Genomic DNA, 57,671 nt, shown 5'->3' with positions numbered 1-57,671 from the left:
GACCCAGCCGGTAATGGCTGGGACCTTTTAGTTTATCGCTATTATTTTTTCGCTTTAACTTTTCCGGACCATTTTTTGAATCCGCCCTGAAGGTGTGAAAGGTCCTTGTAGCCTTTACGATGTAGAAACTGGGCAGCTCTAGCGCTTCTCATGCCGCTTTGGCAATATAAATAGACAGGCTTGTCCGGGCGCAGTTCTTTCATCCGCGTTTTCATTTGTGAAAGCGGGATATTGCGTGCACCTAAAATATGGCCATTCTCAAATTCGTTTGGTTCACGGACATCAATTAATTGGGCTTTTCTATAACCTTCTCGAAACTGGTCTTCAGTAAGCGTTTTAACAATCCTGCGCTGATATAACCAAGTAACGACGGAGTAGGTAATAATTGCACCTAAAATGATAAGAATGAAATAAAGTGTATCCAATGTGTCTTTCTCCTTTCACACTTAGCTAAGCCAACTTATATTATATAAGCCTTTCCTTATGAGAGTAAAGGGAATCTGTTAAATTTATTTGGAAAATCAACTTGCTTTGATTTTCTCATGAATTTTGGTAGACTATAAACCGCAAATGACTGGTTAAAGAATCTGTAAATGAGGGTTACATATGACAAAAGAAGTTTGGCGTTTTATTGATTCAGGAGAGGGATCCCCCTCTTTTAATATGGCTTTGGATGAGGCACTGCTTGATTGGAACAGCGATGGGAAACTGCCTCCTGTTATTCGATTCTATGGATGGAACCCAGCTACACTTTCAATTGGCTACTTCCAAAAGGTTGAAAAAGAGATTGATATGGAGGCCGTTAAAAAGCATGGATTGGGTTTTGTACGCAGGCCGACAGGCGGCAGGGGCGTGCTGCATGATCACGAGCTTACATACAGTGTAATTGTTCCGGAAGAGCACCCAAATATGCCTAAAACGGTAACAGAGGCTTATAGAGTCATTTCAGAAGGCATCCTAAAAGGATTTCACGCACTTGGGATGGAAGCTTATTTTGCTGTACCGAAGACGGCTGAAGAAAGGGATTCTTTAAAAAATCCGAGGTCTGCTGTTTGTTTTGATGCCCCAAGCTGGTATGAGCTTGTAGTGGAAGGCCGCAAAGTGGCCGGCAGTGCTCAAACAAGGCAGAAAGGGGTAATCCTGCAGCATGGATCCATTTTGCTTGATTTGGATGAAGACAAGCTGTTTAGCTTATTCAAATATCCAAACGAAAGAGTAAAAGAGAGAATGCAGAAATCTTTTAAAAATAAAGCTGTCGCCATGAACCAGCTGACATCCGAAAAAATTACTCTGGACCAGGCTAAACGGGCTTTCAAAAAAGGGTTTGAAGAAGGCCTGAATATAGAGCTGGAGCCATACGAGCTGACAGCGGAAGAAATAGCTTATGTGCAAAAAATTGCTAAAGAGCGCTATGAAAATGATGAGTGGAACTTTAAAAGATAAGGGGAAAATTAAAAAGCGGGTGATTTTCCCGCTTTTTGTTAGTTGAGCCAATCGGGCCTTTACGGGCAGTTTGGACTTTGGTTATCTTGTATATGAAGATTTAGCCAATATGGGCATAACTGCCCGTTAATCTGCGATATAAAGCGGCCCTGTCGCTTTTTTGTTTTTTTTATGAATATTTTACCAATTTATATATATATAAAGTGCAAGCCTCGAAATTTATGAAAATTTATCGTTATTTGTCGTAAATCTGTCATTACCTCCTGTTTTCTTCAAAATCTAGTATTTTTTAAGTTTGACAAAATCACATATGCCTGAATTAAACACAATATGTAGTGGTGTCGAAAATATTTTAAACACTATATATTGATTTTGAGGTTTGAGGTATGGTAACTTTAGGGTACTCTTCTAACAGAGCTAGAGTTGCTTTATCTATGAAAATGTTTACACAACATACAGAGAATTGCTTGAATTTAAATCGAAGGAGTTGTAACAATGTCTGTTGCGCTAGGACAAAAAATGAAATTGAACATTGATCGTTTAAACAAGGACATCCGTTTATTTCCTCAGGTTCACCCTGTAACCCCGGATATGAAAATGACCCACAAAGGTGTTTCACGTTTAGTCATGCTGGACAGATACACTTTCAAAGATACCGAGAAAGTGACTCTGACAAACGGTGACTTCGTTGTCCTCACTATCAAAGAAGATCCGAAATTTCCTGCACGAGGTCTTGGTTTCATCCTGGATATAGACTGGGAAAACAAGACAGCCAAAGTTTTAGTCGAAGAAGATTACAGAGGAGTACTCGATGATCCGGAGGAAGCACGGACAGGTATTATTACGAAGCCGCTGGATGTAATCGAAAAGCCTTTGGAAATCTTTTATGAGCAAATTGCCATGCGTAACGCAACAGGCCTTGCATCCGTTGAGAAGACAGAAGAAAAGAGAAAGGAATGGTTTGAAAAGTTTTATCAGGAACTAAAGAACTTAAACTTTATTCCAGCTGGCCGCGTTCTATACGGAGCAGGTGCTGACACGGATGTTACGTATTTCAACTGTTACGTAATGCCGTTTGTCCAGGACTCCCGTGAAGGGATCTCCGAGCACCGCAAACAGGTTATGGAAATCATGAGCCGCGGCGGCGGAGTGGGAACAAATGGTTCTACACTAAGACCTCGCAATACACTGGCAAAAGGAGTTAACGGTAAATCTTCCGGTTCAGTTTCCTGGCTGGATGACATTGCAAAACTGACTCACCTTGTTGAACAGGGAGGGTCCCGCAGAGGGGCTCAGATGATTATGCTGTCGGACTGGCATCCGGACATTATTGAATTCATCATCTCTAAAATGCAGAATCCAAGGATTTTACGATTCCTTCTTGAAAATACAAACGATGAAACAATTAAAAAATATGCAAAAGAAAAATTGAAATTTACTTCTTTTACCGAACAGGAAATTGCTATGTACCAGGGAATTGTTAATTACAAGACTATTCCGGGATATGGCGGATTCAGCGAGAAGATCATCAAGGATGCAGAAGAAAAACTGGCTACGGGCGGTACTTACAGTGTTCATAACTCTGAATTCCTGACAGGTGCAAACATATCAGTCTGCCTGACAAAAGAATTCATGGATGCAGTCGAGAATGACGCAGAGTACGAGCTTCGCTTCCCGGATGTGGAATCCTACGATGCCGAGACCATGAAAACATATAATGAAGAGTGGCACAAAGTCGGTGACGTAAGAGAATGGGAAAAGCTGGGCTACAAGGTTCGGGTTTACCGCAAAATTAAAGCGAAAGAGCTATGGAACTTGATTAATATCTGTGCAACATACTCTGCAGAACCAGGAATCTTCTTTATCGATAATGCCAACGACATGACAAATGCACAAGCATATGGACAAAAGGTTGTAGCAACAAACCCGTGTGGGGAACAGCCTCTCGCACCATATTCTGTCTGCAATCTGGCAGCTGTGAACCTGGCTGAAATGGCAGATAAGGAAAACAGAACAGTAAACTTTGAAAAGCTGAAGCGTACTGTCGAAGTGGGCGTCCGTATGCAGGATAATGTAATAGATGCAACCCCATACTTCCTTGAAGAGAACCAAAAGCAGGCACTTGGTGAGCGCCGTGTAGGTCTTGGCGTTATGGGACTTCATGATTTGCTCATCTACTGCGAAACTGAATATGGCTCTGAAGAAGGAAATGATCTAATAGACAAAGTCTTTGAAACAATTGCAACGACAGCGTATAGAGCTTCTGTAGAGCTTGCAAAGGAAAAGGGAAGCTTCCCATTCTTAACAGGCGAGAATGCAGAGGATACAAACCGCTTACGCAAAGCATTTACACAAACAGGCTTCATGAAGAAAATGCCTGAAGATGTCCGTCAGTCTATCCTGGAAAATGGAATCCGCAATTCGCATCTATTAACTGTTGCTCCGACTGGATCTACAGGAACAATGGTTGGAGTTTCTACAGGCCTTGAGCCATATTTCTCCTTCTCTTACTTCAGAAGCGGCCGCTTAGGCAAGTTTATTGAAGTAAAGGCAGATATCGTTCAGGAATATTTGGACCGCAACCCGGATGCAGATTCAGATAATCTGCCTGAATGGTTTGTGGCAGCGATGGATTTGGCCCCAGAAGCACATGCTGATGTACAGTGTGTAATTCAGCGCTGGATTGACAGTTCAATAAGCAAAACGGTAAATGCACCGAAGGGCTATAGTGTTGAGCAGGTAGAAAAAGTGTATGAGCGCCTATACCGCGGCGGTGCCAAGGGTGGAACGGTCTATGTTGACGGATCACGCGATTCTCAGGTCTTGACATTGAAAGCTGAAGAAAATAGCTTTGATGATACAGAAACCGTTAAGAAAGAGAAAACAAAGCAGCATGTTGTCTTAGTTGATACAATTAGCGACCTTCGTTCAACAGATGTCACAATCGGTTCAGAAGTAGGCAATACTTGCCCGGTATGCCGAAAAGGAAAGGTAAAAGAGATCGGCGGATGCAATACGTGTACGAACTGTAATGCCCAGCTGAAATGCGGTCTGTAAAACTAAATGGTACTACTAGAGAAGATGGAAATAATTGTTCCATCTTCTTTTTTTGCTGTCGGGGGATTTGGCTCATACTACTGTCATAAGGTTCAGCCAGCCATCATGAAAGTAAATGGTTCGTTGAACAATCGACTAACTTAAAAAGTGAGGTTACTCCATTGAAGCCTTTTATCCCGCAGCTTGTTTATATGGAACCGCAAGCCTTGGAATATCCTTTAGGCAGAGAGCTTAAAGAGAAGTTTGAAAAAATGAAGATCGAAATTAGGGAGACGACATCCCACAACCAGGTCAGAAATATTCCCGGTGATAATGAATTGCAGAAATATCGAAATGCAAAATCCACATTAGTTGTGGGTATAAGAAGAACCCTGAAATTTGATACTTCCAAACCTTCAGCCGAATACGCCATCCCTCTGGCTACCGGCTGCATGGGCCATTGCCACTACTGCTATTTGCAAACGACGCTAGGCAGCAAGCCTTATATACGTACGTACGTGAATCTGGAGGAAATCTTCGATCAGGCCACAAAATATATGGAGGAAAGAAAACCTGAGATAACGCGCTTTGAAGCAGCGTGTACTTCCGATATAGTTGGGCTGGATCATCTGACACATTCTTTGAAAAAGACGATTGAATTTATGGGCCAGACGGAATATGGCCAGCTTCGATTTGTAACGAAATACCATCATGTTGATCACTTGCTCGATGCCAAACATAATGGAAAAACACGTTTCCGTTTTAGTGTCAATTCACGCTATGTGATTAAAAATTTTGAGCCGGGTACTTCTTCCTTTGATGATCGGCTTGAAGCCGCCCGAAAAGTGGCAAACGCGGGGTATCCGCTAGGTTTTATTGTTGCGCCTATTTATATGCACGAAGACTGGCGTGAAGGATATCTTGAGCTTTTCAAAAGGTTAAGCAAATCGCTTGAGGGCGTCAGCTTTCAAGGATTGACCTTCGAATTGATTCAGCATAGATTTACGAAACCGGCCAAAAAGGTGATTGAAAAGCGCTACCCAAAGTCAAAGCTTGAAATGGATGAAGAAAAGCGCAAATATAAATGGGGAAGGTACGGAATCGGCAAATATGTATACCCGACGGAAGAAGCAAAAGATCTGGAGAACACAATCAGAGAATATGTACATTCCTTCTTTCCGGAGGCGGAGGTCCAATATTTCACTTAAGGAATGGCTCTGTTAAATTTGCCTGTTGATTTCAGCACGAGGCACTCCCTTTCCTCGGGCGGTCCGACGCTCCTCGTCGCTTTGCTCCTGCGGGGTCACCCTTTGATCCCACTCCCGCAGGACGTTGAATAAGTATCCTCGAATAAATACCACACGAAGAAAATGCGAATGCATTTTCGAGGAGTTCGTGCCTTCTGCTCCAATCAACAGGGTGCTAAAAAACAACAATAAGCTTTAACAGAGTCTAAGGAATAAAAGCGGATGCAGAGAACTTCTCCGCAAGGCTTTGAGAACCTCCTAAATTACTAATTTTTAAACTCCAGGAAATTCTGCTTGTCAGCCGTACTATTTTAAAAAGCTCCTGATTAAAGATGTATAAGTAAGAGTTCCTCTATAAGTAAGTACATCGACAGGAGTGGCTTACATGTTTATAGACGGTGTTTTTTCTGGAGGAGGAATCAAGGGGTTTGCTTTAATTGGTGCGTATGACGCAGTCCAAAAACGGGGGTTCCAATTCAAGCGGGTAGCCGGAACGAGTGCAGGATCCATTGTGGCTGCATTAATTGCTGCAAGGTATACAAGTGATGAAATATACCAGCTTGTGGATGAACTGGATGTAAAAAAATTTCTTGATGAAAGAAAGACATTATTACCTTTCTCTGTCACTAAATGGCTTCTGCTTTATTGGCGATTAGGGTTATACAAAGGTGTGGAACTGGAGAATTGGATGGCTGAAAAGCTGGCTGCAAGAGGTATAAGAACATTTGCTGACCTGCCGCCTCAATCACTAAGGGTAATAGCCTCTGACCTGACCAATGGCCGGCTTGTTGTTTTGCCTGATGATCTTGTTCACTATGGGATTAATCCGGGCTCTTTCCCGGTGGCCAAGGCAATCCGGATGAGCTGCAGCCTTCCTTATTTTTTTGAGCCAGTTAAACTGCAGGCATACAGCCGCTCAAGTGTAATCGTTGACGGGGGAGTTTTGAGCAATTTTCCGATGTGGTTATTTGATAGGGAAAATGTAAAAAAACCGAGGCCAGTATTAGGGATTAAGTTAAGCCATAATCTAAGTGAACGGCCTCCCAATAAGATCGCGAATGCTATACAAATGTACGAAGCCCTTTTCGAAACCATGAAAGATGCGCATGATGCACGATACATTTCAAGGAAGCACGCGCAAAATATCATATTTATCCCAACTGATGGGGTCCTGACGGCCGAATTTGAGCTAACTGACCAAAAGAAAAAGGATTTACTTGAGCATGGCAGGCAATGTGCGGAGCAATTTTTTGGAAGCTGGAGTTACTAATATAAACTATAAAAAAAAATCGAGCCCTTGATTAAAGGGATGCTCGATTTTTCTTTTTGCCTTTTTTGCCTTCTATGACAGTAAGGTGTGGTGAAGACTTTTTCTTGGATTTTTTAATTGAAGTAAGGGAGCCGATGGAAGCCTTTTTGCCGTTGGCTGAACCTGCTTCTTTATGGTTAAAGCGTTTTTTAGATTTTTTAGCTGCGCGTATAAAAGCCCGCTGCTCTCGCTTAGAGGGATTAGCTCTGTTAAAGCGCTGAAAAAGAAAGTATATAACAGCACCTATAATGACAATGACAGCTATTCTCTGCAAAAAACCGGCAGGATCTGAGATCAGGCTGACGGCAACTCCAAGGGCAGCGAGAATTATAAGCCCGGAGACAATATAAAATGAAATCCGATTTTTCAAGAAAGCCACCTCCCTAAAAGCATGATGAGCAAATTTCTAAGCTTTTAAACTATATATGCAAAGATTTAAGTAATTTCTTCACTAAAAGTTTCCATCATTTTTTTCTTTTCCTATTTGTTCGCTTTTTAAACGAAAGAATGAAAACTTTAATGTAATTACTTGACATTTATTCATTTTCAAATGCCGGCAGCAATAAAAGTCGGGGTGGGCTTGCACATTTCCGCTGCCCCCTTCCTTCTTACTTAAATTTATGCTCTTTTCTTTAATCCCGGAACCCCCTTTTAGAGAAATAGGTTCAATCAGCCGGGAGCTTTAAATTTTTATATTCGTATATTTATTTTATTCTACTTAAAATCCTGTAAAACCTCTATCCAGCAGGAAAAATCTTAAAAATATCCCCAATTATTTCGGGAAGAAACGATCCGGTTATATATAATTTTCAATATGGTGCAAATGAATAATTGCAGGTGGACATAATAGGAAATGGAGGTGGCATAAATGGCAGAAGAAAGAGAGCAGTTAGAACAAAATCAAAGAGAAAAGCCGATGTCTTTTATGGCTATGGTAGTCATTACTGGTTTGATCGGAGGCATCTTGTGGAGCGGGCTAGCCTATTTGGCTTATGTATTCAATTTTACGGAAATACGTCCAAATGTCATTCTTGAGCCCTGGACAATAGGAGCCTGGAAAGAAGGCTGGCTGGGAACCGTTATTTCGATTCTGCTGATTGGAGGCATTTCTATTGTTGCTGCACTTATTTATTACGCAGCATTGCGTAAGTTTCAAAGTATATTCGTGGGAGTTGGCTATGGATTTGCCCTTTTCTTAATTGTATTTTTTGTATTAAATCCAATATTCCCTGGAATTAGCCCTTTCTGGGAGCTTGAGAGAAATACAATTATAACGTCCCTTTGTTTCTATATTTTATTTGGAGTGTTTGTCGGGTATTCCATCTCTTACGAAGCGCATGAACTTCGCGGAAAAAATGAGGATGAAAAGAAGGCACGTACAGATCCGGAGTTCCCGTAGCCAAAAAAGAATGTAAAAGCAGAAGAAGTGGTTTCAAAGGAACTTATGACGCAACATCTCAGCGAAAAGCTGGAAAAGTGGTATCAAAAGTTCTTCTTCAATGAGCTACCGGTAAAGCGTGCATACTTTGTTGATTGGAGCTAAGGCGAGAGGTCCTCGAAAATGTATTCGCATTTTCTTCGTGCGGTGTTTATTCGTGGATGCTTAATCTCCTGCGGGAATACGGGTCGAAGGGAGACCCTGCAGGCGCGTCATGTGCCGAGGAGGCTCCCGGACCGCCTGCGGGTTTCTTGAGCGAAAATCATCAGGTAAGGCTAAAAGAGCCAATGGAAAAAGCAAAATGCTAAAGCGGAGAAAGCCTCCTCTTATGGCGGCCTTCCCGCTGTAAAGAAAAACAGCTACATAAAGGGAATGCAGAGTGAAAGTGAAAACAACTCAACTGTATGAAGTTCCGCTTTATGTTAGAATGTTCTTAATGGACATTCTTTTTCACTGGAATCGAAAAGCGATCGAGAAAGATTTATTCATGTATTACATTCCAGGAAAGAAGCCCATTGCGACTAAGTAAGAGGGGGTTGATCATGAGGAAAATACTCCTGTTAAATGGGCCCAATTTAAATTTGCTTGGGAAGCGGGAACCAGGCGTTTATGGTAATGAAACTCTTAAGAATCTGGAAGAAAACATCACTTCATTGGGCGGTGCACACCAAATTGAAGTGTCTTGTTTCCAATCAAACCATGAAGGCGAATTAATAGACAGGCTTCATCTTGCCAATGAAGATGGAACAAAAGGTATTATATTTAATCCTGGAGCATTTACTCACTACAGTTATGCAATAAGGGATGCCATAGCAGGAATCCAGGTTCCTGTGATCGAAGTACATATATCTAATGTTCATTCCCGTGAAGAATTCCGCCATACATCTGTCATTGCCCCTGTGGCACACGGACAAATTGTCGGGCTGGGATTTAAGGGTTATGAACTGGCTTTTTATGCCTTAATAGATCTTGCAAAGGGGAGAGGATAAGAATGGAAAAAATCCAAAAGCTGCGCTCAAGCTTCGAGCTATCAGGTATAGATGGAATGTTGATTGCAAGCAGTTATAACCGCCGTTATATGACAGGTTTTACGGGGTCGGCAGGCGTGGTTCTAATCAGTGCAGAAAAAGCGTTGTTCATCACTGACTTCCGCTATACAGAGCAGGCGGCAAAACAATGTGAAGGCTATGAGATTGTTAAGCATACTGGAGCCATTCCCGAAGAAGTGGCAGAACAGGCAAAACAACTTGGGATTAAGAAGCTGGGATTTGAAGAGGACCATTTAACTTTTTCCGCCTTTAAAGCCTATGAAAAAGCGGTTGAAGCCGAACTTGTTCCTGTTTCCGGGACAATTGAAAAGTTACGCTTGATTAAGACCGAATCAGAGATTAAGATAATAAAGGTGGCAGCTGACATAGCGGATGCTGCATTTAAACATATTCTAGATATCATTCGTCCAGGGGTTACCGAGCTGGAAATATCGAATGAATTAGAGTTCTTTATGAGAAAAGCGGGTGCAGTTTCATCTTCGTTTGATATTATCGTAGCATCCGGACACCGTTCTGCCCTTCCGCATGGAGTGGCAAGCGATAAGGTGATCGAAAAAGGAGATTTCGTCACTCTTGATTTTGGCGCTTATTATAAAGGATATGTTTCAGATATCACCCGTACAGTAGCAGTCGGGGAACCTGAAGATAAGCTGAAAGAAATTTATAATATCGTTCTTGAAGCTCAGGAGCGCGGGATGGAAGGCATAAAACCGGGAATGAGCGGCAAAGAAGCAGATGCTTTAACCCGGGACTATATTTCCGAAAAAGGCTATGGAGAATATTTTGGCCACTCTACTGGTCATGGCATAGGGCTGGAAGTGCATGAAGGACCAGGTTTATCGTTTAAATCCGATGTCATTCTTGAACCTGGCATGGTGGTAACAGTGGAGCCGGGCATTTACATACCGGGTCTTGGCGGAGTCCGCATTGAGGATGACACATTAATTACAAAGGATCATAATGAAACGCTTACTCATTCTACCAAAGAATTGATTATTCTTTAATTGAACTTTAGGAGGACATATTCATGATTTCAGTAAACGATTTTCGTACGGGATTAACAATTGAAGTTGATAACGGCATTTGGCGCGTAATGGATTTCCAGCATGTTAAGCCAGGAAAAGGTGCGGCATTTGTCCGCTCCAAATTGCGTAATCTCCGCACAGGCGCTATTCAGGAAAAAACCTTCCGTGCCGGTGAGAAAGTTGCGAAAGCCCAAATTGATAACCGTAAAATGCAATATCTTTATGCAAATGGAGACCAGCACGTATTCATGGACAATGAGTCTTATGAGCAGATTGAACTTCCTGCTTCTTCAATTGAATACGAATTAAAGTTTTTAAAGGAAAATATGGAAGTTGCAATCATGCTTTACCATGGAGAATCCCTAGGTATCGAGCTTCCAAACTCTGTTGAGCTGACAGTAACTGAAACGGAGCCAGGCATTAAAGGGGATACAGCTTCAGGCGGAACAAAGCCGGCTACTCTTGAAACAGGTCTTACTGTACAAGTTCCTTTCTTCATCAATGAAGGAGACAAGCTGATCATCAATACAACTGACGGTTCTTATGTATCACGCGCCTAATGATTAGAAAAAAATCCCGAGCTTCTCGGGATTTTTTTTGTTTTATCCTTTATATTTTCTGCCTTCCGCTCCGGGTGATATATCGGTGTCACTGCGGTTATTATAGTCGGGGTCGGAAGTTGGCGCTGTTTTGTTATCCCGTGTTCCGCCGAGATAGGCCCTGTCCCCTTTTTTCTGGTTTTTTAAAAATTCGCCTAAATTTTCATTCATATGCAAGGACCTCTCTTTTTACGTATTGTGAAAAAAATGCATTCGTTCACAATCTTATTATCCTCGTATTGACAAGAATTATAAGTCGAATTCATCCTAGCTATAATACATAAATTCTGCAGTCACTCGGCTCGTTATATCAATCGTTCCCGGTTGGATGGGTGTACTTGCTTCGCTTTTAACAAAAGCTGCAGGCTGGAAGGGAACAGGTCTTTCAAAGTCAAAAGCACCTTCAGTAACGGATAAAGGTGTCCCGACTAATTGGACTTTTAAAGCAGCCGCTATCGTTTCGGCCTTTTTATAAGCATCCATAACAGCCAGGGTCAATGCCTGCTGATAGTATAGACTTTGGCTTTCTATTTCAAAAGTAATCCCCCTGACAAGATTGGCTCCGCTGTCCACTGCCGTATCGACAACAAGGCCGGTATTTTCAATATTCTCTACAGTAATGCCAAGTACATGCTCCACTTTGTAACCGCGAAAAACCTGTTTCCCATCCACGAAATCATATTGCGGGAAAATCGAAAAATCCGCTGTTCGAATTTGTTGATCTAGTATTCCAATGTTATTTAATGCAATTTTAATGTTAGCGATTGCTTGTGCATTATTATCCTGTGCTTTTTGCAGCTCTTGGTCTTCGGTTGAAACTCCAAGTGTTACGATGGATTGGTTTGGCTGGACTGCTATTTTCCCTTCACCTGAAACTCGTACGATATTGGGTTTAGATCTGGTCTGGCTGGCAGTATGGGATGAATGGCGGACGAATGGATGCTGATAATACATGAAATGCTCTCCCCGCTTTCATAATTTAAGCTCTCTCTAGAATGTACGGCTGAGAAGGGGATAAAATACGCATTAAATTGCCTGCCAGGTATTATTCCCATTCATATCTCATCAATGATGCAATTTTTTTAGGAATATCGGTGTTATCAAGGACGCCTGAAAAAACCTCACTTCCTTTGCCATAAGCGAATAAAGGGATCATATTGCCTGTGTGCCCTCCAGTTGAACTTAAAGATCTGACTTTGTTTGTAATAATTCCCCCATGGTTTCTTTCTGCAATCAGGCTTCCAATCTCCCAAGCTGCCAAGTATTGAGGATAAACTTTGTTATCCGAATTTAGCAAATGGTTATTAAAAGCTGCAATTTCCTTATCAGTTAGATCAATATTGGCGTATTTCTTTATAACCTCTTTGATGCTGGCTGTTCTGTAGGATCTTGAATTTTGATCCTTTACAAATTGGCTGACCATATATTGGGGAGTGGCTTTAATTTTCTTCAGCCTCTGTATATCCAGAGGCTCTGAGGCAGATATCCCCATTGTTTCATGGTCGGCGGCAACAAGTACGAGTGTATCTCCGTCATTTTTGGCCCATTCAACCGCATACCTTACAGCCTCATCAAATTCAATTGTTTCTTTCCATATGCTTGTAATATCGCCCGCATGTGAAGCATGGTCAATCCTTGCACCTTCTGCCATAAGAAAAAAGCCCTTTTCCCCTTTTGACAATACACCGATTGCTTTTTCGGTCATTTCTTTTAAACTTGGTTCTTTGCTCCCTTTTAAAGGGCGATCCAATTTAAAGTTCATATAACCATTATTGAACAAACCGAGAAGCTTATTGCCCTTTGCATTCAACAGCTCATCTCGATTGCTTACATAGGTATAACCATTTAGAGTGGCTTCCTTAATTAAATCTCTGCCATTCTGTTTTTTGGGTTTAAAATAGGCCCTTCCCCCTCCCATCAGCACATCCACTTGATTGTTCAGCTGCTGGCGTGCTATTTCCTCCTGTCCGGACCACCTGTTGGGTACGCTTGCTGTAAACGCAGCAGGGGTAGCATCTGTAATCGTATTCGTAGAAATAACTCCAGCTTTCTTTCCGTCTTTTTTAAACAAATCCAGGATACTGTCTGTTTCCATTCCATCCGGGGTTACTCCAATCATTTCATTATTGGTCTTTTTGCCTATCGCCAAAGCCGTTCCACCTGCAGCGGAATCTGTTACCAGGCTATTGGCAGAGTCGGTATGAACAAGTGCAGTATATGGAAGAGTCTCCAGGAACAGTCGCCCATTTTTCCCGTACTCCATTTCTCTTGCGATCTCAATTTGTCCGACTCCCATGCCATCTCCAATCATCAGGATGACATTTCGAGGTCCTTCCAAACCTGCAGGCCGAGCGAGCCCCTCAGCAGGGAAACCTATAAGAACGGCGATTTGAATAATTAGCATGAGGCATATCCATTTTGCTTTCATTTATTGACACCAGCCTTTTTAAACTTTTCTTGGACTTATTTTTTGGGAAATCTTAATTTTTTACTCTGATTGGATCAATTTAAAAGGCTCATTTCGTAAAGATTGTTGTTTTTAGTTATCTAAATTTAGAGAAGTTGGAAGGTGCTGGACTCTTGGGGGAGCAGCGTGTTGGAGGACACCCCGCAAGCGCAGAGCGCTAAGGAGGCACCTGAGACCGTCCCCGAAAAACGAGCACCTGAAACATAAATCAACAGACAAGTTTTGGGTGTTAATTGTATTTAAATAGCAAAGTATGCGAAAGCAGCCATTTAAAAAACTTGTCCCAAAGAAAATGGGAGAGCCTGCAAATCCAAGTCATAATGTTTTGTTGCAGGCATACATTTTAAATAATGAGAAGCTAGTCCGAAGCGAAATATTTAAAAATGGAGGAGCAAACATGGAAACGATTATAGCCTTTTTGCCGAAAAAAATTTCTGAAAAGCTGAAACAAATCCCTCCACATATTTTAAAGGATATGGAAGAAATTAGGGTCCGAATAAACAGGCCGCTCGAATTAACCGCGAAGGGAATGCCTCATTTCCTCCCTTATATTGTTGATTCGGAAGATGCGGTGCACTTACTGAATAAAATAAGCCACTTTTCCATTTATACACTAGAAGAAGAATTAAAAAGGGGCTATATCACCATTGAAGGGGGCCATCGAGTCGGGCTCGCCGGGAAGGTGATTCTTGAAGAAGGAAAAGTGAAGGCAATCAGGGATATTTCCTCCTTTAATATAAGGGTTGCCAAAGAAAAAATCGGCATTGCCGAAAAGCTGATTCCACGCATCTATAAAGAAGGCTGGCTGCACACCATGATCATCGGTCCGCCGCAAACAGGGAAAACCACATTGCTGAGAGATATAGCGAGAATTATATCATCCGGGGATCCGGATGGGGCTTTTCAGGCGAGCAAGGTGGGAATTATCGATGAACGCTCCGAAATCGCCGGCTGTGTAAGTGGGATCCCGCAAATGTCATTCGGGCACAGAATCGATGTCCTTGATGCGTGCCCGAAGGCAGAAGGCATGATGATGATGATCCGTTCGATGAGTCCGGAGGTTTTAATCGTTGATGAAATTGGAAGGCAGGAAGATGCAGAAGCCATTATGGAAGCCGTAAATGCCGGAATCAAACTGATAATGACCACACATGGAAACTCACTGGAGGAAATTAAGAAACGGCCCACTTTAAGAGCAGTTTTAGAGATGGGGATTTTCCAGAGATTTATTGAACTCAGCAGGAGAGACGGACCAGGCAGCATTACTTGTATTAAGGACGCTGCTGGCAAGGAGATCCTGCAAGAAGTGAGAGTGACGTAAATGATGAAGCTAATTGGAGCTGTTTTTATAATAATCGCTACAACATGGGCTGGATTTGAAGCTTCCAGGCATCTGACAGAACGTCCGAGGCAGCTTCGCCAGCTGAAATCGGCCCTGCAGTCCCTAGAGGCTGAAATTATGTACGGTCACACACCTCTTCATGAAGCAGCCAGAAGGCTGTCTGCCCAGTTGCCTAAACCATTATCATGGTTTTTCGAATCATTCGCTAAAAAATTGACCGACTCTGAGACAACTGTCAAGGATGCCTGGGAACAAAGCTTAAAAGAAATATGGAAAATGACCGCTTTTAAACAAGGTGAATTCGAGATAATGAAGCAATTTGGAGAAACACTTGGGCGGCATGACCGGCTTTCGCAGCAAAAGCAGATTATGCTTACCCTTTCACATTTGGAACGAGAAGAAGCAGATGCGCATGACAAGCAAGTTAAATACGAAAGAATGGTTAAAAGCCTCGGCTTTTTATCGGGATTACTATTAATCATTTTACTAATGTAGGTTTTGCGGGCAGCTATTTTACGAATATGCCGATGAAGCAGGCAGCATTGGCTGCCGGACTCTGGACAGAGCTTAGGAGGAGAAAAGGATGGGATTAGAGGTTGATATCATATTCAAAATTGCGGGTGTCGGGATCGTGGTAGCCTTTTTGCATACCATTTTGGATCAGGTTGGAAAGAAGGAATACGCACAGTGGGTTACGCTTTTCGGCTTTATTTATATATTATTCATGGTTGCATCCATTGTAGATAACCTATTCCAAAAAATAAAATCAGTGTTCTTATTCCAGAGCTAAAGGGGGGCTCAGCCATTGAAATTCTTCAAATAGCCGGATTCTCTCTTGTTGCTACGTTCCTTGCTCTAATTGTAAAAGAACAAAAACCTAATTTTGCCTTTTTGCTGATTGTTTTTGTAGGCTGTGCCATTTTCCTGTTTCTGGTCGACCAAATATACGCCATCATCCACATGATTGAAAAGATTGCCATAAATGCAAAGGTCAACATCGTATATGTGGAAACGATTTTAAAAATAATTGGGATTGCCTATATAGCTGAATTTGCTGCCCAAATCACGAAAGATGCAGGCCAGGGGGCTATTGCAGCAAAAATCGAGATGGGCGGAAAAATCCTTATCCTGGCAATGGCCATCCCCATACTGACTGTATTGATTGAAACCATCATCCAGATGATTCCAAGTTAAATTGAGCTGGCCGGCCAATTAACCTGGCAGGCCTGTTATGAAAGACAAGCCTCCCTTGTGCTGGCAAAGCTGCACGATAGGGTCTTATAAAAGAGGTGAAAAAATGAAGCACAGGATGCAGAAAATTTTATTGTCCAATCTAATCCTATTTTTTTTACTGGCACCAATTGTACAAGCCTCACCTAAGACCGGCGAGATAGAAGAAACGATTTCCCCCCAGGATTTAGTGGAGTCGCAGGTAGAATCCCTTAATCTAGATGAACTAAAAGGCTTTTGGGAAGAAATAACAACAGAGTATGGAGGTTTTTTGCCGGAGAGCCAAAAAGGGAGCCTCTATGAATTCATCAAGGGTGATAAGGAATTCTCCGTTAAAGAATGGGGTTCCGGAGCAATGAAGTTTGTTTTTCATGAATTTATAGTAAATGGAAAATTGCTTGGTACATTAATTTTGCTGACGGTGTTCAGCATGTTTCTGCAGTCGCTGCAAAATTCATTTGAAAAAAGCACAGTCAGCAAAGCAGCGTATGCAATTGTGTTTATGGTTTTGATCATTATTGCCCTGAATAGCTTCCATGTAGCGATTGACTACACACAAGAAACAATTTCAACGATGGTTTCCTTCATAATGGCTCTTATTCCGCTGCTGCTTGCCCTAATTGCTTCGTCCGGAGGAGTGGTATCAGCTGCTTTTTTTCACCCAGTGATTTTGTTTTTAATGAATGTGAGTGGCTTGTTTATCCAATATGTCATTCTTCCGCTCCTATTTTTATCAGCATTATTAAGCATTGTCAGCACACTTTCCGAGCATTACAAGGTAACTCAGCTTGCAAATTTGCTCCGAAATTGGAGTATAGGGCTTCTCGGCATGTTCCTGACAGTGTTTTTGGGAGTCATTTCAGTACAGGGAGCCTCCGCTGCAGTCACCGATGGAATTACAATACGTACGGCAAAGTTTATCACGGGGAATTTTATTCCTGTTATCGGAAGGATGTTTACCGATGCAACAGATACTGTTATAAGCGCCTCGGTTCTATTGAAAAATACGGTAGGCATTGCAGGTGTAGCGATCCTCTTGATCATAGCCGCTTTTCCGGCAATCAAAATACTAATGATTGCGTTTATATATAAATTCGCTGCTGCCATTTTGCAGCCGCTGGGAGGAGGTCCGATAATATCCTGCCTGGATATTATCAGCAAAAGTGTCATATACGTGTTTGCCGCTCTGGCCATAGTATCCTTGATGTTTTTCCTTAGTATTACTGTCATCATTGCAGCCGGGAATTTGACCATGATGGTTAGATAGGGGGGGGATGAAGTGGATTTTATAAAAGAATGGATAACGAACATCATATTATTTGTTCTGCTGGCCACTGTCATTGATATGCTCCTTCCGAGCTCAAAGCTGCAGAAGTATACAAAAATGGTGACAGGGCTTCTGCTAATTGCTATTATTCTTACGCCAATTTTAAAAATCATATCCAGCGATTTTGAAGAAGCGATGGCTTCTGTGCCTGTTTTTGAAGCTTCCGGCGAAAAAAATATGGAAAATTTAATAGAAATGAAGAAAAAAGAAATACAAGCCTCAAGTGATGCATATATTTTAGAACAAATGGCTGTCCACATGAAACAGGACGCAGAAGAGGAGTTGATGGAACAGTACGGTCTGGAAATTGCTAACATTGATATTTTAGTAGATGAAAGCAGTGATCAAGCCTTCCCGGATAACCTGCAAAAGGTCATGATCCAATTAAGAGCAAAAGATGCAGAAGCTGAAGCTGTAGAAGTGGTTACAAAAGTGGAGATCAATACCGGGAAACCTCTTCCATCCAGCAGGGCTGAACATGATGAGGCAAAAAAAGTCGCTTCTCTTCTCGCACAAAAATGGAATGTAGACGCAAAATCAATCGAAGTACTGGTAGAAGGGGGGAATATGGATAGGGATGGAGAATGAAAAAGGTCCTTTCGCATGGTTAAAGAAATTACTCTCCAAAGACGGTCAGCCCGATAAAAAAGCCGGTAAATACCAATACTTGCTTCTTGTTCTCCTCTTTGGCGCAGCGATCATGCTGATCAGCAATACGCTGTTTAAAGAGAATGCCTCCACTGAAGACATGTCCGTTTTTAAAAACGAAGAAGAGGCGAAGCAGGAGGATGCACCTGTGTTCAGCCAGAAGCAATCTGGGGGCAATGACGAAATTGCCAATTATGAAAAAGCATATGAAGCACAAATAAAAGAGGCCCTTGATGCGATTGTCGGCGTAGGTGATGCTACGGTCGTCGTCAATGTGGATGCAACAGAGAAGAAAGTGCTTGAAAAAAACAAAACGACCCAAAAACAAACAACCGATGAAACAGATCGGGAAGGCGGCAAAAGAAAAGTAGAGGACCAATCACAGGAGGAACAGCTTGTGATTGTCCGAAATGGCGAGAAAGAGGTTCCGATTGTAATAGAAACCAAGAAACCTGAAATTAGGGGTGTGCTGGTTGTTGCAAAGGGAGCTGAAAATATACAAGTGAAAAAATGGATTATTGAGGCAGTTACAAGAGCGCTTGATGTACCAAGCCACAGAGTCTCCGTAATGCCTAAAAAAACTAAGGGGGAATAATAGATGCTTTTAAAGAAACAAACGGTTTGGTTATTAACAATGCTAAGTTTGGTAGTTGTATTGTCCGTGTATTATGTAACATCTCCGGAGCAGAAAGGGAATGATCTTGCTGCAATGGAAGAGAAGGCAAATGGGGAAATGGAAGCAGTTGAAAGTAAAGATGGCAATGCCATTATTACAAATACAGCCAGTGATGAAATGTTCGAAACATTGCGCCTGCAGCTTGATGACGAGCGCAGCCGCATGAAAGAAGAACTGACAACAGTCCTGGGCCAGACAGACCTTCCTGCTGAAGAAAGAATGAAGGCAAAGGATCAAATTGATGAATTAAATGAAATAGCTCAAAAAGAAGCGATGCTTGAAACGTTAATCAGAGCGATGGATTACGAAGATGTGCTTGTTCGCGCAGATGGCAAAAAGGTTCAGATTACAGTAAAGGCAAAAGACCATTCGCCTTCTGCAGCAAACAAGATCATTCAGGAAGTAAGAAATGAAATTGGACAGCTTGAAGCAGTTGCGGTTGAATTCCAAGTTGCCAAGTAAACACAGAACTAAAAGGGTGCCCGTGGAATAATTTGCGGGGACCTTTTTAGTTCTCATAAATGTTAATCGTGCTATTTCTGAAGATTAATTAGGTGTTCCATCGAATAATGGGCTTTTTTAATCGATTCAACAAGATGTTCATATTGCTCTGTCTGGAATGCGACAGAGGAGGAAATTTCCTGGAGGGAAGCGCTCGTCTCCTCAACAACTGAACTAAACTCCCCAATTGATACTCCTATAGACGAAGAGGACTGATGGATTTGAGTGGTTAAAGACTTATAATCTGATATATCATTTTTAAGCTGCAAAAAGGTTTCCAGGATTTTTTCAAAAGCACTCTCTGTTTCTGAGGCCAAATCAAGATTTGCCGTTAATTTATCACCTGTAGAGATTACATTGACTTGGGATTGTTCCGTTTCTTGAATGACATTGTAAAGGTTCTCTGATATTTGATTTGCTGTTTCCCTTGTAATATGAGCTAATTTTCTTACTTCTTCCGCTACAACTGCAAAGCCTTTGCCGCTTTCTCCGCTTTCAAAGCATCATTATGCAATTTTCCAACTAGTTCACTTGCATTGCTCACCACTTTATTTGAATTTTCCAGAGAACTGGTGACATCCAGAATGGTATCTGATTGGGTATGGATTCCTGCAGAAATCTCCCCAATCGTATAGCTCATTTCCCTTGCAGAATGGTAATTCTCCTGGCTCATTTTTTAACTTCATCAATCATGAAAGAAAGACCTGCAGTACAATTCTAAATTGTCTTTTTAATTTTAAGGTTTTGATGCAATAGATTTTCAGTTTCTTTCTGAGCAGAGATAATATTTTCTGACAGTTTTTTCGAGATAGAAAGCTGAAAAGAGAGCATAATATTGACAAGCATAAAAAGCAAATAAATGGTTGAATAGTTTTTTGATTCCAGCGGCAGGTGGCTATGATGCAGGTATGGCAACACTGTAATAACAGTAAAGCCAATTGCTGATGAAAGCCATAAAATCTTTCTGTCCAAATAAATTGCCGCTGTTGCAAGAACAAAGTAGACTAAAAAATAAGCAGCCCGCGATACGTTGTTTTCCATGATAATGAATAGCACACTTCCAACCAAAAAAATCGCCAAATAGGGGATGGCGGACATGAACTTTTTTAGAAAAATGAAACGCGGCAACTATTCCTATCACAATTCCTCCTGCAATAATAATTGAAAGGGTAACAGCCATCTCTTTCTTTAAGGCGATATCTACAAGGGCTTTCCAATATAACGCTTACAAAAGCAGCCTTAACCACAAGCGAATTTGCTAATAAGATCCTCTTTCCTTATTTCCTCAATGTTTTTCATACTAAAACAGATCCTCTCTGGTACTATAGTCCTCTTAGCAATCAATATTTCGTGATATTTCGTGAAAATCCTTCGTAACATTTCACAAAGATTTCGAAAAACATTAAAATGGTTTTAGAGGACGAATGGAGAAAAAAGTATACAGTACATAATACGATGTTGAACTTTTATAAGGTCTTATCGTATGATATTAGTATCTAGTCATAATTAAATCATGCGGAACCATTCCCGTTCTTCCTTTCTCTATTCTTCCAAAGTTTTTCTAATGATGAAAGAGGGGATGGAAAGCAGTGAGAAAACAAGGGGTGCAAAAATGTTAAAAGTACAGGAAATACGTGAACTGATCAAGCTGGTTGATCAGTCAAATATTGATGAATTCGTATACGAGCAAGAGGGTTCGAAAATTAAAATGAAGAAAAAGGGGAATGAAGCGGCCGTCGTACAGCAAGTTCAGCCAGCTGCTCCGGCTCCGCAGCCAGTTCAGCCGGCAGCTATAAAAGTGGAAGCGCCTATAGCTGAGGCACCTGCACAAGAGCCTGTCCAACAAGCACCATCTGTGGACGCAAACCTGCATAAAATTGTGTCTCCGATGGTAGGGACTTTTTATGAGTCCTCTTCCCCGGATGCGGATCCATATGTTAAAGCAGGTTCTAAAGTTACAAAAGATTCTATTGTCTGCATAGTGGAAGCAATGAAACTGTTTAATGAAATTGAAGCTGAAGTCAATGGGGAAATTGTAGAAGTGCTTGTTAAGGACGGCCAGTTAGTAGAGTATGGCCAGCCACTATTTTTAGTAAAGCCTGAATAAGGAGCGGTTACAGAATGATAAAAAAACTCTTGATTGCTAACAGAGGAGAGATAGCTGTTCGCATCATCCGCGCAGCGCGCGAAATGGGAATAGAATCAGTAGCCGTTTTTTCAGAGGCTGACAGGGAAGCACTGCATGTCCAGCTTGCCGACGAGGCTTATTGCATTGGCCCGACAGCCTCTAAGGACAGCTACTTGAATTTTACAAATATAGTTAGTGTTGCTAAGCTTACTGGCTGTGACGCAATCCATCCAGGATACGGGTTCCTGGCAGAAAATGCTGATTTTGCTGAGCTTTGCAGGGAATGTAACATCATTTTTGTCGGCCCGACTCCTGAAGCCATAAGCAAAATGGGTACGAAGGATATTGCGAGGGAAACGATGAAAGAAGCAGGAGTTCCGATTGTTCCCGGCTCCATCGGAATTATTAAGGATGTCGAAGATGCCATTCAGCTTGCTGAGAAGATTGAATATCCAGTGATTATAAAAGCAACTGCCGGCGGCGGCGGCAAGGGGATTCGCGTTGCACGTACTGAGCAGGAGCTGATTAAAGGAATAACTATTACTCAGCAGGAAGCCTTAACGGCGTTTGGAAACCCTGGCGTATATATTGAAAAATATATAGAGGACTTCCGCCATGTTGAGATACAGGTGCTGGCAGACAATTACGGAAACACCATACATTTGGGAGAAAGGGATTGTTCCATACAGAGACGTTTGCAAAAGCTTCTGGAGGAAACTCCTTCACCTGCCCTTGATGGGGAAACTCGTGAAGAGATGGGCAATGCTGCTGTAAAAGCAGCCAAAGCGGTTGATTATACAGGTGCAGGCACGGTAGAATTTATCTATGATTACCAAAATCGAAGGTTCTACTTTATGGAAATGAATACGCGCATCCAGGTAGAGCATCCAGTTACAGAAATGGTTACTGGGGTCGATTTGATTAAAGAGCAGATTAAAGTTGCTTCCGGTGAAAAGCTTAATATCAGCCAGGAAGATGTTACTTTTAGCGGCTGGTCGATTGAATGCCGCATTAATGCGGAAAATCCGGAAAAGAACTTTATGCCGTCTGCAGGCAAAATCAACATGTATCTGCCGCCGGGCGGATTGGGTGTCAGAGTTGATTCGGCAGCATATCCCGGCTATATGATTCCGCCATATTATGATTCCATGATTGCAAAAGTGATTACGTACGGCAATACTAGAGAAGAAGCCATTTCCCGAATGAAGAGAGCATTAAGTGAATTTGTTGTTGAAGGTGTACATACCACAATTCCATTTCACCTCAAGCTCCTCAGCCATGAAAAATTCGTGGAAGGGCAGTTTAATACGAAATTCCTGGAATTGCATGATGTAATGAATTCTTAAGATTGATGGAGGTGCCATAATGAGTGAAAATAACATTCTTGAAATGAGCCATGAAAACTCAGGGCTTGGCAAGGTTGAAATTGCTCCGGAAGTGATTGAAGTTATTGCCGGCATTGCAGCTTCTGAAGTGGAAGGGGTTGCGCAGATGCGCGGCAATTTCGCTACAGGTGTGGTAGAAAGGCTCGGCAAAAAGAACCATGGCAAAGGGGTTAAGGTTGAATTAACCGAAGAAGGAATTAAAGTTGATGTATATTGCCTGATGAAGTTTGGGGTATCCATTCCAAGTGTTGCACAAAAAATTCAGGACAATATCCGCCAGGCGCTTTTGAATATGACAGCCCTTGATGCACAGGAAGTAAATATCCATGTAGTAGGAATCATGTTCGAAAACCAAAAGCATGAGATTGAATACGAGCAGGAAATGTAATAAACTTCACTGAGCCAAAGACATCTGACAGAGTCTTTGGCTTTTCTGGTTTTTTATTCTCTTCATCTCAAAGACTGTTATAAAGAAACTTTTTAAAGGGAAAATAACTTTTATATAGCAAAGGCTTTTTAACGAGTATCCATACAAGTACTGGAATGAACCTTATTGTTATTGCTTAGTGCGAATATCCTTTACTTGTGCTATTATCTTGTTATGTTATTTTTGGACGTGTATATGCTCAAAAATGAAAAACCACAACGTTAGCCATAAAGGAGTTAAAGAAAAAGATGAAGAGAAGAACAGCCAGAGAGAAAGCATTGCAGGCTTTATTTCAAATCGATGTAAGCCAGGTGGAAACAGAGTCCGCTATTGAACATGTATTAGAAGGCGCACCAGCTGATGCGTATTTAAGCAAACTTGTATCAGGTGTTTCTCAGTATAAGGAAACAATTGATGAAGAGATAAAAAAACACCTTGAAAAGTGGACTTTGGAAAGGCTTGCTACAGTGGACCGCAACCTTTTGCGATTATCAGTGTTTGAACTTCTGTATCTTAGTGAGGATGTTCCAGCCAATGTCGTGCTGGATGAAGCAATTGAAATTGCGAAATTATACGGCGATGAACAGTCAAGCAAGTTTATAAATGGAGTTCTTTCCAAGGTGAAAGAACAGCTTTAAAAATATCTGGTTCGGACTTGCACGGGATGTGCTGGCGCCGGTGCTATGCCGGCGTTCCTTATCATTAGGCGCTTCCGCTGTCCTGATAGGGGGATAAATAATGCCTGCAAAATTAATAGACGGCAAAGAGATTGCAAGAGTAAAACAGGATTTCATAGGCAATGAAGTGCAAAAGCTGAAGGCAAATGGAATTACACCAGGCCTTGCAGTTATTTTAGTAGGAGATAACCAGGCTTCTAAAACCTATGTGTCCAATAAACAAAAAACCTGTAATAAACTAGGAATGTATTCCATGCTGATTGAACTTCCGAAAGAAGTCAGTGAGGAAGAGCTTATCAGTAAAATCAAAGAGTTAAATGAAAATCCGGATATTCACGGAATACTTGTCCAATTGCCGCTTCCAGGCCATATTAATGAAAAGGTCATAATTGAAACGATTTCACCTAAGAAGGATGTGGATGGCTTTCATCCGATAAATATTGGCAGAATGATGACCGGCCAAGATGCCTTTGTTCCTTGTACTCCCTTTGGCATTATGGAGATGCTGGATTCTATCGGGGCTGATATTGCCGGCAAGCACGTGGTAGTTGTCGGCCGAAGCAATATAGTAGGAAAGCCTTCGGGGCAGTTGTTTCTAAATAAAGATGCAACGGTTACCTATTGCCATTCCAAAACAGCTGATTTAAAGGAACATACAAAAAGAGCGGATATTCTCGTTGCAGCTGTGGGAAAGGCTGGGTTAATAACAGAAGACCATGTGAAAAAAGGTGCAATAATCATTGATGTTGGCATGAATCGAAATCATGAAGGCAAGCTTTGCGGTGATGTTGATTTCGACGGGGTTAAAGAAAAAGCGGGATATATAACGCCAGTTCCAGGCGGAGTAGGCCCGATGACAATCACAATGCTTATGTATAACACATTAAAGGCAGCAAGGTCTGCCCAAAGCAAACGCTAATTGAATTTTTGCTAACTTCCAATACAGATGCAAAATCTGTCCATTTCCATTATGCTATATTTAGGGTTTTGGCTTTGTGTGCGAATGCATGCAGACTAAAAGGCTAAATATTAAGTGGAAGGGCAGTTTTTTGCTGTCTATGCAGTTTATTGCTCTTGCTTTGGATGCTCAATTGGCGTCTTCTGCATAAAAGGAGATTGTTATGAAGGAACAGCAGTATCTAACAGTCAACGCTTTAACAAAGTACATAAAAAGAAAATTTGATGCTGACCCCCATCTGCAAAATATTATGGTCAAGGGAGAAATCTCAAACTTTAAACAGCATTCAAGCGGCCATATGTATTTTACATTGAAGGATGAGAAGGCCCGCATTTTGGCTGTAATGTTTGCAGGAAATACCCGATCAATGAAATTCAGGCCAGAGAATGGCATGAAAGTCTTGGTCCGGGGTGAAGTTTCGGTCTACGAACCAAGCGGGCAATATCAAATATATATAAAAGAAATGCAGCCGGATGGAATTGGGGAGCTGTATCTTGCCTACGAACAACTGAAAGAAAAGCTTGAAAAAGAAGGGCTGTTTTCACGCAATTATAAAAAAGCCATACCTCGTTATCCAAAAAAAGTAGCTGTTGTCACCTCGCCAACAGGAGCTGCTATCAGAGATATTCTAACTACAATAAAAAGGCGCTATCCGATTGCAAATATTCTTATTTATCCTGCGCTGGTTCAAGGAAACCAGGCTGCGCCATCCATCGTTAGAGCGATACAAATGGCGAATGTCTCCCAAGAGGCTGATGTCTTGATTATTGGCCGGGGAGGCGGCTCCATTGAAGAGCTTTGGGCTTTTAACGAAGAGGCAGTCGCAAGGGCGATCTTTCAATCTGAAATTCCTATTATAGCAGCTGTTGGACATGAAACCGACTTTACTATAGCCGACTTTGTCGCCGACTTAAGGGCTCCTACACCTACGGGAGCAGCCGAAATGGCGGTCCCTCATATTGACGATTTAACAGAGAGGCTATTCAATAGGCAATCGAGGCTAATAAGAGCAATGAAAGAACAAGTTGCCCTTCAGAATGAAAGGATCCTAAGGGTGCAAAAGTCATATGCTTTCCGGTACCCTCAAAAACTGTATGAGCAGAAATTAGAGCAGCTTGATAAACTAAACGAACAGCTTGTAAGGGGATCCAAAAGGCTGCATGATTTAAAGCTTGAGCAAGCAGATGCTTTGCAGAAACGATTGCACCGCAGCCACCCTGGACAATTGAAGGAGCAGGCCAAGGAAAAACACGACAGGCTGCATAAGCTTCTTAACAGAGCGATGGGCAATATTGCTGCTGCCAAGGAAAAGGACTTTGCGAGGGCTGTCTCTACTTTAGAAGCACTTAGTCCTCTTAAAATTATGGATAGAGGCTACAGCCTTGTATATACAGAAAAGGAAAAACTAATAAAGACCGTTACTCAAATTAAGGTGAATGACCAAATAAAGGTTAAGGTTTCAGATGGTACAATTAATTGCCGGGTAACGGATATTGAGGAGTGAATCCCATGGCGGATGAGAAAAAGCTTACATTTGAAGAAGCGATGGATCAGCTGGAGGTTATTGTCGAAAAGCTTGAGGAAGGGGATGTCCCCCTTGAAGAAGCAATTAATATTTATAAGAAGGGCATGGAGCTTTCCAAGCTATGCCATGACAAATTGAAAAATGTGGAATCACAGCTAACAGAAATACTGACGGAGGATGGACGCAAGGAAAACTTTGCCATTCCGGAGGAGGAATAACATTGCTGGAACAATCCTTGGTTTCTTTTTCTGAACACCATAAAAAAATTCTAGAAAATCAGCTAAAGGAAAGCATAAGCAAATTGAATGCTCCTCCTGCAGTAAAAGAATCAATGCTTTATTCTCTTGAGGCAGGAGGCAAGCGCATTAGGCCATTGCTGTTATTTGCTACATTGGCTGCCTTTGGGGAGGATACTATTAAAGGTTTGTGGACGGCTGCAGCAATTGAGATGGTTCATACATATTCGTTAATACATGATGACCTTCCGAGCATGGATGATGATGATTTGAGGCGAGGAAAACCAACGAACCATAAAATATTTGGAGAAGCCTTTGCCATTCTTGCAGGAGATGCACTGCTTACATATAGCTTCCAGTCTGTCGCCGAAACACCGGATGAATTTGCTTCAGCTGAGATAAAGCTTTCTTTAATTAAGGAACTGTCCAAAGCATCCGGAGCAGAAGGGATGGTTGGCGGACAGGTAGCAGATATTAATGGGGAAGGGCAGCAGTTGGCTTTGGAAGATCTTGAATACATCCACTTGCATAAAACAGGCAAGCTTCTGGAGTGCAGCGTTGTATCGGGTGCAATATTGGCACAAGCCGATCAGGAAACCGTTCAGGTTTTATCCCATTTTGCCTATCACCTGGGGCTGGCTTTCCAAATCAGGGATGATATTCTTGATCTTGAAGGCACAGAAGATATGATTGGAAAGCCTATTGGCAGCGATGAATCAAAAAACAAAAGCACTTATCCTTCCCTTCTTACAATGGAGGGGGCTAAAGAAGCGCTTGAAAGCCACATAAAGGCTGCCAAGGGAAAATTGAAAGAAACTGGATTAAATACGGAACTACTAGAGGCAATAACAGATTTAGTAGCCAGCAGGGACCATTAAGAGGGCTGGGCAGGGGCGGCCGATTGTTGCACAATCGCAAATATGGTATAATAGGTATATATGGATGGTGCAGTATTCTAGTCGGTCTACCATTCCTGAAGGTGGGGCTAAAAATCCACTAAAGGGCACATCGATGAAGTTCCTTGTTTTGGCTTGAGGCGCCCAGCCTTGGGTCGATTCAGGGAGTAAGGTGTAAGGGCGATCTGCAAAGGCATGTGGGCGTTGACCCTTTCACCGCGGAGGCCCCGATGATCAGGCTTGAGCGAAAGCGTACGGCCCTATGGTCTCGGGTTATGAACCTGCAATGTGGTCCCATGGGAGGTCACTAGCAGCGTAGCCTGCCTTGAGTGAAGATAGAGGGGATTACAGTTATAAGGGCATACATCAGTTGGCCATTGATATATGCTTTTTCGCCTGTATGAAATCTTCTTTGCAAAAGAGGCTAGGGAAATGGTTAAAGGCTGCCGAGGAAATCTCCTAGACTGTTCCAATGACATATAAAGGGGATTATAGTGCGGACTAAGTGGCAATCCAGTCTAGCTGGTGGCGACACGGCTAAGGCGTATTTAAAGGGAAACCGCCGGTATGGCGACATCCGGTATTCGCTTGGGAAAACCTACTGGACCTAAGCCGCAATCTTAACCCTTTGTATGGCCATCCTTCTTTCGAGTTTCTGAGGGGTTTGCCCCTCTCATACATATATAAGCGTTATAAGGGCAGGTTGTGGAACGGTTAAAGCTTAATAAGCAAAAATAAAGAGGCGAAGCTCTTGCTGAAGCTGACGAGCGGAATCGATTTCGCGAAAAAACGGCGAGCTCCGCCCCTTTTTCATTCTTAATCCAAAAAGGAAGTTTTACAGAAATGAGAGAGTTGCTGCGGAATTCGATTAAATGGAGCTTTAGTATTGCCGTTATCACTTTTGTGCTAGCGGCTCTTTTTTCAATTATTTCAAACTCCATATTGAACGGTGTATCATGGGGAACTGGGCTGATTGTTGTTGGATTTATTGTTTTAATCGGCATTTTTTTTGATATGATAGGAATTGCTGCCACTGCTGCAGATGAGGTACCTTTTCATTCTATGGCCTCGAATAAAGTTTTTGGAGCCAGGCATTCGATTCGCATTGTTAGAAATGCGGACCGGTTCGCCAGTTTTTGCAATGATGTTATTGGCGATATTTCTGGCATTATCAGCGGTGCTGCGGCTGCAATCGTCATTGTACAGCTAACCGTCTCATTTCAGATGAATAACAGCAGCCTTTTTGAATATGCATCTTCAGTAATCATAACAAGCATCATTGCCGCCGTGACCGTGGGAGGAAAAGCATTTGGAAAATCGCTTGCAATAAGGTACTCTAAAGATATTATCTTCCAGGTAGGGAAGATCCTGCATTTTCTTGAGGATAAATTCCATATTGTTATAATAAAAGACAAGAAAAAGACGAAATTAAAACAACGGACGAATAAGAAACGAAAGTGAGTGGTCCGCAGAATGGATCTGTTATCAATTAAAGACCCTTCCTTTTTAAAGGGGCTCTCTAATAAGGAACTTGAAAATTTGAGCCAGGATATCCGAGAATTTCTGATCGAAAAGCTGTCCGGTACAGGTGGGCATATCGGCCCAAACCTCGGTGTCGTGGAATTAACTGTAGCGCTTCATAAATGCTTTGATAGCCCCAAGGATAAAATTATATGGGATGTCGGACATCAATCCTATGTGCATAAAATATTGACGGGCCGTGCATGCCAATTTGATACATTAAGGCAGTACAAGGGTCTTTGCGGCTTCCCAAAGATGGTTGAAAGCGAGCATGATGTTTGGGAAACAGGGCATAGCTCCACATCCCTATCTGCTGCAATGGGAATGGCCATCGCAAGAGACTTAAAAAAAGAGAATAATTATGTAATTCCAGTCATAGGAGACGGGGCCCTAACCGGTGGAATGGCTTTAGAGGCCTTGAACCATATTGGCCATGAAAAAAAGAATATGATTGTTATTTTAAATGATAATGAAATGTCGATTGCCCCAAATGTTGGAGCTTTGCACAATGTTCTGGGAAGACTAAGGACAGCAGGCAAATATAATTGGGTAAAAGATGAACTTGAACATTTTTTAAAGAAAGTGCCTGCAGTGGGCGGAAAATTAGCTTCTACTGCTGAGAGGCTGAAGGATAGCCTGAAATATTTATTTGTTTCAGGAATGTTTTTCGAAGAGTTGGGCTTTACATACCTGGGGCCTGTGGACGGACACAGTTATGACGATTTATTTGAGAATTTGGCTTATGCGAAGAAGACTGAGGGACCTGTTCTTCTCCATGTCCTAACGAAAAAAGGAAAGGGCTATCAGCCTGCCGAAAGCGATCGGATTGGCACATGGCATGGTACAGGCCCGTATAAGATGGAAACAGGGGATTTTGTTAAACCTGTCAGTACTCCGCCTGGCTGGAGCAAGCTTGTCAGCGAGACAGTTAGGAAGCTGGCCAGAAATGATGAAAGAATCGTCGCCATTACCCCTGCAATGCCTGTTGGATCAAAGCTGGAGGGCTTTGCAAGTGAGTTCCCTGATCGTATGTATGATGTAGGAATTGCAGAACAGCATGCAGCCACTGTTGCTGCTGGGCTGGCAACGCAAAATATGAAGCCGTTCCTTGCTATCTATTCTACATTCCTGCAGCGTGCCTATGACCAGGTTGTGCATGACATCGCGCGTCAAAATTTAAATGTATTTATTGGAATTGACCGTGCTGGACTGGTGGGTGCAGATGGGGAAACACATCAGGGAGTCTTTGATATAGCCTTCTTAAGGCATTTGCCGAATATGGTTCTAATGATGCCGAAAGATGAAAATGAAGGCCAGCACATGGTTAAAACGGCTATCGAATATAATGATGGTCCAATCGCCATGCGATTTCCGCGCGGAAATGGCATCGGAGTGCCAATGGATGATGAGCTCAAACCAATTCCTATCGGTACCTGGGAGGTTCTTCGAGAAGGAAATGACGCAGCTATCCTAACTTTCGGAACAACTATTCCTATGGCTTTAAAAGCTGCTTCGCTATTGGAAAAGCAGGGATATTCCATTAAAGTGGTGAATGCTAGGTTTATTAAGCCGCTTGATGAGAAAATGCTGCAGGATTTGTTCGGGGGAAATATGCCAATCCTGACGATAGAAGAAGCTGTCCTTCAGGGCGGCTTTGGAAGTGCGGTTCTGGAATACGCACATGAACAAGGCTTTCATCATGCTGAGATTGACAGGATGGGCATACCTGATAAATTTATCGAGCACGGCAGCGTAAAAGAACTATTAGAGGAAATCGGCATGACAGTGGAAGATGTCTTTGAAAGAATCGGCAAACTAGCAAGAAAAAAACAAAAAAGGGCTTAAAGAATGAAAACAAAGAAAGAACGATTAGACGTTTTATTAGTTGAGAGAGGTCTTGCCGAAACAAGGGAAAAAGCTAAAAGAGCTGTGATGGCTGGCCTGGTTTTCAGCAATGAAAGCCGCCTTGATAAACCCGGCGAGAAAGTAAGCGTTGATATCCCTTTAACTTTAAAAGGGAAAGTGATGCCTTATGTCAGCCGCGGAGGGCTAAAGCTTGAAAAGGCCCTAAAGGTATTTGATTTAAATGTCGAAGGCAAAATATTGCTTGATATTGGTTCCTCCACAGGCGGCTTTACGGATTGTGCGCTGCAAAACGGTGCAAAGATGTCTTACGCGCTGGATGTAGGCTATAATCAGCTTGCCTGGAAGCTAAGGCAGGATGAACGGGTAGTGGTCATGGAAAGGACAAACTTCCGCTATGTTACGCCAGCCGATCTTACTGCAGGAATGCCTGATTTTGCTTCCATAGATGTTTCTTTCATATCGCTAAAATTGATTCTGCCTGTCCTAAAAACACTTCTGGTATCCGGAAGTGATGTAGTGGCTCTTGTTAAGCCGCAGTTTGAGGCAGGCCGTGAACAGGTTGGGAAAAAAGGGATCGTCAGAGATCCGAAGGTCCATGAATCAGTACTTGGAAAAATTATTGAATTTTCGCTTGGCCTTGGCTATGATGTGAAAGATGTTTCTTTCTCGCCAATCACAGGCGGAGACGGAAATATAGAGTTTTTACTGCATTTGTATTGGGCGGGCAGCAAAGAAGAGGGAGAAAATCTTTTAAAACTCCAGCCTGATGCAGTTGTAAAAGAAGCACATGCCGGGTTAAAGACAAAGCAGGAGAATGGGGAGGAATAGGCGGAAGCCTGTTCCTCTTTTATTGTTTGATCACAAGGGATTTTGTCGTTTTTTAACGAATTATAATCCTATACGGGGAAAAATTGTACTTTATAAGGAAAATCGGCTAACATATGATTAGATTATACTTGGTTTATGATTTAATATTTAGGCTATGTAAGCTCTTGTTGATTTTAGCGCTAGTTGATTTGGAGCGGAAATCAGCAGGCGAGCTTAACAGAGCTATTCTTTAAAAAGCCGTAGCCTATTAGCGGATACACGCTTTTAAAATATAGAGGTGATAAAAGTGAATAAAGGCCAGCGACACATTAAAATTCGCGAGATTATAACGAATAACGATATTGAAACTCAGGATGACCTTGTTGATGAATTAAAGAATGCCGGGTTTAATGTAACCCAGGCAACCGTCTCGAGGGATATAAAAGAACTTCATCTTGTGAAGGTTCCATTAATGGATGGAAGGTATAAATACAGCCTTCCCGCCGACCAGCGCTTTAATCCATTGCAGAAGCTGAAAAGAAATCTGATGGATGCCTTTGTCAGAGTAGATACAGCAGGCCACCTGCTTGTTATGAAGACCCTTCCCGGTAATGCAATGGCCATCGGGGCTCTTATTGATAATTTGGACTGGGAAGAAATTTTGGGAACCATTTGCGGTGATGACACATGTTTAATCATATGCAAAACACCAGAGGATACAGAAGCGATTTCAAACCGTTTTCTTGAAATGCTCTAGATTGTAAATGAGCTAGTAATTCGATACTTGTCCAGCTTCAGCGACTGCCCGCCTCGAGGTCACAAGCCAAGCCTCCCAGAAAGGTAAAGAAAACCTTCCTGTGAGGCGAGTCTTGTGCTTGAGGCCTGCAGGATGCAGGTCATGCAGACGTTGCCACAGGACGTGGCGCCTTTAGTCTGCGTTCCTACAGCGAGGCGCCTTCGCTTTTTAAATGAGGTGATATGATTGTTAAATGAAATATCAATACGAAATTTTGCTATTATAGAAGCCCTTTCTGTGACATTTGAAAAGGGCTTAACTGTTTTAACCGGTGAAACCGGGGCAGGGAAGTCAATCATCATAGATGCGATTCATTTGCTTGTTGGCGGCAGGGGATCGGCCGAGTTTGTCCGCCACGGAGAGGATAAGGCCGTAATTGAAGGACTGTTTCAACTGGACGACCCTAAACATCCCTGTTATAGGAAAACATCGGAATTTGGCATAGAAATTGAAGATGGAATGGTAGTCCTGCGGAGGGATATATCAAAGTCAGGGAAGAGTGTCTGCAGGGTTAACGGGAAACTTGTTACTATCTCAACCTTAAGGGAAATAGGAAGTACTCTTATTGATATTCACGGACAGCATGAGCACCAAGAGCTTATGGACGAAACTCGGCATTTATCACTTCTGGATCAATTTGGCGGGAATAAAATATCAAACGCTTTAGCAGAATATCAGGGGATTTACAAATCGTATGAAAGTACGTTAAAAAAACTGAAAAATTTAAGCGAAAATGAACAGCAAATGGCACACCGGCTGGACTTAATACAATTCCAGATGGATGAAATCCAGTCGGCTCAGATAAAAATAAATGAAGATGAAGAGCTATTTGAAGAAAGAAGAAAGCTTTCTAACTTTGAGCGTATTTATGATTCCCTGCAAACAGGCTATAACGGCCTTCAGGGCGAACAAAAGGGTCTTGACTGGATAGGGATGGTTATGGGGCATTTGCAGGATGCAGCTGAGCTGGATCCCGCCTATAAAGAAATAGCCGAGAATGTATCAAACAGCTTCTATATGCTGGAGGACGCTGCAAGATCACTCCGCAATGAGATGGACTTTATGGAATATGACCCTCAGCGGCTTAACGAAATAGAAGACAGGCTTAACGAAATTAACGGTTTAAAACGAAAGTATGGGAAGACGGTGGAAGAAGTCCTGGAGTATGCAGCGAAGATTGAAGAGGAGATTGAAACGCTTCAAAATAAAGAGACGCATATTGATAAACTCCAGAAGGAAGTTGCTGCGCTGAAAAAAGACCTTTTGGTTGAAGCGGAAGAGCTAAGCCGGCTAAGGAAAAAGGCGGCACTTCATTTAACAAAGTTAATCCACAAAGAGCTTAAGGAATTATATATGGAAAAGACCGTTTTTGAAGTCAGATTCTCTTCTGAACCTGACGGCTTTTTAAAGAATGGGATTGACAGGGCTGAATTTTATATTTCCACCAACCCGGGAGAGCCTGTCAAACCATTGTCAAAGATTGCTTCTGGTGGGGAGCTGTCCAGAATAATGCTGGCTTTAAAAAGCATTTTTTCAAAGCATCAAGGGGTTACCAGCATCATTTTCGATGAGGTAGACACAGGGGTCAGCGGCCGGGTTGCACAGGCAATTGCTGAGAAAATTCACCATGTTTCCGTAAACTCGCAGGTCTTATGCATTTCACATTTGCCGCAGGTTGCTGCAATGGCGGATACACATTTATTTATTGCCAAAAACATAAAAGACGGGCGAACAAAAACAACTGTCAAACCTTTAACGGATGATGAAAAAATTAAGGAAATCGGGCGAATGATTTCAGGAGTTGAAATCACCGATTTAACGAAAGAGCATGCCAAAGAATTGCTCCAGCTAGCCAATCAGTTAAAATAATTACCAGACGTCCTAAGCCCTTGCTCTTTTTGCATTAAAAGCAGTGTGGGCAGGCGGGATGCTGATACCTTGAAAAGCTATCCAAAGAAGGATAGCTTTTTTTATGTCAATGGCTGTTATAAATGCCTTCGATGCAGGCAAAATTATAGATGTAGCCATTTAATGTGGGTGGACTAGAAGCGAGGAGAGTGAAAAATTTGACATATGACGTTATGCGTAAAATAATTGGTGGAATTCTCCTTGTTTCATTAATTGCATTAGGTTTTTCTAAGCCTGTTCAAGATTATTTGCAAATACCTGCAAATATAACTCTTTTTGAAGGACAGCAGCTTGATTTTGTGAAAGCAGAAGCAGTATCAGCTGGATTGTCCATAGATAATTCAAGTATTTCACTGAAAGAAGATAACCATTCAGTTTCTCTTCACGCACGAGAGAATGGGAAAAATGAAATGTTTTTAGAATTGGCTGGTTTTCCGATTAAGAAGGTTGATGTTAACGTATTAAAGGATTTCAAAGTAATCCCTGGAGGCCAAAGCATTGGGGTAAAGCTTAATACTGTAGGCGTGTTAGTAGTTGGCCACCATCAGGTAAATACTGCTGATGGTAAAGCTTCACCTGGGGAAACTGCAGGCATAAAAATCGGGGATATCATCACTGAAATTAATGGCAAGAAAATCGAGAAAATGTCAGATGTAGCTCCATTTGTACAGGAAGCAGGAAAGAAGGGAAACCCGCTTCAGATTGTTGTCAGCCGTGAAAGCGGCAAAGTAAAGACCGAGCTTACTCCGTTGAAAGAAAAAGGGGAAGAAACCTACAAGCTTGGACTTTATATTCGCGATTCTGCAGCAGGTATTGGCACAATGACTTTTTATCACCCTGAATCAAAGAAATATGGGGCCCTGGGCCATGTTATTTCTGATATGGACACAAAGAAACCAATTGTGGTGGAGGACGGCCAAATTGTCAGATCCACTGTCACTTCTATTGAAAAAGGCAGCAACGGAAATCCGGGAGAAAAATTGGCTCGATTCTCATCCGATAAAGAAATTATAGGCAATATTGTCAGAAACAGTCCTTTCGGAATATTTGGGGAATTAAACCGGGATATGAAGAATGGAATTTTTGACAAACCAATGCCTATTGCGTTGTCACATCAAGTAAAAGAAGGTCCGGCGCAGATCCTGACTGTGGTCGATAATGATGAAGTTTCATTATTCGATATTGAAATTGTAAGTACCATTCCGCAAAAATTCCCTGCAACCAAAGGAATGGTCATAAAAGTTACGGACCAAAAGCTATTGGATAAAACAGGCGGAATTGTCCAAGGGATGAGCGGAAGCCCGATTATACAGGATGGCAAAATTATTGGAGCGGTAACACATGTTTTTGTAAACGATCCGACTTCCGGATATGGTGTCCATATTGAATGGATGCTAAATGAAGCCGGGATTGATATATATGAAAAGACAGAGGAAAAGGCGTCGTAAATAAATAAAGTGGATGAATGAAAAAGGCGGGAAAGTCCCGTCTTTTTTTACTTTTATGTTAAAATAGGTTATATAAAGATTTTTCGACAAATATATTTGGAAATTAAAGTATATGACGAAAGTAGTCGAAAAGTGAAGAAAACAAAAGAAAAATTGAGATTTTGCCGCTTTTTTAAGAAATTTTCAAAAAACTAAAGGATTTTTTGTTGCATTGTCGAAATTGTCATTTAGAATAGAAATAGATACCGAAAAGAGCGAGTTCAAACTATTTGAACATCTTTTAAAAGAGACCATAAATGGACCGAGGAGGAAAGTAAGTGAAGAAAATAAAAGTTTGTGTTGTGGATGACAACAGGGAGCTAGTCGGACTCTTAGAAGAATATATATCTTCCCAGGAAGATATGGATGTTGCAGGGGTAGCCCATAATGGACAGGAATGTTTAGAGGTTTTGGAGCAGACTCAGCCCGACGTTCTTGTATTAGATATAATCATGCCTCATTTGGATGGACTTGCTGTCCTTGAAAAGATGAGAAATCTAAATTTGAATACTCTCCCGAATGTCATTATGCTGACTGCTTTTGGCCAGGAAGATGTCACTAAAAAGGCAGTAGACCTGGGAGCATCTTACTTTATCCTGAAGCCCTTTGATATGGACAATTTGGCAAGCCATATCCGCCAGGTCAGCGGAAAGTCCAGTGCTGTACTTCGCAAGCCATCTTCTGCTTACCGTCCGCAGGCAGAGGCAAAGCCAAAGAACCTCGACGCTAGCATTACAAGCATCATTCATGAAATTGGTGTGCCTGCCCACATTAAGGGCTATTTATATCTTCGTGAAGCGATCTCTATGGTATATAATGATATTGAACTTCTTGGGTCCATTACAAAAGTGTTATACCCTGATATTGCAAAAAAGTTTAATACAACTGCGAGCCGGGTGGAACGTGCGATCCGGCATGCAATTGAAGTGGCCTGGAGCCGCGGAAATATCGACTCCATTTCTTCGCTGTTCGGTTATACAGTCAGCATGACAAAAGCAAAGCCAACGAACTCTGAATTCATCGCGATGGTTGCCGATAAGCTTCGTTTGGAGCATAAGGCTTCTTGAAAGGGTAAGGACTAATACCACCTACTTATAAATTCTCATCATGTTCTTTAGACGCTCCTTTAAGGAGCGTTTTTAAGTGCAATAAAAAAGGCTCAGTGTGAAATTAATTCATACTGAACCTTTTTTTGTTTTACTTTTCTTCCTTTTCAAGCTCAATCATTTTTTGAATTAATATATGCTGAGGCATATGCATGATTTGCTCCAAAGGGAGATTTAACTTTTCAGATAACTTTAGAGCAGTTTCAGGCGAAATTTGCAGTGGCTTCACGGAGTATCCCTCACTTATTTAAATATTTGACTATGTTAAAGCTTATTGTTGATTTTGGCACTCTTTTGATTGGAGCGGAAGATGCGAAATCCCCGAAAATGCATTTCGCATTTTCTTCGTGCGGTGTTTATTTCAAGGATGCTTATTCAAAATCGTGCAGGAGAAGCGAGTCAAATGGGAGATCCCACAGGCCGAAATAGCCGAGGGGCTCCCTGACCACCCGCGGAAGCGAGAACTTGGAAATCAAACAGACGAGTTTAGAGAGTTAAATTTTATTTTATCTTAAACCGTGCTTGCACCTTATTTCTTTTTCGATCGCGGTAAAGGACAAAGCCTGCGATAAAGCCAAGCCCGATTAGTAAAAACAGCAATCCTGCAATAAATTGAAGCCATAAATAAGGAAATGGGCTCTGCAGGATGCCAAAAACCATATCTCTCATTAATTTTATTCCATAAACAGCTAGTACACCTGGAAGCAAAAGAATCAATAATGCAATTAGTCTGATCATATAACAGTTCCCTTCATAACGAAGTCATCTATCGAAATAATAAATCATTAGAGAAATTTGTCAAGCGCAGTAACTATGCTAAAATAAAACGTGAAGAGTATTGCATGTTCATAAGAGGCGGGTATGCAAAGATTTTCAATGAAAGCGGGTTAGATAATGCAAACAGCTATGATTGTTGGAGCAGGAAAAGGCGGAACAGCTATATTGAAAATTATAAAAGAAACAGCTATTTTGGATGTTAAAGCTATGGTAGATGTTAATTCCGATGCTCCTGGACTGAAGCTTGCAAAAGAAAATGGGATTCCTGTTGGCACCGATTGGCGCGAATTCATGAATCAAAATATAGATATTATTATAGAGGTTACTGGGAATGAACAGGTCTTTGTAGATATTAGAGAAGCAAGAAGCAAGGACACTGTTTTAATACCGGGAAGTGTTGCTTATTTAATCGCAAAGCTTCTTGAAGAAAAGGAAGAGCTGATTTCGAAGTTCAGAAATGAAGCTTATAAACATGATTTGATTTTTAATTCTACTGATGATGGCATGATCGTCATTAATAATCATGCCAGAATTACTGTTTTTAACCGAAGTGCAGAGAAAATGACCGGAATAAAAAGAAAAGACGCTATCGGCCAAAAGGTGAATGACGTTATAACGGATAGCCTGCTGCCCAGAGTATTGGAAACGAGAAGGGTAGAGGTCAATCAGGAAATGATTTTAGAGAATGGCCTTAAGATTATCACAACGAGAATTCCGATGCTTGGTGAAAATAATGAGCTGATGGGTGCCTTCGCTGTTTTTAAAGATATTACTGAGGTAGTCACGCTGGCTGAGGAAATAACTAATCTCAAGGAAATACAGACAATGCTTCAGGCAATTATCCAATCCAGTGAAGAAGCTATTTCAGTTGTAGATGAAAACGGAAAAGGGATATTAATCAATCCGGCCTATTCACGGCTGACAGGACTTAAAGAGGAAGAGGTTATCGGCCAGCCTGCAACGACAGATATATCTGAAGGTGAAAGTGTACATATGAAGGTGCTTCAAACAAGAAGAGCGATGAGAGGAGTGGCCATGAGGGTCGGACCGAAAAGGAAGGATGTTGTAGTTAATGTCGCTCCAGTTATCGTTAATGGAAAATTAAAAGGAAGTGTAGGCGTTATTCATGATGTCTCGGAAATTCAAAGCCTAAACAGGGAATTGCATCGGGCCAGGCAGATTATCCGGACTTTGGAGGCAAAATATTCATTTGAAGATATCATTGGAACATCAGAAGAGATAACTATTGCAATAGAACAGGCGAAGCTCGGCGCCAAAACACCGGCCACGGTTCTGCTCCGTGGCGAATCTGGCACAGGTAAAGAACTGTTTGCCCATGCCATCCATAATGCGAGTGACAGAAAATATAACAAATTTATAAGAGTGAATTGTGCTGCTTTATCTGAATCATTATTGGAAAGCGAACTGTTCGGTTATGAGGAAGGCGCGTTCTCCGGAGCCAAGAGAGGCGGAAAAAGAGGGCTTTTTGAAGAGGCTGATAAAGGGAGCATCTTTCTCGATGAAATTGGAGAGTTGACAGCCAATACTCAAGCCAAGCTGCTAAGGGTTCTGCAGGAGCATGAAATTACGCGGGTCGGAGGAACTAAGCCAATCCATATTGATGTCAGGATTATTGCCGCAACAAATGTCAATTTAGAAAAAGGAATTGCTAATGGCACTTTTAGGGAAGACTTATACTATAGGCTAAATAGGATGCCGATACATATTCCCTCTTTAAGGCGAAGAAAAAAAGATATCCCGCTGCTTAGCAGCAGACTGATCCAAAAAATTAATCAGGAATATGGGAGAAATGTTGAGGGAGTAACGGAAAAAGCGATTGAAAAGCTGATGGCCTATGATTGGCCGGGGAATGTAAGAGAACTGGATAACATACTCGGCAGAGCCATAATCTTTATGAGCTACAATGAAACGGAAATAGAGGAAAGGCATATCCCGGAACTAATCAGTTCGAACAGCACAGCTGCCAGTCAGGAAATAAGTGAGGTGATACAGGATAAAACACTGTCTCAACTGGTTGAGCAATATGAGGAAAAAATGATCCGCCAGACGCTGCAGAAGCTTGAAGGAAATAAAACGCTGACAGCAAAAACGCTGGGATTGTCGGTGAGGAATCTGTATTATAAGCTGGAGAAATATAATATTGCAAATATTAGCATGCAATAATTTTCATAGTATGCAATTTATTTCACGCTTTAGCATAGTGAATAAAGCGTTTTCATTGGGTTTTTGAGTTGGCATACTTCTTGCAAGTATAATAATCGGATGTTGCATCAAAGATTTGAAAGCAAAGTGAAGAAGCTTGGCTTAGGCCATGCGCTTTTTCTGGTAAGGGGGTTGAACAGATGGAATTGGATTCGCTTATAACAAGAGCAACCCAATTTGGTGAAAAAACGGTAGCTGTAGCCGCAGCAGAAGATGATGAAGTGCTGGAAGCTGTCGCAGAAGCGATTAAGCGTAACTTAGCAAGCTTTTTATTATTCGGGAATGAAGAAAAAATTCACGAGTTAATAAATCAGAAGCATAGTGGAATAGCGGAAAGCCCGAAGCTTAAAATTATTCCTGCAGAATCTGCAGCTTCGGCGGCAGAACAGGCAGTGAGAGCTGTGAAGGAGCTTAAAGCCAATGTTTTGATGAAAGGGAATATCCCTACTGCTGGAATCTTAAAGGCTGTTTTGAATAAAGATTTCGGTTTAAGGACAGGAAATATATTATCGCATGTAGCTGTATTTGAAGTTCCTGGCTTTGACCGATTTACGATTATAACAGATGCAGCTATGAATATTGCACCTGATCTTAATCAGAAAGCCCAAATTGTGAAAAACGCAGTTGACATAGCAAGGAGCATTGGGATTGAGAAGCCGCTGGTTGCACCTATTGCAGCAGTGGAGGTTGTTAATCCGGCTATGCAGGCCACGCTGGATGCGGCTGCTTTATCCCTTATGAACAAGCGGGGACAAATTAAAGATTGTGTTGTGGATGGCCCTTTGGCTTTGGATAATGCAATTTCTTTTGAGGCTGCTGAACACAAGGGAATAAAGAGTGAGGTTGCCGGACAGGCAGACGTTTTATTAGTGCCAACAATAGAAGTTGGGAATGCTTTATATAAATCTCTCGTCTACTTTGCAAAAGCAAAGGTGGGTGCGGTTATTGCCGGCGCTAAAGCTCCTATTGTTCTAACATCCAGGGCTGATTCGGCTGAAAGCAAAGTGTATTCATTAGCGTTGGCTATCTGCTCTGCAAGATAGAATATAAGGCAGCTTGGTTGTCTGCTGCATAAACACGATATATCAGGTGGAAATAACATACTTCTTTAAAAGAATCGGGGGAATTTTAATATGGAAATCTTCAAATACTTAGAAACTTATGATTATGAGCAAGTTGTTTTTTGCCAGGATAAGCAATCAGGATTAAAGGCGATTATTGCCATCCACGATACCACTTTGGGACCTGCCCTTGGCGGAACACGCATGTGGACTTATGAATCCGAGGAAGCGGCTATTGAGGATGCGCTTCGTCTTGCTCGCGGCATGACTTATAAAAATGCTGCAGCCGGCTTAAATCTTGGCGGCGGGAAAACAGTTATAATCGGCGATCCGCGCAAAGACAAAAATGAAGAGATGTTCCGTGCTTTCGGCCGCTATATTCAAGGCTTGAATGGCCGTTACATCACTGCGGAAGATGTAGGAACTACTGTAGCTGATATGGACCTGATCCACGAGGAAACAGATTATGTAACAGGAATATCTCCAGCTTTCGGCTCTTCAGGAAACCCTTCACCTGTAACTGCCTATGGCGTTTACAGAGGAATGAAAGCGGCAGCTAAAGCAGCCTTTGGAACAGACTCTTTGGAAGGCAAAACAATTGCTGTACAGGGTGTAGGAAATGTTGCGTATAATCTTTGCCGCCACCTGCATGAAGAAGGGGCTCAGCTCATAGTAACGGATATTAATAAAGAACCAGTTCAGCGTGCAGTTGAAGAATTTGGTGCAAAAGCTGTTGAACCTAATGAAATTTACGGAGTTGGATGTGATATCTATGCTCCATGCGCATTGGGTGCAACAATTAATGATGATACAATTCCTCAGCTAAAAGCAAAAGTTATCGCAGGAGCTGCCAACAATCAGCTAAAAGAAACACGCCATGGCGATCAAATACATGAAATGGGGATCGTCTACGCTCCTGACTATGTCATAAATGCAGGCGGGGTTATTAATGTTGCAGATGAGCTGTATGGCTACAACCGTGAGCGTGCCATGAAAAAAGTTGAAACTGTTTACAATAATATAGAAAAAGTCATTGAAATTGCTAAAAGAGATGGCATTCCAACATACAAAGCGGCTGATCGTATGGCTGAGGAAAGAATTGAAAGAATGCGCAATTCCCGCGGCCAATTCTTGCAAAACGGCCACCATATCCTTAGCCGCCGATAAAATTTCGTGGCAATGGCTGCTTATTTATGAGAATCAATTCATGGCCATTTATGCCCTGAAAGCAACACGCTGAATGAAAAATTCAGCGTCTTTGCCTTTAAATATTAATAGAAAAAATACGCAGCGGCAGCTTGAGCTCCTTTGTAAAAGGTTGCTTTTACAAGGAAGATTTCCGCTTTCTAATGGAGGTTTAAACGTGCTAGAACAAGAACATCGAATTCTCGTCATCAATCCGGGATCCACTTCAACAAAGATTGGAGTTTTCGATAATGAGATTTCTGTCCTGGAAAAAACATTGCGCCATGATTCAGATGTCATAAACTCATTTGAAAATATTATCGATCAGTATGAATTTCGTAAAAAAACCATTTTGGAAACGTTGGATCATGAAGGGATAAATATTTCAAAATTAAGTGCTGTATGCGGCCGTGGCGGTCTGCTGCGCCCTATCGAAGGAGGCACTTATTCTGTTAATGAGGCGATGCTTGCGGATTTGCGGGCTGGTTTTGCAGGGCAGCATGCTTCAAACCTGGGTGGAATCTTGGCATACGAAATTGCTTCGGGATTAAATATTCCTTCTTATATTGTTGACCCGGTTGTTGTTGATGAGTTAGATTCAATTGCCCGAATTTCCGGTTTTTCAATGATAGAAAGAAAAAGCATATTTCATGCTTTGAATCAGAAAGCTGTTGCAAGAAGAGTCGCAAAAGATCTTGGGAGAAAATATGAGGAACTAAATTTAATTGTTACTCATATGGGCGGCGGAATTACAGTAGGTGCTCATAAACAGGGAAGAGTAGTAGATGTCAATAACGGATTGCATGGAGATGGACCTTTCAGCCCTGAACGGGCAGGTACAGTGCCAGCCGGCGATTTGGTGGGACTTTGCTACTCCGGCAGTTTTTATCGTGAAGAAGTTATGAAGAAACTTGTCGGACAAGGCGGCCTTGTCGGTTACCTCGGAACGAACGACGCTGTAAAAGTTGAAAAGATGATTGAAAACGGCGATGAAAAAGCAAAGCTAGTCTATTCAGCTATGGCTTATCAGGTTGCAAAAGAGATTGGCTCTGCAAGTGCTGTACTTGGAGGCAAGGTGGACGCCATTATTCTGACCGGCGGCCTTGCTTATGGAAAAGGATTTGTCAAGGAAATCAGCGAACGCATAAATTGGATCGCCGACGTAATCATCCAGCCGGGCGAAAATGAGCTTCAAGCCCTGGCGGAGGGAGCATTGCGTGTTCTTCGCGGTGAGGAAACAGAAAAAGAATATCCGGGAAAAGCTGCTAACAAAGCAGCAATCAAATAAAAAGGGGGAAGCAACTTGGCACAGGAATATGATTTAGTCATTCTTGGCGGAGGCACTGGCGGTTATGTAGCTGCCATTCGAGCTTCACAGCTTGGATTAAAAACGGCAATAGTTGAAAAAGCGAAACTTGGCGGCACTTGCCTTCATAAAGGATGCATACCAAGCAAGGCATTATTGAGAAGTGCTGAAGTATTTGCAACCGCAAAGCATAGTGAGGATTTTGGTGTAGTCACTAGTGATGTATCCATCAACTTTGGAAAAGTCCAGGAGCGAAAAAATAAAATTGTTGAACAGCTGCATAAGGGTGTTCAGCACCTGATGAAGCAAGGGAAGATAGATGTTTTTGAAGGAACAGGACGCATCTTGGGACCTTCCATCTTTTCTCCAATGCCTGGCACAATCTCTGTTGAAATGAATAATGGCGATGAAAACGAAATGCTGATTCCTAAAAATGTCATTGTGGCGACAGGATCACGGCCACGTACACTTCCTGGGCTGGATATTGATGGCCAGCTTGTCATGACCTCTGATGAGGCGCTGGCAATGGAGGAAATACCAAATTCCATTATAATTGTGGGCGGCGGTGTAATTGGAATTGAATGGGCATCCATGTTATCAGATTTCGGTGCAGAAGTGACGGTTATTGAATATGCTGACCGGATTATTCCTACAGAAGATAGTGAGATTTCAAAAGAAATGCAGCGCCTTATGAAAAAGAAAGGCGTAAAAATTGTAACGGGAGCAAAGGTGCTTTCTGAAACTTTGCAAAAAGGTGAAGGGGTAACGATTTCTGCAGAAGTGAAAGGTTCACAAAAGGAGTTCTCTGCTGAAAAGCTGCTTGTTTCAGTTGGCCGCCAGGCAAATGTCGAGGGAATTGGCATTGAAAATACAGATATCCAAATTGAAAAAGGATTTATTACTGCAAATGAATTTTTCCAGACAAAGGAATCACATATATATGCAATTGGTGATGTCATTGGCGGCCTTCAGCTTGCCCATGTTGCATCCCATGAAGGCATTGTTGCCGTTGAACACATTGCCGGGCAAAATCCTTCACCAATCGATTACAGCCTGGTGTCAAAATGTATTTATAGTGCACCAGAAGCAGCAAGTGTAGGATTGACAGAGGATGAGGCAAAGGAAAAAGGCTTTAACGTGAAGACAGGCAAGTTCTCATTCCGGGCAATCGGAAAGGCGCTTGTGTTTGGAGAATCTGATGGATTTGTCAAAATAGTGGCTGATAAAGATACCGACGATATCCTTGGTGTACATATGATTGGCCCGCATGTGACAGATATGATTTCAGAAGCAGGCCTTGCGCGTGTTCTTGATGCTACACCATGGGAAGTGGCACATACCATTCACCCGCATCCAACATTATCGGAAGCAATTGGAGAAGCAGCTCTTGCTGTTGATGGAAAAGCGATTCACGGGTAAAACATATTGGATGCAGCTAAAAATGCCGGCCTTCTGATTAGGATACCGGCAAGTACATAAAAGTTTAGGAGGTTGTATAAAATGGCTGAAAACCGTCATAAAGAATTAGGTTTAAGTGACGAGAGAGTTCTTGAAATGTATGAGACGATGCTATTGGCACGCCGCATTGATGAGCGTATGTGGCTTTTAAACCGCGCGGGGAAAATTCCGTTCGTTATTTCATGCCAGGGGCAAGAAGCTGCCCAGGTAGGTGCTGCCTTTGCGCTTGACCGGGAGAAAGATTATGTCCTTCCGTATTATCGTGATATGGGTGTAGTTCTTACATTCGGTATGACTCCAAAAGAATTAATGCTATCCGGTTTTGCAAAAGCGGAAGATCCAAATTCAGGCGGACGCCAAATGCCTGGCCACTTTGGCCAAAAGAAAAATCGGATTGTAACAGGTTCCTCACCGGTTACTACCCAGGTTCCGCATGCTGTTGGAGTAGCTCTTGGAGGAAAACTGGAAGGCAAAGACCTTGTAACGTTTGTAACGTTCGGCGAAGGTTCTTCAAACCAGGGAGATTTCCATGAGGGTGCCAACTTTGCCGGAGTTCATAAACTTCCTGTTATTTTTATGTGTGAAAACAATAAGTATGCCATCTCAGTTCCGGTTGAAAAGCAGCTTGCCTGCGAAAACGTTTCTGACCGAGCAATTGGCTATGGCATGCCTGGTGTCACAGTTGATGGCAATGACCCGCTTGAAGTATATAAAGCAGTAAAAGAAGCAGCAGATAGAGGCCGCCGCGGAGAAGGGCCGACTTTGGTCGAAACAATTTCTTACCGTTTGACTCCGCACTCTTCCGATGATGATGACCGCAGCTACCGTGCTCCTGATGAAGTAGCGGAAGCGAAAACAAAAGATCCAATTATTACTTTCGGTGCTTATTTAAAAGAAAATGGAGTAATGGACGATACATCAGAAAAAGAGATTAATGACCGTGTTATGAAATTGGTAAACGAAGCAACTGATTATGCTGAAGACGCTCCATATGCCGAGCCGGAAAACGCATTAAAACATGTTTATGCTGAACAGTAAGGGGGAGAGAGTATGGCTGTAATTTCTTATATCGATGCGGTAACAATGGCTATCCGCGAGGAAATGGAAAGAGATCCGAAGGTTTTTGTTTTAGGTGAAGACGTAGGTAAAAAAGGCGGAGTTTTTAAAGCGACCCAAGGTTTATATGACAAATTTGGAGAGGACCGTGTCATTGATACGCCGCTTGCTGAATCTGCCATTGCAGGGGTAGGAATCGGTGCTGCCATGTACGGAATGCGCCCGATTGCTGAAATGCAGTTTGCTGACTTTATTATGCCGGCTGTGAACCAGATTATTTCAGAGGCAGCAAAAATTCGATACCGCTCCAACAATGATTGGAACTGTCCAATTGTCATACGTGCACCATATGGCGGAGGTGTTCATGGAGCCCTTTATCACTCCCAGTCAGTTGAGGCAGTGTTTGCGAATCAGCCTGGTTTAAAAATTGTTATGCCTTCTACTCCTTATGATGTAAAAGGATTATTAAAAGCTGCGATCCGTGATGAAGATCCGGTACTGTTTTTTGAACATAAACGTGCATATCGCCTCATTAAGGGAGAAGTTCCTGAAGATGATTATGTGCTTCCAATTGGTAAAGCAGATGTTAAGCGTGAGGGTGAAGATATCACAGTCATCACTTATGGCCTATGCGTGCATTTTGCCCTTCAGGCTGCTGAGAGGCTTGCGAAAGACGGCATCTCCGCTCACATTCTTGACTTAAGAACGGTATATCCGCTTGATAAGGAAGCGATTATTGAAGCCGCATCAAAAACAGGAAAAGTATTGCTTTTGACTGAAGACAATAAAGAAGGAAGCATTATGAGCGAGGTTTCTGCCATTATTGCAGAAAATTGCCTGTTTGAACTTGATGCACCAATCAAACGCCTGGCAGGCCCGGATGTTCCAGCAATGCCATACGCGCCTACAATGGAAAAATACTTCATGGTGAATCCGGATAAAGTTGAAAAGGCAATGCGTGAATTGGCGGAATTTTAATAGAACTGGCTATTCAACTAATTTAAAATGGAAAGGCAGATTTGGCTGCACTGTTTCTGAAATGAGCCTTTTTAAAAATCATACAGAAACAGCTGCACAGTCTGTACATCCCGCTTCGTGCGGGTAGCTAGAAGGAGGTATACCCATTGGCTATCGAGCAAATTAAAATGCCCCAACTAGGGGAGAGTGTAACAGAAGGTACGATCAGCAAATGGCTGGTTTCCGTTGGAGATAAAGTAAATAAATATGATCCGCTTGCAGAAGTCATGACGGATAAAGTAAATGCCGAAGTGCCATCTTCTTTTACAGGAGTGATTAAGGAATTGATCGCCGAAGAAGGTGAAACCTATGAGGTTGGCCAGGTAATCCTGACGATTGAAACAGAAGGCGGCGGGGAAGCAGCTCCAGCAGCGGCATCCGAGCCAAAAACGGAAGAAAAGACAGCACCAGTACAATCAGCCGGAAACGCTGCGGCATCTGCTCCAGCGGCACCAGCTAAGGCAGAAAGTCCAAAGGGAGTCCGCTATTCTCCTGCGGTTTTGAAACTGTCCCAGGAACATGGAATTGATTTAAATCAGGTAACAGGTACAGGCGGCGGCGGGCGTATTACCCGAAAAGACCTTATGAAAGTCATTGAGTCAGGGAATATTCCAACAGCTGATACTGCACCAGCAGCACCGTCCCAGACAGAAGCGCCAGCTGCAGCAGCTGCCCCTTCTGCACCGGCTGCCCCAGCCAAACAGGCAGCCCCTGCTCCAAATGTGCCGGTAATGCCGGGAGATATTGAGATTCCTGTTACAGGGGTCCGTAAAGCAATTGCAGCCAACATGCTTCGAAGCAAGCATGAGGCGCCTCATGCTTGGACCATGATGGAAGTGGATGTTACAAGCCTGGTTGAATACCGTAACAGCATTAAAGGTGAATTTAAGCAAAAAGAAGGCTTTAACCTTACATTTTTTGCTTTCTTCGTAAAAGCTGTCGCACAGGCTCTAAAGGAATTCCCGCAAATTAATTCGATGTGGGCTGGAGATAAAATTATCCAGAAGAAAGATATAAATATCTCCATTGCTGTTGCTACTGATGATGCCTTATTCGTTCCTGTCATCAAAGCTGCAGACGAAAAAACAATTAAAGGGATTGCCCGTGAAATCAATGAGCTTGCAGTAAAAGTCCGCACAGGGAAACTGACTTCCGCTGAAATGCAGGGCGGCACTTTTACAGTTAATAACACGGGATCATTCGGTTCTGTCCAATCAATGGGCATTATCAATTACCCGCAGGCGGCGATTTTGCAGGTTGAATCCATCGTTAAGCGTCCAGTGGTTATGAACAATGGCATGATTGCTGTCCGTGATATGGTGAACCTTTGTATGTCACTGGACCATCGTGTATTGGACGGACTTGTTTGCGGCCGCTTCCTGCAGCGTGTTAAAGAAATTCTTGAGAACACGGCCAAGGAAAATACATCTGTATATTAATGTGAAAATAAACCGCTGTCCCAGGGCAGCGGTTTATTTATTACGGGAGACAGAAAGTCCTAAAAGATGCGATGTTCATTGCTTGTTTCCAATATGTATACTAAAATGGTTATATAGAGAATTTTGAATTTTAATATAATTAAATACTGCGGCACATTCGCAGTGCAGTGACAGCCTTATTCATTAATGAGGGGAGGGGAACGCTGTCAGTTATATGGCAGCCTATTATGTCATTAAAAAATATGATGGAAGCAAGATTTCCCGAACAGACAATGGAAGACTGGAAACAAAATGCGGAAAAAACGCTCAAAGGAAAGTCCGTTGAATCATTGTCCAAAACTACATATGAAAACATAAAATTGAAACCGCTTTATTCAAAAGAGGATGTGGAGTCACGTATATTATCACAGTATCCTGGTGAAGGTGATTTCAGACGAGGATCAAATGCGGGAGGCTATTTATCAGAAGAATGGAAGGTCGCACAAAAAATTAGTGCCTTAACCACTGATGAGTTATCAGAAAAGCTTCTTGCAGCCACAGAAAAAGGGCAGACTGCGCTTTCTTTCCATCCGGATCAATTGGAAGACCTTAAGGAGATAAGCCAGAAAGTTGGAGGTCTTTATAAAAATCATCCTTTCTGCGTTGAGGCTTACCATAATCAGAAGCTATTGATTGAGGAACTTGCAAAATTGGAAGACAGTGAAAAAATTTCGGGATATATTGCCTGCGATCCACTGGCTATTGCCGCTGCAGCAAAATTGAACGATCGCTCAATCGATGAAGCATATGATCAATGGATTGATACAATCAGCCTGGCAGCAGAAAAAATTCCAAAGCTTAAAACAATCATGGCTGATTCTGCGGTCTATCATAATGGCGGAGCAAACGCAGTCCAGGAGCTTGCATTTGCAGTTGCTTCCGGAGTGAATCACCTTCAGTATTTTCTCGATAAAGGGCGAAACCTCGAGGATATTTTGTCCAAAATGGTATTTAAATTTTCCATTGGCTCGAACTTTTTTATGGAAATAGCCAAGCTGCGCGCTGCAAGGGTTTTATGGAGTAAAGTGGCAGACGCATATGGTGCTTCAGAGGATAGCAAAAAAATGGTTATTTCGGCTGAAACTTCATTTTTTTCTAAGTCTGCCTATGATCCTTATGTAAATATGCTGAGAGCAGGAAATGAAGCGTTTGCAGCTGTTTTAGGCGGAGTCCAATACCTTCATGTGAGTCCGTATAATGAACCGGAAGCAAATAGTGATTCTCTCCTGGGTGACCGGATTGCCCGTAATACGCAGCTGATATTAAAGGAGGAAGTCCATTTGCTAAAGGTTTCGGACCCGGCAGGAGGCTCCTGGTACGTTGAGCACCTAACGAATGAACTTACTGAAAAAGCCTGGGCTCTTTTCCTTGAGATTGAAGATCGTGAAGGAATGGCTGAAGCCTTGAAATCCGGGTGGGTTCAGGAACAGATTTCGCAAGTCCTTGAGAAGCGGAAACAAGATATCGAAACGCGAAAGCAAAGTATAATCGGAACAAATATTTATGCCAATTTGGATGACAAGCCGCTTCAGGCAAAAATTAAAACTGTTCCAAAGAATAGCGGCGGTATCCAGCCTATTCCTCAAATTCGCCTTTCCGAATCGTACGAAAGCTTGCGCAGGGCCTCTGAAAATTTAAGCAGAAGAGGCATTAGTCCGAAAGCAGGGCTTATTTGCCTTGGACCTCTGAAGGATCATAAAGCACGGGCGGATTTTATTACAGGCTTTTTGGCACCGGGGGCAATAAGAGCTGTCAAAAGTGAATCGGTGGAAGATCCGGAAACAGCTGCAGCCTTTATAAAGGAATCAAACTGCAGGCACTATTTTATTTGCGGATCAAATGAGCAATATGACAGCATGGCTCTTCCTATTATCAAATATGTTAAAGAAGCTTTTCCGGATACAGAACTTTTCTTAGCAGGTCTTCCGGAAAACAGCAAAAAGTCTGAGTATACTGAAGCGGGTGTTAAAGGATTTGTCCATATAAAAAGCAATTGCTATGAAACTCTCTTGGGTCTGCTGAAAGAATTGGAGGTGGCAAGCAATGGCCAATAAACCGGACTTTAAAAGCATAAACATATCTGCTGAGAACCAAGCAACTAAAGAGGACTGGAAAAGCAAAGCGGAAGAAGAAATCAATCACACTATTGACAATCTTCTATTTGAAACAAATGAAAAAATTAAGATTAAGCCATTATATACAGAAGAAGATCTTAAAGATTTACAGCATCTAAATGATAAGCCAGGGCTGCCCCCCTATACGAGAGGGCCATACTCAACCATGTATGTGAACAGGCCTTGGACAGTCCGCCAGTATGCCGGATTTTCTACAGCTGAGGAAAGCAATGCTTTTTATCGCCGCAACCTGGCGATGGGGCAAAAGGGCTTATCTGTTGCTTTCGACTTAGCTACACATAGAGGCTATGATTCCGATCATCCCAGAGTAGTAGGGGATGTTGGAAAAGCAGGGGTAGCGATTGATTCCATACTTGATATGAAAACACTTTTTGATGGAATTCCCTTGGACCAGATGTCTGTATCGATGACGATGAATGGAGCTGTTTTGCCGATAATGGCCTTCTATATCGTTACAGCGGAAGAACAGGGAGTCAGCCAGGAAAAGCTTTCAGGGACGATTCAAAATGATATTTTAAAAGAGTATATGGTACGGAACACGTATATTTACCCGCCGGAAATGTCCATGAAAATCATTGCCGATATATTCGAATATACATCCAAATACATGCCTAAGTTCAATAGCATCAGTATTTCGGGCTATCACATGCAGGAAGCGGGAGCACCTGCTGACATCGAATTGGCCTACACACTGGCAGATGGATTGGAATACGTAAGAACTGGACTTAAAGCCGGCATTGATATCGATTCATTCGCACCAAGGCTTTCGTTTTTCTGGGCAATCGGCATGAATTACTTTATGGAAGTGGCGAAAATGAGGGCAGCCCGCTATATTTGGGCAAAAATGATGAAAACCTTTGAGCCGGAAAATGCAAAATCCATGGCGCTCAGGACGCATTCCCAGACTTCGGGCTGGAGTTTAACGGAGCAGGATCCATACAATAATGTAACCAGGACTCTTATAGAAGCACATGCTGCAGCCATGGGCCACACGCAATCCCTTCATACGAATGCACTAGATGAAGCCATTGCCTTGCCGACTGATTTCTCAGCCCGCATTGCAAGGAATACGCAGCTATATCTTCAGGAAGAAACAGGAATTACGAATGTAATCGATCCATGGGGCGGCTCTTATTATGTAGAAGCTTTGACAGATCAATTAATAAAGCGTGCATGGGAGCATATAGAGGAAATAGAAAATCTGGGCGGTATGGCAAAGGCGATTGAAACAGGACTGCCTAAAATGAGAATTGAAGAAGCAGCAGCCAGGAGGCAGGCGCAGATCGATTCAGGCAAAGAAACCATCATTGGTGTTAATCAATACCGTTTGGAAAAAGAAGATCCGATTGAAATTCTGGATATTGATAACACAGCTGTCCGCTTAAAGCAAATTGAAAAGCTGGAGCGTCTGAAAGCCTCCCGTGACAATGAAACTGTATCAGAAGCTTTGAACGCCATTACAAGAGCTTCAGAGACTGGTGAAGGGAACCTGCTTGAGCTGGCAGTAAAGGCAGCAAGAGTCAGGGCAACGCTTGGTGAAATTTCTGAAGCGATTGAAAAGGTGGCAAACCGCCATAAAGCAATTATCCGTTCGATCAGCGGTGTATACAGCTCTGCTTTTTCAAATGAAGAAGAAATTGCAGAAGTGAAACAAATGACCGACGAATTCCTTGAGAATGAAGGAAGAAGGCCTAGAATTTTGATTGCCAAGATGGGACAGGACGGACATGATAGAGGTGCAAAGGTTATTTCAACCGCATTTGCTGACCTGGGATTTGATGTGGATATCGGCCCTCTTTTCCAGACACCTGAAGAAACAGCGATGCAGGCCGTTGAAAATGATGTTCATGTGATAGGAATAAGCTCACTTGCAGCCGGCCATAAAACACTTCTTCCGCAGCTTATTGAGGAACTCAAAAAGCTGGGCAGGGATGATATTATGGTCGTGATTGGCGGGGTCATTCCAGCGCAGGACTACGATTACCTATATGAGCACGGGGCTTCTGCCATTTTTGGCCCAGGTACAGTGATTCCTGTTGCGGCCCAAAAAGTCATCAGAGAAATTTACAGCCGTCTCGGGTATGAGGAAGTGACCCAGTAAATGCCTGATAAGAAGCCTGAGTGGTTTGATGAAAAAAAAGCAGACAATTTTACTAGTATCATCCGTAAAGGAGTGGAGACTGAAGAATCATCACAGCAACTTGTGAAAAAAGGGCGGTTTCAAAAAAAGTCTCCCTCTTTACCTGATCTTAACGTTTTGGAAGAAGGCATCCTGAAGGGTGAACGCAGCTTGCTTGCCCGTGCCATCACCCTGATCGAAAGCAACGCAGAGCATCACTTTCGCCATGCCCAGGAACTGCTTCAGAAACTTCTGCCCCATTCAGGAAACTCTCTGCGGATTGGCATTACAGGTGTGCCTGGTGCGGGAAAGAGCACGTTCATTGAATCTTTCGGCACGTTCTTATGTGATTCAGAGTTGAAGGTTGCTGTTCTCGCTGTCGATCCCAGTTCCAGCTTGAGCGGCGGGAGCATTCTTGGCGATAAAACGAGGATGGAGCAGCTTTCCAGAAACCCGCTTGCTTTTATAAGGCCTTCTCCGTCTGCAGGAAAGCTTGGCGGAGTTCACAGGAAAACAAGGGAAACAATGCTGCTATGCGAGGCAGCAGGCTTTGATGTTATCCTGGTTGAAACGGTTGGTGTCGGGCAGAGCGAAGTAATTGTAAGGGATATGGTGGACTTTTTTATGCTCTTGACCTTGACAGGGGCTGGGGATGAATTGCAGGGCATGAAAAAAGGCATTATGGAATTGGCTGATGCAGTTATTGTAAATAAAGCGGATGGCATCAATAAGAAGTTGGCCGAAAAAACGAAAGCGGAATATGACCGCATCCTCCACTTTCTTCAGCCAGCCACCAAAGGCTGGCAAACAAAAGCCTATACCTGCTCATCTACCTTAAACGAGGGAATCCGGGAGATATGGGAAATGATTAGCAGGTTTGAAGAGAATACAAAAAAATCAGGCGTATTTGAAGAAAGAAGAAGGCTGCAGACCAAAGAATGGATTCACTCAATGATCATGGATCAGCTTCAGTTCAGCTTTTTTTATGATCCTGATGTCAAACCTCTCCTGCCTAGAATTGAAAATGAAGTAATTGCCGGAAACCGGACCGTTACCTCGGCAGTTGAAGAATTATTTAATGTGTATTCTAAAAAGTAATTGAAGAAAGCTGTCCTGGCAAAAGGGCAGCTTTTTAGCAAAAAAAAATGGCCAGTGCCTTAATGGCACTGGCGAATCTAGGGAGTTTAGGGGTATGGATCTAGCTGTACTTTTATCATTCCCCTTTCTCAAGAAGCTAAACTTTTTTTTGTGAAAAATTGTCGTGATTGTAAATTTTGTTCCTGTATTGGTATTATGTATATAGTCACTAACTTTACTCAGAAGAGGAGAGATTAAATATGAATATGGATTTTAATTTATTTATGAATGATGTCGTTAAGCAGGCCCGCCAGGAAATCGTACATGCGGGCTATACAGAATTAACTACACCGGAAGAAGTGGATGAGGCCCTTAACAAAAAAGGGACTACACTTGTAATGGTCAATTCTGTATGTGGATGTGCTGGCGGAATTGCCCGTCCGGCCGCTGCTCATTCTTTGCATTATGATAAGCGGCCTGACCATCTGGTAACTGTGTTTGCCGGCCAGGATAAGGAAGCGACGGAAAAAGCAAGATCTTACTTTACTGGTTATCCGCCTTCATCACCATCTTTTGCGCTGCTTAAAGATGGTGAATTATGCACAATGATTGAGCGCCATGATATTGAAGGCCATGAACCAATGGCTGTTGTTCAAAAGCTTCAGGATGCATACGAGAAATACTGCGAAGAGCTTTAATGCTGGAAAAAGCCCCGATTTGGGGCTTTTTTTTTACGGCTAACTTATCTGAATAGTAAAACTTTAACCTGATATTTAAAAATCATATTGCATAAATATAAAAATGTGTTAAAATTCATTTTAGTGAATATTTATTAATAGTTTTATAGATATTATTCAGATTATATAGGGGGAAAATAAAATGAAAAAAATCATCATGATAGCTATCAGCATGCTTTTAGTTGGTTTATTGGCTGCATGCGGTACAAGTGAAAAGGATTCAGCTAACGGTTCAGGTGAAAAAGGGGCGGATAAAGAAGTTTTAATTATGGGTACTTCAGCTGATTATCCGCCATTTGAATATGTAGATTCTGCAAAAGGCGAAGAAATTATTGGGTTTGATGTTGATTTGGCTAAGGCTATTGCCGAAAAGTTAGGCTATGAGATTCAAGTGAAGGATATGGACTTTAATGGATTGATTCCTGCATTGGAAACGAGCCAGGTAGACTTTGTGCTGGCTGGCATGACGCCAACTGATGAGCGCAAGCAAAACGTTGATTTCAGTGATGTATATTATACAGCTAGCCATATGATTGTATCTGAAAAAGACAGCGGCATTGAGTCACTTGAAGATTTGAACGGCAAAACAGTAGGGGTACAGCTTGCTTCGATTCAAGCTGATAAAGCAGAAGAGATTGCTGAGACAGTTGACTTGACTGTTGAAAACCGCAACCGCATCCCTGAATTGGTTCAGGAAATTCTAGCAGGACGTTTTGATGCTGCCATCATTGAAGACACAGTTGCAAAAGGCTACTTTGAAAAAAATGAAGATCTTGCAGGCTTTACGATCGAAGAAGATGAACAGGAAGCTGGCTCTGCCATTGCTTTTCCGAAAGGAAGCGAGCTAACTGAAGAGTTTAATGCAGAACTTGTAAAAATGAAAGAAAATGGTGAATTGGAAAAGCTTATCGTTAAATGGTTTGATAATAAATAATTTGTTGGGAATTGGCGTCCAAGGCATTCTTCCTTTGGACGCTTTATTCTTCCATGAAGCAAAAAAATTAATTTACTAAAAGAGAGGATGGAAAGAAAGTGAATCTGGATTTTCAGCAGTTCATTCCCTCCCTTCCTTATATACTTAAGGGCATTGGCGTAACACTCCAAATTGTTTCTCTTGCAGGTATATTGGGATTTGTATTAGGCATCATATTATCATTCTTTAAAATTAGCAGATTTAAATTTCTCGGATGGATTGCAGATGCATATACATCTATTTTCAGAGGGACACCGCTTGTACTCCAGCTGATGCTGATTTACTATGGGTCTCCACAGCTGATTGGCTATAAAATTGATCCATCGACTGCAGCAGTTCTTTCTTTTGGACTAAACTCGGCTGCCTATATTTCGGAGATTATCCGTGCCGGTATCCTGGCCGTTGACAAAGGGCAGAGCGAAGCCGCAATGGCTCTAGGTGTTCCATATAGGCCGGCAATGATAGATATCATCCTTCCCCAGGCGATGAAAAATATTCTGCCTGCTTTGATGAACGAGTTTATTACCCTTACAAAGGAATCCGCAATCGTTACGGTTATCGGGGTTACCGATGTCATGCGCCGTGCTTATATTGTTGGCGGTGAGAAATTTTCATACTTTGAACCGATTCTGATTGCCGGTTTGATCTATTATATTATGGTCATGATCCTGACTCTGCTTGGCAAAGGGATTGAAAGGAGAATGAGACGCAGTGATTAAAGTGGAAAATTTGCATAAGAGTTTCGGTAAACTGGAAGTGCTTAAAGGAATATCTACAAGCATTAAGGACGGCGAAGTCGTTGCTATTATCGGTCCCTCTGGCTCAGGTAAGTCAACCTTTCTCCGGTGCATCAATCTGCTGGAAGCCCCAACAGATGGCCGGATCCTGATCAATGGACAGGACATTACAGATAAAAGTACAAATATTATGAAGGTACGCCAAAATGTCGGCATGGTTTTCCAGCACTTTCACCTATTTCCTCATAAAACAGTTTTGCAAAATCTTACTTATGCTCCTGTAAAAGTAAATGGAATTTCCAAGCAGGAGGCAGAGAAAATTGGGCTTGAACTTTTGGAAAAGGTTGGTTTGTCCGCAAAAGCACATGAGTATCCCAACCGATTATCCGGCGGCCAGAAGCAAAGGGTAGCTATTGCTAGAGCTCTAGCTATGCAGCCGGATGTGATGCTTTTTGACGAACCGACATCAGCGCTTGATCCTGAAATGGTGAAGGAAGTGCTGGAGGTCATGAAAGCATTAGCCCATACTGGAATGACAATGGCTATTGTTACCCATGAAATGGGCTTTGCACGTGAAGTAGCTGACCGGGTGCTCTTCCTGGATGGCGGGGTGCTTGTAGAGGATGCTGCGCCAAAAGACTTCTTTTCTAATCCGGCCAGTGACCGTGCAAGGGATTTCTTGCAAAAGATGCTATAATCGATATATGCTTATGGGAGAAGATGGTCAATAGGATCATCTTCTCTTGCTATATAAATGGGAAAAACTTATTTGTAAATATTATGCCTTCTATTTAAAAAATTAAATTGGCAGATTAACATAGGAGTTTGACAATATGAAGTACAAAATCGGCTATAGAACGATTAAAACTGCGTTGGGTACCTCCATTAGCATTATGATTGCACAGATGCTGCAGCTGGATAATTTCGTTTCAGCAGGCATTTTAACGATCCTTTGCATAAAAGTAACAAAGAAGAAATCTCTGCGTGCTTCCTGGGATCGTTTTTTTGCCTGCTTAATGGCAATGGTATTCTCTTCTCTTTTTTTTGAGGGAATTGCTTATCATCCTTTAGTGATCGGTCTCCTGCTTCTGTTTTTTATTCCCGCTGCTGTTATGGTAAAAGTTAGTGATGGCATTGTCACAAGCTCAGTAATCATCCTCCATATTTTTTCTGCGGGGGATGTGACGAAGGAACTCCTTCTGAATGAACTGGGCATTATCATTGTCGGTATTGGTGTGGCGCTAGCCGCTAATCTCTATATGCCAAGCCTTG

58 protein-coding genes (1 of these 58 cut by a window edge) are annotated in these 57,671 nt (G+C 42.3%); 48 read left to right on the top strand and 10 right to left on the bottom strand.

The window, feature by feature from the left end:
• Positions 1–41 precede the first annotated feature (41 nt).
• Positions 42–425: a rhodanese-like domain-containing protein gene (locus DFO73_RS08730; RefSeq protein ID WP_110064391.1), complete on the bottom strand. Its 384-nt coding sequence runs from the start codon at positions 423–425 to the stop codon at positions 42–44.
• Between the two features lie 181 nt (positions 426–606).
• Between DFO73_RS08730 and DFO73_RS08725 the strand changes: the two genes are divergently transcribed.
• The 4 genes from DFO73_RS08725 to DFO73_RS08710 all read left to right on the top strand — a co-directional run bounded on the left by DFO73_RS08725 (position 607) and on the right by DFO73_RS08710 (position 6,996).
• On the top strand, positions 607–1,443 hold the full coding sequence (locus DFO73_RS08725; RefSeq protein WP_110064390.1) for a lipoate--protein ligase family protein: 837 nt from the start codon (positions 607–609) through the stop codon (positions 1,441–1,443).
• 495 nt (positions 1,444–1,938) lie between these two features.
• Positions 1,939–4,500: a vitamin B12-dependent ribonucleotide reductase gene (locus DFO73_RS08720; protein WP_110064389.1), complete on the top strand. Its 2,562-nt coding sequence runs from the start codon at positions 1,939–1,941 to the stop codon at positions 4,498–4,500.
• A gap of 161 nt (positions 4,501–4,661) precedes the next feature.
• Entirely contained in the window at positions 4,662–5,687 is a 1,026-nt protein-coding gene (splB, locus tag DFO73_RS08715) for a spore photoproduct lyase (protein ID WP_110064388.1), read from the top strand.
• Positions 5,688–6,111: 424 nt separating this feature from the next.
• Positions 6,112–6,996, top strand: coding sequence for a patatin-like phospholipase family protein (locus DFO73_RS08710; protein WP_110064387.1), 885 nt, complete (start codon positions 6,112–6,114; stop codon positions 6,994–6,996).
• Positions 6,997–7,027: 31 nt separating this feature from the next.
• On the opposite strand, the gene DFO73_RS08705 is transcribed toward DFO73_RS08710, so the two are convergent.
• A complete protein-coding gene (locus DFO73_RS08705; protein WP_309043014.1) occupies positions 7,028–7,414 on the bottom strand; it encodes an SA1362 family protein in 387 nt (128 codons plus the stop codon).
• 489 nt (positions 7,415–7,903) lie between these two features.
• Here DFO73_RS08705 and DFO73_RS08700 point away from each other — a divergent pair, with 489 nt between their 5' ends.
• The 5 genes from DFO73_RS08700 (at position 7,904) to efp (ending at position 11,107) form a co-directional block, all read left to right on the top strand.
• Complete coding sequence (locus DFO73_RS08700) at positions 7,904–8,434, top strand: YqhR family membrane protein (protein ID WP_110064385.1); 531 nt, start codon at positions 7,904–7,906, stop codon at positions 8,432–8,434.
• 418 nt (positions 8,435–8,852) lie between these two features.
• Positions 8,853–9,002 carry a hypothetical protein gene (locus DFO73_RS28550; protein WP_181395958.1) on the top strand — a complete coding sequence of 50 codons (150 nt, stop codon included), beginning with the start codon at positions 8,853–8,855 and terminating at the stop codon, positions 9,000–9,002.
• A 13-nt stretch (positions 9,003–9,015) separates the two neighbouring features.
• Positions 9,016–9,462 carry a type II 3-dehydroquinate dehydratase gene (aroQ, locus tag DFO73_RS08695; RefSeq protein WP_110064384.1) on the top strand — a complete coding sequence of 149 codons (447 nt, stop codon included), beginning with the start codon at positions 9,016–9,018 and terminating at the stop codon, positions 9,460–9,462.
• Between the two features lie 2 nt (positions 9,463–9,464).
• Entirely contained in the window at positions 9,465–10,526 is a 1,062-nt protein-coding gene (locus tag DFO73_RS08690) for a M24 family metallopeptidase (protein WP_110064383.1), read from the top strand.
• A 23-nt stretch (positions 10,527–10,549) separates the two neighbouring features.
• The gene (efp, locus tag DFO73_RS08685; protein WP_110064382.1) at positions 10,550–11,107 is read left to right on the top strand and encodes an elongation factor P; all 558 of its coding nucleotides are present in this window, start codon (positions 10,550–10,552) and stop codon (positions 11,105–11,107) included.
• Between the two features lie 42 nt (positions 11,108–11,149).
• On the opposite strand, the gene DFO73_RS28545 is transcribed toward efp, so the two are convergent.
• The 3 genes from DFO73_RS28545 to DFO73_RS08675 all read right to left on the bottom strand — a co-directional run bounded on the left by DFO73_RS28545 (position 11,150) and on the right by DFO73_RS08675 (position 13,574).
• Positions 11,150–11,317: a hypothetical protein gene (locus DFO73_RS28545; RefSeq protein WP_181395957.1), complete on the bottom strand. Its 168-nt coding sequence runs from the start codon at positions 11,315–11,317 to the stop codon at positions 11,150–11,152.
• A 96-nt stretch (positions 11,318–11,413) separates the two neighbouring features.
• Complete coding sequence (locus DFO73_RS08680) at positions 11,414–12,100, bottom strand: SIMPL domain-containing protein (protein WP_110064381.1); 687 nt, start codon at positions 12,098–12,100, stop codon at positions 11,414–11,416.
• Positions 12,101–12,191: 91 nt separating this feature from the next.
• Positions 12,192–13,574 (bottom strand): alkaline phosphatase, encoded by a 1,383-nt coding sequence (locus DFO73_RS08675; RefSeq protein ID WP_110064380.1) that lies wholly within the window; start codon positions 13,572–13,574, stop codon positions 12,192–12,194.
• A gap of 436 nt (positions 13,575–14,010) precedes the next feature.
• Here DFO73_RS08675 and spoIIIAA point away from each other — a divergent pair, with 436 nt between their 5' ends.
• The 8 genes from spoIIIAA to DFO73_RS08635 all read left to right on the top strand — a co-directional run bounded on the left by spoIIIAA (position 14,011) and on the right by DFO73_RS08635 (position 19,298).
• Positions 14,011–14,934, top strand: a complete 924-nt coding sequence (gene spoIIIAA, locus DFO73_RS08670) for a stage III sporulation protein AA (RefSeq protein WP_110064443.1) — start codon at positions 14,011–14,013, stop codon at positions 14,932–14,934.
• Entirely contained in the window at positions 14,935–15,450 is a 516-nt protein-coding gene (gene spoIIIAB / locus DFO73_RS08665) for a stage III sporulation protein SpoIIIAB (protein ID WP_110064379.1), read from the top strand.
• An 88-nt stretch (positions 15,451–15,538) separates the two neighbouring features.
• Positions 15,539–15,745 (top strand): stage III sporulation protein AC, encoded by a 207-nt coding sequence (gene spoIIIAC / locus DFO73_RS08660; protein WP_110064378.1) that lies wholly within the window; start codon positions 15,539–15,541, stop codon positions 15,743–15,745.
• 14 nt (positions 15,746–15,759) lie between these two features.
• Positions 15,760–16,149 (top strand): stage III sporulation protein AD, encoded by a 390-nt coding sequence (spoIIIAD, locus tag DFO73_RS08655; protein WP_181395966.1) that lies wholly within the window; start codon positions 15,760–15,762, stop codon positions 16,147–16,149.
• A gap of 103 nt (positions 16,150–16,252) precedes the next feature.
• A complete protein-coding gene (gene spoIIIAE / locus DFO73_RS08650) occupies positions 16,253–17,452 on the top strand; it encodes a stage III sporulation protein AE (protein WP_110064376.1) in 1,200 nt (399 codons plus the stop codon).
• Between the two features lie 12 nt (positions 17,453–17,464).
• On the top strand, positions 17,465–18,100 hold the full coding sequence (gene spoIIIAF / locus DFO73_RS08645) for a stage III sporulation protein AF (protein ID WP_110064375.1): 636 nt from the start codon (positions 17,465–17,467) through the stop codon (positions 18,098–18,100).
• On the top strand, positions 18,090–18,755 hold the full coding sequence (spoIIIAG, locus tag DFO73_RS08640; protein ID WP_110064374.1) for a stage III sporulation protein AG: 666 nt from the start codon (positions 18,090–18,092) through the stop codon (positions 18,753–18,755). The genes spoIIIAF and spoIIIAG overlap by 11 nt, the downstream gene beginning before the upstream one ends.
• A gap of 3 nt (positions 18,756–18,758) precedes the next feature.
• Complete coding sequence (locus DFO73_RS08635) at positions 18,759–19,298, top strand: SpoIIIAH-like family protein (protein ID WP_110064373.1); 540 nt, start codon at positions 18,759–18,761, stop codon at positions 19,296–19,298.
• A 71-nt stretch (positions 19,299–19,369) separates the two neighbouring features.
• Here the strand turns inward: DFO73_RS08635 and DFO73_RS29230 are convergent, their stop codons facing one another.
• The 3 genes from DFO73_RS29230 to DFO73_RS29220 are packed head-to-tail and all read right to left on the bottom strand — an operon-like array spanning position 19,370 to position 20,378.
• Positions 19,370–19,771, bottom strand: coding sequence for a hypothetical protein (locus DFO73_RS29230; RefSeq protein WP_258309353.1), 402 nt, complete (start codon positions 19,769–19,771; stop codon positions 19,370–19,372).
• Between the two features lie 26 nt (positions 19,772–19,797).
• Positions 19,798–20,010: a hypothetical protein gene (locus tag DFO73_RS29225; protein WP_258309336.1), complete on the bottom strand. Its 213-nt coding sequence runs from the start codon at positions 20,008–20,010 to the stop codon at positions 19,798–19,800.
• A 44-nt stretch (positions 20,011–20,054) separates the two neighbouring features.
• Positions 20,055–20,378, bottom strand: coding sequence for a hypothetical protein (locus DFO73_RS29220; protein WP_258309335.1), 324 nt, complete (start codon positions 20,376–20,378; stop codon positions 20,055–20,057).
• Between the two features lie 571 nt (positions 20,379–20,949).
• Here DFO73_RS29220 and accB point away from each other — a divergent pair.
• From accB to spo0A, 15 genes are all read left to right on the top strand, one after another.
• Positions 20,950–21,444, top strand: a complete 495-nt coding sequence (gene accB / locus DFO73_RS08625) for an acetyl-CoA carboxylase biotin carboxyl carrier protein (RefSeq protein ID WP_110064442.1) — start codon at positions 20,950–20,952, stop codon at positions 21,442–21,444.
• A 14-nt stretch (positions 21,445–21,458) separates the two neighbouring features.
• Complete coding sequence (gene accC, locus DFO73_RS08620; RefSeq protein WP_110064372.1) at positions 21,459–22,811, top strand: acetyl-CoA carboxylase biotin carboxylase subunit; 1,353 nt, start codon at positions 21,459–21,461, stop codon at positions 22,809–22,811.
• Between the two features lie 19 nt (positions 22,812–22,830).
• On the top strand, positions 22,831–23,238 hold the full coding sequence (locus tag DFO73_RS08615; RefSeq protein WP_110064371.1) for an Asp23/Gls24 family envelope stress response protein: 408 nt from the start codon (positions 22,831–22,833) through the stop codon (positions 23,236–23,238).
• 287 nt (positions 23,239–23,525) lie between these two features.
• A complete protein-coding gene (gene nusB / locus DFO73_RS08610; protein WP_110064370.1) occupies positions 23,526–23,915 on the top strand; it encodes a transcription antitermination factor NusB in 390 nt (129 codons plus the stop codon).
• A 100-nt stretch (positions 23,916–24,015) separates the two neighbouring features.
• The gene (folD, locus tag DFO73_RS08605; RefSeq protein ID WP_110064369.1) at positions 24,016–24,873 is read left to right on the top strand and encodes a bifunctional methylenetetrahydrofolate dehydrogenase/methenyltetrahydrofolate cyclohydrolase FolD; all 858 of its coding nucleotides are present in this window, start codon (positions 24,016–24,018) and stop codon (positions 24,871–24,873) included.
• 202 nt (positions 24,874–25,075) lie between these two features.
• On the top strand, positions 25,076–26,416 hold the full coding sequence (xseA, locus tag DFO73_RS08600) for an exodeoxyribonuclease VII large subunit (protein WP_110064368.1): 1,341 nt from the start codon (positions 25,076–25,078) through the stop codon (positions 26,414–26,416).
• A gap of 5 nt (positions 26,417–26,421) precedes the next feature.
• Positions 26,422–26,655: an exodeoxyribonuclease VII small subunit gene (locus DFO73_RS08595; RefSeq protein WP_110064367.1), complete on the top strand. Its 234-nt coding sequence runs from the start codon at positions 26,422–26,424 to the stop codon at positions 26,653–26,655.
• Between the two features lie 5 nt (positions 26,656–26,660).
• Positions 26,661–27,551, top strand: coding sequence for a polyprenyl synthetase family protein (locus DFO73_RS08590; RefSeq protein WP_110064441.1), 891 nt, complete (start codon positions 26,661–26,663; stop codon positions 27,549–27,551).
• A gap of 861 nt (positions 27,552–28,412) precedes the next feature.
• The gene (locus DFO73_RS08585; RefSeq protein ID WP_110064366.1) at positions 28,413–29,030 is read left to right on the top strand and encodes a hypothetical protein; all 618 of its coding nucleotides are present in this window, start codon (positions 28,413–28,415) and stop codon (positions 29,028–29,030) included.
• 12 nt (positions 29,031–29,042) lie between these two features.
• Positions 29,043–30,935 carry a 1-deoxy-D-xylulose-5-phosphate synthase gene (gene dxs / locus DFO73_RS08580; protein WP_110064365.1) on the top strand — a complete coding sequence of 631 codons (1,893 nt, stop codon included), beginning with the start codon at positions 29,043–29,045 and terminating at the stop codon, positions 30,933–30,935.
• A gap of 3 nt (positions 30,936–30,938) precedes the next feature.
• Positions 30,939–31,784 carry a TlyA family RNA methyltransferase gene (locus DFO73_RS08575; RefSeq protein WP_110064364.1) on the top strand — a complete coding sequence of 282 codons (846 nt, stop codon included), beginning with the start codon at positions 30,939–30,941 and terminating at the stop codon, positions 31,782–31,784.
• 286 nt (positions 31,785–32,070) lie between these two features.
• The gene (ahrC, locus tag DFO73_RS08570) at positions 32,071–32,520 is read left to right on the top strand and encodes a transcriptional regulator AhrC/ArgR (RefSeq protein WP_009332889.1); all 450 of its coding nucleotides are present in this window, start codon (positions 32,071–32,073) and stop codon (positions 32,518–32,520) included.
• A 225-nt stretch (positions 32,521–32,745) separates the two neighbouring features.
• Positions 32,746–34,428 (top strand): DNA repair protein RecN, encoded by a 1,683-nt coding sequence (gene recN, locus DFO73_RS08565; protein ID WP_110064363.1) that lies wholly within the window; start codon positions 32,746–32,748, stop codon positions 34,426–34,428.
• Between the two features lie 197 nt (positions 34,429–34,625).
• On the top strand, positions 34,626–35,915 hold the full coding sequence (spoIVB, locus tag DFO73_RS08560; protein ID WP_110064362.1) for a SpoIVB peptidase: 1,290 nt from the start codon (positions 34,626–34,628) through the stop codon (positions 35,913–35,915).
• Between the two features lie 317 nt (positions 35,916–36,232).
• Positions 36,233–37,021: a sporulation transcription factor Spo0A gene (spo0A, locus tag DFO73_RS08555; protein ID WP_110064361.1), complete on the top strand. Its 789-nt coding sequence runs from the start codon at positions 36,233–36,235 to the stop codon at positions 37,019–37,021.
• 130 nt (positions 37,022–37,151) lie between these two features.
• On the opposite strand, the gene DFO73_RS08550 is transcribed toward spo0A, so the two are convergent.
• Together DFO73_RS08550 and DFO73_RS08545 are read right to left on the bottom strand one after the other, a co-directional pair.
• Positions 37,152–37,289, bottom strand: coding sequence for a YycC family protein (locus DFO73_RS08550; RefSeq protein ID WP_110064360.1), 138 nt, complete (start codon positions 37,287–37,289; stop codon positions 37,152–37,154).
• A gap of 272 nt (positions 37,290–37,561) precedes the next feature.
• A complete protein-coding gene (locus tag DFO73_RS08545) occupies positions 37,562–37,798 on the bottom strand; it encodes a DUF2627 domain-containing protein (protein WP_110064359.1) in 237 nt (78 codons plus the stop codon).
• Between the two features lie 156 nt (positions 37,799–37,954).
• Here DFO73_RS08545 and DFO73_RS08540 point away from each other — a divergent pair, with 156 nt between their 5' ends.
• From DFO73_RS08540 to DFO73_RS08465, 16 genes are all read left to right on the top strand, one after another.
• Positions 37,955–40,021, top strand: a complete 2,067-nt coding sequence (locus tag DFO73_RS08540) for a sigma-54 interaction domain-containing protein (RefSeq protein ID WP_110064358.1) — start codon at positions 37,955–37,957, stop codon at positions 40,019–40,021.
• 179 nt (positions 40,022–40,200) lie between these two features.
• On the top strand, positions 40,201–41,103 hold the full coding sequence (gene yqiS / locus DFO73_RS08535) for a phosphate butyryltransferase (RefSeq protein ID WP_110064357.1): 903 nt from the start codon (positions 40,201–40,203) through the stop codon (positions 41,101–41,103).
• Between the two features lie 90 nt (positions 41,104–41,193).
• Entirely contained in the window at positions 41,194–42,288 is a 1,095-nt protein-coding gene (bcd, locus tag DFO73_RS08530; RefSeq protein WP_110064356.1) for a branched-chain amino acid dehydrogenase, read from the top strand.
• Between the two features lie 196 nt (positions 42,289–42,484).
• Positions 42,485–43,594 (top strand): butyrate kinase, encoded by a 1,110-nt coding sequence (gene buk / locus DFO73_RS08525; RefSeq protein ID WP_110064355.1) that lies wholly within the window; start codon positions 42,485–42,487, stop codon positions 43,592–43,594.
• A 15-nt stretch (positions 43,595–43,609) separates the two neighbouring features.
• Positions 43,610–45,031, top strand: coding sequence for a dihydrolipoyl dehydrogenase (lpdA, locus tag DFO73_RS08520; protein ID WP_110064354.1), 1,422 nt, complete (start codon positions 43,610–43,612; stop codon positions 45,029–45,031).
• Positions 45,032–45,112: 81 nt separating this feature from the next.
• Complete coding sequence (locus DFO73_RS08515; RefSeq protein WP_110064353.1) at positions 45,113–46,108, top strand: thiamine pyrophosphate-dependent dehydrogenase E1 component subunit alpha; 996 nt, start codon at positions 45,113–45,115, stop codon at positions 46,106–46,108.
• A gap of 12 nt (positions 46,109–46,120) precedes the next feature.
• The gene (locus DFO73_RS08510; protein ID WP_110064352.1) at positions 46,121–47,104 is read left to right on the top strand and encodes an alpha-ketoacid dehydrogenase subunit beta; all 984 of its coding nucleotides are present in this window, start codon (positions 46,121–46,123) and stop codon (positions 47,102–47,104) included.
• A 146-nt stretch (positions 47,105–47,250) separates the two neighbouring features.
• Positions 47,251–48,582: a dihydrolipoamide acetyltransferase family protein gene (locus tag DFO73_RS08505; protein WP_110064351.1), complete on the top strand. Its 1,332-nt coding sequence runs from the start codon at positions 47,251–47,253 to the stop codon at positions 48,580–48,582.
• 227 nt (positions 48,583–48,809) lie between these two features.
• Complete coding sequence (locus DFO73_RS08500; RefSeq protein ID WP_110064350.1) at positions 48,810–50,675, top strand: methylmalonyl-CoA mutase subunit beta; 1,866 nt, start codon at positions 48,810–48,812, stop codon at positions 50,673–50,675.
• On the top strand, positions 50,665–52,857 hold the full coding sequence (scpA, locus tag DFO73_RS08495) for a methylmalonyl-CoA mutase (RefSeq protein ID WP_110064349.1): 2,193 nt from the start codon (positions 50,665–50,667) through the stop codon (positions 52,855–52,857). Before DFO73_RS08500 ends, scpA begins: the two co-directional genes overlap by 11 nt.
• A complete protein-coding gene (meaB, locus tag DFO73_RS08490) occupies positions 52,858–53,973 on the top strand; it encodes a methylmalonyl Co-A mutase-associated GTPase MeaB (RefSeq protein ID WP_110064348.1) in 1,116 nt (371 codons plus the stop codon).
• A 239-nt stretch (positions 53,974–54,212) separates the two neighbouring features.
• Positions 54,213–54,650: a BrxA/BrxB family bacilliredoxin gene (locus DFO73_RS08485; RefSeq protein WP_110064347.1), complete on the top strand. Its 438-nt coding sequence runs from the start codon at positions 54,213–54,215 to the stop codon at positions 54,648–54,650.
• A gap of 181 nt (positions 54,651–54,831) precedes the next feature.
• Positions 54,832–55,623, top strand: a complete 792-nt coding sequence (locus DFO73_RS08480; RefSeq protein WP_110064346.1) for a transporter substrate-binding domain-containing protein — start codon at positions 54,832–54,834, stop codon at positions 55,621–55,623.
• 98 nt (positions 55,624–55,721) lie between these two features.
• The gene (locus DFO73_RS08475) at positions 55,722–56,381 is read left to right on the top strand and encodes an amino acid ABC transporter permease (RefSeq protein ID WP_110064345.1); all 660 of its coding nucleotides are present in this window, start codon (positions 55,722–55,724) and stop codon (positions 56,379–56,381) included.
• Positions 56,374–57,096: an amino acid ABC transporter ATP-binding protein gene (locus DFO73_RS08470; RefSeq protein ID WP_110064344.1), complete on the top strand. Its 723-nt coding sequence runs from the start codon at positions 56,374–56,376 to the stop codon at positions 57,094–57,096. Before DFO73_RS08475 ends, DFO73_RS08470 begins: the two co-directional genes overlap by 8 nt.
• 136 nt (positions 57,097–57,232) lie before the next feature.
• Positions 57,233–57,671, top strand: the 5' end (the start) of a protein-coding gene (locus DFO73_RS08465) for an aromatic acid exporter family protein (protein ID WP_110064343.1). 554 nt of this gene lie beyond the right edge of the window; 439 of the gene's 993 nt are visible here — the first part of the coding sequence; its start codon is at positions 57,233–57,235; the stop codon falls past the right edge of the window.

The sequence above is a fragment of the Cytobacillus oceanisediminis genome (assembly GCF_003182355.1).
Classification (GTDB): Bacteria; Bacillota; Bacilli; order Bacillales; family Cytobacillaceae; genus Cytobacillus; species Cytobacillus oceanisediminis_A.
The sequence above is the reverse complement of the archived record's forward strand: the minus strand, read 5'-3'. Positions and strand labels throughout refer to the sequence as shown.

Bases quoted from the DNA above. Each gene is read 5' to 3' on its own strand.
- DFO73_RS08540 (WP_110064358.1), top strand. From the start codon at position 37,955: ATGCAAACAGCTATGATTGTTGGAGCAGGAAAAGGCGGAACAGCTATA.
- DFO73_RS08635 (WP_110064373.1), top strand. From the start codon at position 18,759: ATGCTTTTAAAGAAACAAACGGTTTGGTTATTAACAATGCTAAGTTTG.
- spoIIIAA (WP_110064443.1), top strand. From the start codon at position 14,011: ATGGAAACGATTATAGCCTTTTTGCCGAAAAAAATTTCTGAAAAGCTG.
- DFO73_RS08510 (WP_110064352.1), top strand. From the start codon at position 46,121: ATGGCTGTAATTTCTTATATCGATGCGGTAACAATGGCTATCCGCGAG.
- DFO73_RS29225 (WP_258309336.1), bottom strand. From the start codon at position 20,010: ATGAGCCAGGAGAATTACCATTCTGCAAGGGAAATGAGCTATACGATT.
- bcd (WP_110064356.1), top strand. From the start codon at position 41,194: ATGGAAATCTTCAAATACTTAGAAACTTATGATTATGAGCAAGTTGTT.
- DFO73_RS08710 (WP_110064387.1), top strand. From the start codon at position 6,112: ATGTTTATAGACGGTGTTTTTTCTGGAGGAGGAATCAAGGGGTTTGCT.
- accB (WP_110064442.1), top strand. From the start codon at position 20,950: ATGTTAAAAGTACAGGAAATACGTGAACTGATCAAGCTGGTTGATCAG.
- efp (WP_110064382.1), top strand. From the start codon at position 10,550: ATGATTTCAGTAAACGATTTTCGTACGGGATTAACAATTGAAGTTGAT.
- accC (WP_110064372.1), top strand. From the start codon at position 21,459: ATGATAAAAAAACTCTTGATTGCTAACAGAGGAGAGATAGCTGTTCGC.
- DFO73_RS08485 (WP_110064347.1), top strand. From the start codon at position 54,213: ATGAATATGGATTTTAATTTATTTATGAATGATGTCGTTAAGCAGGCC.
- xseA (WP_110064368.1), top strand. From the start codon at position 25,076: ATGAAGGAACAGCAGTATCTAACAGTCAACGCTTTAACAAAGTACATA.
- DFO73_RS08545 (WP_110064359.1), bottom strand. From the start codon at position 37,798: ATGATCAGACTAATTGCATTATTGATTCTTTTGCTTCCAGGTGTACTA.
- DFO73_RS08515 (WP_110064353.1), top strand. From the start codon at position 45,113: ATGGCTGAAAACCGTCATAAAGAATTAGGTTTAAGTGACGAGAGAGTT.
- spoIIIAC (WP_110064378.1), top strand. From the start codon at position 15,539: ATGGGATTAGAGGTTGATATCATATTCAAAATTGCGGGTGTCGGGATC.
- folD (WP_110064369.1), top strand. From the start codon at position 24,016: ATGCCTGCAAAATTAATAGACGGCAAAGAGATTGCAAGAGTAAAACAG.
- DFO73_RS08720 (WP_110064389.1), top strand. From the start codon at position 1,939: ATGTCTGTTGCGCTAGGACAAAAAATGAAATTGAACATTGATCGTTTA.
- DFO73_RS08480 (WP_110064346.1), top strand. From the start codon at position 54,832: ATGAAAAAAATCATCATGATAGCTATCAGCATGCTTTTAGTTGGTTTA.
- DFO73_RS08680 (WP_110064381.1), bottom strand. From the start codon at position 12,100: ATGTATTATCAGCATCCATTCGTCCGCCATTCATCCCATACTGCCAGC.
- spoIIIAG (WP_110064374.1), top strand. From the start codon at position 18,090: ATGGAGAATGAAAAAGGTCCTTTCGCATGGTTAAAGAAATTACTCTCC.
- DFO73_RS08700 (WP_110064385.1), top strand. From the start codon at position 7,904: ATGGCAGAAGAAAGAGAGCAGTTAGAACAAAATCAAAGAGAAAAGCCG.
- DFO73_RS08725 (WP_110064390.1), top strand. From the start codon at position 607: ATGACAAAAGAAGTTTGGCGTTTTATTGATTCAGGAGAGGGATCCCCC.
- DFO73_RS08615 (WP_110064371.1), top strand. From the start codon at position 22,831: ATGAGTGAAAATAACATTCTTGAAATGAGCCATGAAAACTCAGGGCTT.
- DFO73_RS29220 (WP_258309335.1), bottom strand. From the start codon at position 20,378: ATGGAAAACAACGTATCGCGGGCTGCTTATTTTTTAGTCTACTTTGTT.
- meaB (WP_110064348.1), top strand. From the start codon at position 52,858: ATGCCTGATAAGAAGCCTGAGTGGTTTGATGAAAAAAAAGCAGACAAT.
- DFO73_RS08690 (WP_110064383.1), top strand. From the start codon at position 9,465: ATGGAAAAAATCCAAAAGCTGCGCTCAAGCTTCGAGCTATCAGGTATA.
- aroQ (WP_110064384.1), top strand. From the start codon at position 9,016: ATGAGGAAAATACTCCTGTTAAATGGGCCCAATTTAAATTTGCTTGGG.
- DFO73_RS08575 (WP_110064364.1), top strand. From the start codon at position 30,939: ATGAAAACAAAGAAAGAACGATTAGACGTTTTATTAGTTGAGAGAGGT.
- yqiS (WP_110064357.1), top strand. From the start codon at position 40,201: ATGGAATTGGATTCGCTTATAACAAGAGCAACCCAATTTGGTGAAAAA.
- spoIIIAE (WP_110064376.1), top strand. From the start codon at position 16,253: ATGAAGCACAGGATGCAGAAAATTTTATTGTCCAATCTAATCCTATTT.
- DFO73_RS08585 (WP_110064366.1), top strand. From the start codon at position 28,413: ATGAGAGAGTTGCTGCGGAATTCGATTAAATGGAGCTTTAGTATTGCC.
- spoIIIAB (WP_110064379.1), top strand. From the start codon at position 14,935: ATGATGAAGCTAATTGGAGCTGTTTTTATAATAATCGCTACAACATGG.
- DFO73_RS08595 (WP_110064367.1), top strand. From the start codon at position 26,422: ATGGCGGATGAGAAAAAGCTTACATTTGAAGAAGCGATGGATCAGCTG.
- DFO73_RS28545 (WP_181395957.1), bottom strand. From the start codon at position 11,317: ATGAATGAAAATTTAGGCGAATTTTTAAAAAACCAGAAAAAAGGGGAC.
- DFO73_RS08500 (WP_110064350.1), top strand. From the start codon at position 48,810: ATGTCATTAAAAAATATGATGGAAGCAAGATTTCCCGAACAGACAATG.
- dxs (WP_110064365.1), top strand. From the start codon at position 29,043: ATGGATCTGTTATCAATTAAAGACCCTTCCTTTTTAAAGGGGCTCTCT.
- DFO73_RS08675 (WP_110064380.1), bottom strand. From the start codon at position 13,574: ATGAAAGCAAAATGGATATGCCTCATGCTAATTATTCAAATCGCCGTT.
- nusB (WP_110064370.1), top strand. From the start codon at position 23,526: ATGAAGAGAAGAACAGCCAGAGAGAAAGCATTGCAGGCTTTATTTCAA.
- scpA (WP_110064349.1), top strand. From the start codon at position 50,665: ATGGCCAATAAACCGGACTTTAAAAGCATAAACATATCTGCTGAGAAC.